Below are 55,088 nucleotides of genomic sequence, written 5' to 3'. Positions count from 1 at the left end.
GCCCGCAAAACTGCCCGGTGAAGGTGCCCTATACGCTACACACAAAGTTGCCTCGAAACCCTTGAGTTTTGCGACACCGCACAAAGGCTAAGGCCGCCGGAACCTATGAGGCCGGGCGCCAGGGCCCCGCACGCAAATCACGGCCGCGAGCACACGAACATGACGGTCCGGATGCGCCGCTCGGCGAGGTTGGCCACCTGGTTTGCTGTCATCTGCGCGAAGCTGTCGCCAAGGAACGTCGCGAAGGTCACCGGTGGTGGCCCTTCCCGCTGGATTTTGGCACGCATGTGCTGGAACCAGGAAAGGCTTTCGTCCGAGGAGTCGACCTCAGAGATGACTTCGAAACCTGCCGCAGGAAGGAGCCGGCGCATGTCCTCCAGGGTCGCGGGAAAGCTCGTTGAGGGGTCGGCGGCCCATGGCACCGGGTAGTGAACCTCGCCGCCTTCACCCTGCAGCACGTCGTAAACCACGAACCTGCCGCCGGGCCGCAGAACCCGGAAGGCCTCGGCATACAGCGCGTGCTTGTCCGGGATGTTCATCGCCACGTGCACGGTCATCGCGGCATCCATTGATTCGTCCGGAAGGCCGGTGGCTGTGGCGTCCCCAACGTGGAAGCGGGTGCGGCCGGACAATCCTGTCCACTCCGAAAGCGCCGTCGCTACCTCGCAGAATTCCGGTGTCAGGTCCACCCCTGTCACCGTGCACCCCGTCACCTCGGCGAGCGTCCGGGCAGGGCCGCCCAATCCGCTGCCGAGATCGAGCACGTGGGAGTCCGCAGTGAGAGCGAGTGCTTCGATGATTTCCAGCGTGGCCCTGCGTCCACGGATGTGGAATTCGTCGACGGCAGCGAGGTCGGCCGGCCGCAGCTTTGTACGGTCTACGCCGGCCGCATCCAGGGCAGAACTGATGGCCGCCAAAAGCGGGCCGGGGCCGGTGTAAAAGGCCGAAACCTCATTCATGGCGCCATCCTCACACCGGCTGGCCTCAAGGGTCAACGCGAAGCCCTTGCCAGGTGGGGCGCGGACCAGGAGTGGAGCACGACGACGACAAGGTTCCGTCACTGCCTCAGCGGACGATGAAGACGGCGATCCTCACAGCAACCGGGTACCGCTCGCCGGTACCGACGGCAACCACGTGGTTGAGCCACGACCATTCCTCGGACGCCGTGGAGAACCGGAGTGAACACCGGAAGTAGATGGCGGCCGGATCCACCGCTTCGCCCCGGTTGAGCCTGGCGATGTCCGCCGCCGAGCCATGCCGCAAGGCACTGTTGTGCACGTGGATCAAGGCCCCGTCACCGGTTTCGAGCATGTAGCGGGCGTCGAGCTCGGTCAGTTCCGGGCTGTGCAGGAGCTGGAAGTCGGCACCGCCGGGCAGCACTGTGCCGTTGAGCGAGGGCCCGGTTACGGTACCCCCGGTGATCGGCACAATCCTGCGGTGGCCGGTGGGGGCCGGCCCTGCGTCGATGGGCGCCTGCACGTTGACGCTGAGCTCGGCGAGGAACTCCAGGCGCGGCGGTACAGGCGTGCTCACAGCAGGCCAACCGTCAGGCGGCTGGGGTGGGAGGAGCCGACGTGGATGTGCTGGTTGGCGGTTACGGCAACTCCCGATTCGTACGCGAGCTTGCCGGTATTAAGGTTCCGGTCCCAGCGCGGGTGGCAGCTGGAGGTGACCTGGACCCGGAGCCGCTCCCCCGGGGCAAAAGTCAGGGCTGTCTCCCAGAGGCTGATGGTGTATTCGTAGATCCGGCCAGGCTCGATGGGAGCCGGCAGGCGCCCCTCCGAGAAGAGCCCGGTTCCGGCATAGGCGTCCCGCCAGGACGCGCGGACGATTCCGTCGGCGATTCCCAGGGAGACCCCGTCTGCCGAAACCTTGCAGAGCCGGACAACCCAGTCAGTGTCCACGGCGCTGGATGATGCGAAAAGTGTGGCGGTCACGGCGCCAAATATAGTGGTTTGTTCCTCGAACGGGCGGGAGGTGAAGACCGCCACGTCAGCGCGCGCCTCAACCGCGTCCTGCCGCGCCGGACCAGCCGGAAATGCGCCGGCCAGCATGGTGGCCCCTCCCGTGGTGGGCACCGGATCCAGGGGGTCGTAGGCGTAGTGGATGGCACCATCCTCCGGGGCCTCGCCAAGCAGCTCCCCGGCGGCGGAAAGGAACCACGACCTCTGCCCGGAGGGAACCGGCAGTTCGTCAAAGCCGCGCCAGCGGTTCTCGCCCAGGAAATACACCAGCACCGGGGGGACCGCAGCGATGCCCGCTGCGTCCTCCTTGAGGACCGCGTCGAACCAGGACGTGTGGAGGGACGAGAGGTCGCCAAGCCCATCGACGATGCCGGAGGACGCGGCCGCGCCGAAGTGGATGTCCGGGTACGCGCCCGTGAGGTTGGTGTGTGTCCAGGGGCCTAGGATGAGGCGGGTTTCCATACCGGGGAAGGTCTTGCTGAGGGCCGCCTGGCGGCGGTACTGGTCCAGCGTGTTGGGCGCGAAGATATCGAACCAGCCGCCGATGTGCAGCGTTGGCAGCGGCACCGCCACATCGGAAGCGGCATCCCACAACCGGCAGAAGTCACTCCCCGGCCCCTCCCCCGCGGACGGCGCCACCTCGTTGCGCACGAAGGTGCCGAGTCTGGGTTCCAGGTCCCGCAGCGGCAGGACGCCGTAGCAGGAGCCGTCGGCAAATCCAGCGTCCAGGGCAAGCCATTCCTGGAACTCCTTCGCGCGCCGCTCGGGATCGTCAGCATGCTCACGCATCAGTTCATTGAGCGAAATCGAGGCGTGGCCCCAGGCGAGGCGGCTGCCGAGCTCGTGGGCGCCACCCCTGTACAGGGCGCCGTTGTTGGCGTTGCCGCCCGCCGAGACCCCCGGGGCCAGCGCCTTTAGCCCGGCCGGGGCGTACCGGGCGGCACGCCACTGGGTTTCCGCAAAGTAGGACCGGCCCCACATGCCCACCCTGCCGTTGGACCACGGAAGGCGCGCGGCCCACTCCACTGTTGCGGCGCCGTCGGACGCTTCATTGACCGAAGGCTCAAACCTGCCGTCCGAGCCGAACCTGCCGCGGCAGTCCTGCATCACCACCACGTACCCGGCCGCCGCAACGGTCACAGGATTGAAGTACGCCGAGTTGACCGCCAGGTCCCGCCCATACGGAGTGCGCGTGAGCAGCACCGGGAAGGTGCTGCCCGGTGCGTCCGGCCGGTAAACGGTGGACCGGAGGATGGTTCCGTCGGTCATGGTTGCTTCAATATCGCCGTCGACGACGACCGGGTAGCGCACGTGCGTGCCTTTCGTTTGCGTCGGGGTGCCTAGGCCGTGGCAGCAGGCTGCCTGCCGAGGTCTTCGGTGCGGGTGCGGTACGTTTCCTTGACCCACACGGCTGTCACCAGGGCGGAGATGAGGCAGCATGCGGCGGTAAAGATGGCCACCGGAAGCCAGCCGACCGGGCCGGGCTGGACGATTCCCGCGGCAATGGCGGGTGCGAAGCCGGTGACGACGAGCCCCAGCTGGGAGGCAGTGGCAGCCCCCGTGTACCGGATCCTGGTTTCAAACATTTCCGCTGTCATGGACGGCCCCAGCGGGTTGACCATGCCGTAGCCCACCGTCATGAAGAGGATGGCGGTGGCAAAGATCAGCGGGACCGATCCGATGCTGATTGACCAGAAGAAAGCGAAGGCCGCCGCAGCACAGATGATGTTGCCCGTGATGAACACCGGTTTCCGTCCGATCCGGTCCGCGAGGATACCGGCGTACGGTTGGACGATGATGCCTAGGGCCGCGGTGACGATGGTGACCGTGAGCATGATGGCCGCGGGAACCCCGAGCTTGCCGGCGTAGGCGAGGCCAAAAGCCGCAAACACCGAGGAGACGACGCTCCACAAGCCGAACAGGATCACCTTGAGGATGGTGGCCCAGTGGTCGCGCAGGACCACCTTGATGGGCAGTTCGTGCTTGCGGTCCTCCTCCTTGGCGGCCTCGAACACTTCCGATTCCGGAAGGCGGAGACGGATGTACAGGCCCACCGCGACAACCAGGATGCTGGCAAGGAACGGCAGGCGCCATCCCCACGCGAGCAGGTCGTCCTGCGGCAGGAGTGACACGGCCAGGAAGGCGAGGGACGCGAGCATGATGCCTGCCACGGCGCCGGTATTGACCCAGCTGGCATAGAAGGCGCGCTTGTTGTTGGGGGCATGCTCCATGGTCATGGTCACTGCGCCAACGGATTCGCCGGCGGCCGACGCCCCCTGCACGGCCCTGAGGAAGACAAGCAGGACTGGCGCGGCGGCTCCGATGGCCGACGCCGGCGGCAGGCAGCCGATCAGGAACGTCGCGATGCCCATCAGGACGAGCGTCAGGACCAGCATCTGCCGCCTGCCAACGCGGTCACCAAAGTGTCCGATCACGCCTGCGGCGACGGGCCGCACAACATATCCGATACCGATCGTGGCCATGGAAAGCACCATGCCCAGTGACGGGTCGATGCCCGGAAAGAAGATCTTGTTGAAAATCAGGGCTGAGGCTGATCCGTAGATGAAGAAGTCGTAGTACTCAAGGGTGCTTCCGATGAAGCTGGCCATGGCGGCGCGGCGGGCGTTGGCGCCGCCTGCCTGCGCCGGTGCGGAAACTGGTGTGGCACTCGGGGACAACGGCGTCACCGGGCCGATGGGACCTGCGGTCATTGCGGATCTCCTGGAAAGTGATGATTCAGCAGGCGCCTGCTGGGGACTGTGCGTGCCGGCGCGGGATGTGGGCCGGATCACTGGACTAGATATTATGCGTATATTCATACGAGCGTCAACAAGACTGCAGAATATTATGAGCCGCTATTGCCGCACCTGAGAAGATGGACCGTGACCTCAGAGCCCTACCCTTCCCCCGGTGGCCTTGCCCATGCCCGGATTGCCGCCGAACAGGTTAATTTCCCGCGCCCGTTGAAGGGCTCGGCGTCCCAGCATCTGGTGGTCACGATGCTGGCGGACTACTGGCGGGGCTCCGCTGCGTGGCTGCCATCCCGCCTGATCGTGTCGCTGGCTGGATCCCTCGGCCTCAGCCCTTCTGCGGCGTCAACCGCGCTGAGCCGCCTGGCCGGGCGCGACGTTCTGGAGCAGTCCAATGCCGGGCGCACATCCCGCTACCGGTTCACGCCGGAAGCGAAGGCGCGCCTGGACATAGGTGTGGGCCAAATCGGCGGCTTCGGCTCCGAGGACCGCCCCTGGGATGGCATGTGGACCGTGGTTGCCTTCACCGTTCCCGAGAGCTCGCGGGAAATGCGCGAACTGCTGCGCAGCCGGTTGAAGTGGCTTGGTTTCGCTCCCTTGTATGGCGCCGTATGGGTATCAGCCTGGGACACGGCAGACGAACTGGACGATTCGTGCCGGCATCTCGGCGTGGAAAACTACGCGATCTTCCGCACGCCCGAGGCAGGGTTGCGCGGCCGTCCGCTGATTGAGGCATGGGATTTGGCGGACGTGCGGCGGCAGTACGCCCCATTTATCGACACCTACAGCCAGAAGGCCAGGGCCCTGGACCGGCAACAGCCCAGCGGCGAAGAGGCCTTCAGGCTGCGGACCGAGGTCATTGACGCGTGGCGGGCGTTCCCCTGGGAGGATCCCGGGCTGCCGCCGGAACTCCTCCCCCGTGACTTTCCGCTGTTCGAGGCGCGGCGGATCTTTGTCGCACTGTACAACTCGCTGGCGGACGCTGCCGCCGCGTATGTGGAGGAGACCGCCGTCCGGCTCGCGCCTGATCTCGCCGGCGAAATCCAGGCGTTCCGGGTCAAGGCTTAGGACGCCAGGCCCGGAGCCCCTGACCCGCCGCGGACCGACCGGCACTACCAGTCGTGGACGGTGCCGTCGACGAGGCGGTTGTAGGGCAGGTAGGCCTGCTGGTAGGGGTAGGCTGCGGCGGCTTCTTCGTTGAATTCGACGCCGATGCCGGGCTTGTCGCCCGGGTGCAGGTAGCCGTCCACGAAGGTCATGGACTGCTCGAAGACCTCGTTGGTCTTGGCCGAGTGCTGCATGTACTCCTGGATCCCGTAGTTATGGATCGCCAGGCCCACGTGCAGCTGCGCCGCGAACCCCACCGGGGAAATGTCCGTGGGCCCGTGGAAGCCGGACTTGATCTGGTACTGCGCCGCGAAATCCATCACCTTCTTCAACGGGGAAATCCCGCCGAAGTGCGTGGACGCGGCCCGGACGTAGTCGATCAGCTGTTCCTTGATCAGCGTCTGGTAATCCCACACCGTATTGAAGATCTCCCCGATCGCCAGCGGCGTGGTGGTGTGCTGCCGCACCAGGCGCAACCCTTCCTGGTTCTCCGCCGGGGTGCAGTCCTCCAGCCAGAACAGGTCATACGGTTCCAGCGCCTTGCCCAGCTTCGCCGCCTGGATCGGCGTCATCCGGTGGTGCCCGTCATGCAGCAGCGGGATCTCCGGGCCGAACTCGTTCCGGACCGCCTCGAAGACCGTGGGCAGGTGCCGCAGGTAGGCGCGGGTGTCCCAGTCCTCTTCCTGCGGGAACGCACCGCGGCCGGCGGGTTCGTAGTCGTACCGCTCCCCCGAGGCCTGCGCCTGGGCAGCCACCCCGTACACGGCCTTGATGCCCGGGATCGCGGTCTGGATCCGGATCGACTTGTACCCCAGTTCCAGGTGCTCCCGCACGGAGTCGAACAACGACTCAATGTCCGAACCCGACGCGTGGCCGTACGCCCGCAGGCCGTTCCGGGATGCACCGCCGAGGAGCTGGTAGACCGGCATCCCGGCCACCTTGCCCTTGATGTCCCACAACGCCATGTCCACCGCGGCGATGGCCGCCATCGTCACCGGGCCGCGCCGCCAGTACGAGGACCGGTACAGGAACTGCCACGTATCCTCAATCCGGTGCGGATCCTTGCCGATCAACAGCTGCGCCACGTGCTCCTTCAGGTACGCGGCAACAGCCAGTTCACGGCCGTTCAGCGTCGCATCACCAATGCCGGTCACCCCGTCCTCGGTCGTGATCCGGAGAGTCACAAAATTCCGGGAAGGGCTGGTAACAAACACATCGGCGGCAATGATTTTCACGGCTGGCTTTCGGGTCGGGATTTTTCAGGGTCTGGAATGTCAAGGGCTGGAGTCAGCGCACGGTGCTGCCCCGGGCGGCATCAAGCAGGGCAAGCTCCCCGCGACGGGGCAGGCCTTCCCAGTCGCCACGCGTGCTGACGGCGAAGGCGCCTGCCAGGACGCCCCGGTGCAGGCGTCCGGCGATATCGGCGCCGTCGAGCAGTGCCGAGAGGTATCCGGCAGTGAACGCATCCCCCGCCCCGACGGTGTCCACACAGGTGACGGCAAGGGCCGGTGCCTCCAGGGTTCCTTCGGCCGTATAGACGGCGGCGCCAGCGGCGCCGCGCTTCACCACCACTTCCCTGACGCCGACGTCCAGCAGCCGCTCGGCGGCGGAAGCTTCGTCCCTGGCCGCCCCGGACCCCCCGTGCGCCGGGGCAATCAGGTCGAGCTCGTCGTCGGACGCGATGACGATGGTGGCGTGCCGCGCCAGGGGGCCGAGCACCGCCGTCGCCTGGTCCCTGGACCAGAGCTTGCTCCGGTAGTTCACGTCGAGGCTGACCACTGCACCATCACCGGCCGCCCGTTCCGCGGCGTATTCCACGGCGTCCCGGGCTTCCGGGCTGAGCGCCGCGGTGATGCCGGTCAGGTGCAGGATTCGGGTGCCGCCATCCAGCGCGGCGGACACCTGCGCACGGGAGATGGTGGCGCCCGCGGACCCTGCGCGGTAGTAGAAGGCCCGGCTGAGGTCTGCGGTGCGCTGCTCCAGGAACATCACGCCCGTGCTCCGCTCCGGGTGGACGCTGTGGTGCAGCTGGACGCCCTCGCCCCGGAGCTGCTGAAGGATGAACTCGCCGTGCGGGTCCGCTCCCACGGCGCCGGCCCAGGCGGCCGTGTGGCCAAGGCGGGCAACACCGATGGCGACGTTCGATTCTGCCCCGGCCACCTGCATGTTCAGGGACCCGCCGGAGGCCAGCGGGCCGGTGGACCGCAGCGAGACCATGGACTCGCCGAAGGTCAGCAGGTCCACGCTCACGACTGGGTCCCGCTACGTGCTGCGAAGTCGGCGGCGAGGCCGAGAAAGCTGCGGGCACGGTCCCGCATTTCGGTCAGGTCGCCGCCCGAAGCGGCCTTGCCGAACAGGGGTCCGCCCAGTCCGACGGCGATGGCGCCCGCTTCCCAGTAACCGGTGGCTTCGCCCAGCCCCACACCGCCCACGGCGATGAAGGGGATGTCCGGGAAGGGATCGCGGACGGCCTTCAGGTAGCCTGGGCCGCCGATGGACGCCGGGAACAGTTTGATGGCGGTGGCGCCGCGTTCCATTGCCTCGTAGGCCTCGCTGGGGGTCAGGGCCCCGGCCAGGACCGGAATTCCGGCGGCAGCTGCCTCACTGATCGAGGGGGCCAGGGAGGGAGTAACGATGAACTGGCCACCGGCTGCGGTGACACGTTCGACGTCGGCCTCGCTGAGGACGGTGCCGGCGCCCACCAGGCAGCCGGCCGGGGCAGCAGCGCGGACTTCCCGGATGGCCTCCAGCGCGTTGGGCGTGGTGAGGGCGATCTCCACGTACTGGAAACCCTCCTCCATCGCCGCCAGCGCGGCCTTGGCGGCAGCACCGCCGTCGTTCCCGCGAACAATGCCGACGAGGCGCGCCTGGCGGATGCCGGCCAGGAGATTGGCGGGGGTAACAGCTTCATTGTGGGGTGTCATGGGGTTCACCATTCTGCGAAGGATCCGTCGGGGTGGCGCCACACCGGGCCTCGCCAGGCGTGGCCGCGCTTGTCCGCTGCCCGCACCACGGCCTCGTCGATTTCGACGCCGAGTCCGGGCCCTGTGAGCCTCTCGATGTGCCCGTTCACGAACTTGAACGGGGTCTTGTCCACCACATAGTCAAGGACTTCGGCGCCCTTGTTGTAGTGGATCCCGATGCTCTGTTCCTGGATGAGGAAGTTGGGCGTGGCGAAGCCCACCTGCAGGCAGGCCGCGAGCGCCAGGGGGCCCAGCGGGCAGTGCGGCGCCAGCTGGACTTCGTACACCTCGGCCAACGCGGCGATCTTGCGGACCTCGGTAATCCCGCCCGCGTGCGACAGGTCCGGCTGCGCCACCGCGATGCCCGCCTGCAGTGCGGGCAGGAATTCCTGCCGGCTGTAGAGCCGCTCCCCCGTGGACACCGGGGTGGTAGTGGAGGAGGTGAATTCGCGCAGCAGGTGGGTGTTTTCCGGGACCACCGGCTCCTCGAGGAAGAAGGGCCGGAACGGCTCCAGCAGCGGCGCCACCCGTTTGGCGTTGGCCAGGCTGAAGCGGCCGTGGAAGTCGACGGCGACGTCCCGGTGGTCGCCCAGCACCTGGCGGGCGGCGGCGACGCGGCGGATGACGCCGTCGACTTCGGCCACCGAGGCCACCGGGCTCATCCTGCCGCTGGCGTTCATCTTGACGGCGGTGAGGCCCACCTCCAGCTGGGCGCTGATCTGGTCGGCCACCTCGTTGGGCTCGTCGCCGCCCACCCAGCCGTACATGCGGATCCGGTCGCGGACGTGGCCGCCCAGGAGCTGGTGCACGGGGGTGTTGAAGTGCTTGCCCGCAATATCCCACAGCGCCTGGTCCAGGCCGGAGACGGCGCTGGCCAGGATGGGGCCGCCGCGGTAGAAGGAGCCCTTGGTCATGACCTGCCAGTGGTCCTCGATCCGGAGCGGATCGCTGCCGATGAGCAGCTCCGAGAGTTGCCCGACGGCGGCACGTACCGTTTCGCTGCGGCCCTCGCAGGTGGCCTCGCCCCACCCCACGATGCCACTGTCCGTCTCGATCCGGACAAAGAGCCAGCGGGGTGGAACGAGGAATGTTTCGATCCGGCTGATGACGGTCACGCGGTGGTTCCTAACCCTTGGTGGCGCCGGCGGTCAGGCCGGAGACGATGTACTTCTGCGTGAAGAGCGCAATGATCATGATGGGAATGGTGACAACTGTCGCCGCGGCCATCAGCCCGCCCCAGTCGATGCTGGCGTAGGAGACGAAGTCGAAGATCGCCACCGGCAGGGTCTTCGTCTTGGCGCCGGAGAGCACCAGCGCGAACATGAAGTTGTTCCACGAGAAGATGAACGACAGGATGCCGGCGGTGGCGATGCCGGACACCGCCAGCGGAAGCGTGATCAGCCGGAACGCGCCAATGGGAGTAAGCCCGTCCACCTCGGCTGATTCCTCCAGCTCCAGGGGCAGCGAATCGAAGTAGCTCATCATGATGTAGACGATCAGCGGCAGCGCAACGAACATGTGGCTGAGGATCAGCACCTCGAACTTGCCCACCATGCGCAGGTTGGAGAAGACGTAGTACCAGGGCACCAGGAGGGAAACGCCCGGGATGACGCGGGCCATCAGGACCACCAGCGCGGAACGGTGCATGCTGAACCGGCTCATGGCGTAGGCAGCGGGGACGCCCAGGACGATCGAGAGCGCGGTGGAGACAAAGGCCACCCAGAAGCTGTTGACGATGAACACGAAGTAGTTGTTGCGCTGCAGCACGTTGGCGTAGTTCTCGAAGGTCGGCGAGAAGATGAAGGCCTTGGCGGTGTCGTAGATGTCCACGTTGGTCTTCAGCGAGGCGAGGAGCATCCAGAACAGCGGCGCGAGGAGGAACAGCACCACAACGATCAGGGCCACCACCCGGAAGACCTTGTAGGCGCGGGTGCCCAGCGGCTTGCGGCGGCGCCGGGGTGTGCCGGTGTCCGTGGCTGGCGAGTCTGTCATGACGGTCATTTGCTTGCCGCTTTCTTGCGCATGGTGAGCAGCCACATGGAACCGATGATGATCATGAAGAACAGGATCAGCACCGCCGAGGAGAGCCCGTACTGGTTGTAGTCGAAGCTCAGTCCGTAGGCGTAGACGTTCAGCGTCTCCACTTCGTGGAACGAGCCGCCGCCCTTGCCCTTGGTGGCGTAGAGGATGTCGAAGGTCTTCAGGGCGTCGATGCCGCGCAGCAGGATGGCCACGATCACGGTGGGCATCATGAGCGGCAGGGTGATGTAGAAGAAGCGCTGGAAGGCGTTGGCGCCGTCCACGCGGGCGGCCTCGTCCGGTTCGTCGGACAGCGAGGTCAGGCCGGCCAGCAGGATCAGGACCACCATGGGGGTCCACTGCCAGACGTCCATGAAGATGGTGGTTCCAAGGGCGGTGTCCTGGCCGGACAGCCATGGCTGGGGCGGGATGCCCACCATGCCCAGGAGCTGGTTGACGAAGCCGATGTTGGGATCGAAGATCAACCGCCACATCATGCCGACGGCCACGGGGGTGGCCACCAGCGGCAGCAGGATGGCCACACGGACCCACTTCTCCCCGCGGAAGGGCCGCCACAGGAGCAGGGCCACGCACATTCCGAGCACCACCTCGAAGGCCAGGGCGACCCCGGTGAAGGCGAGGGTGCGTCCCACGGCAGGCCAGAAACGCTCGGTGTCACTGAGGACCGTGAGGTAGTTCTTCAGCCCGATGAATTCCGTGGCGGCCCGGACGGAGCCCTGGGAGTCGGTGAGGCTGAGGTAGAGGGTCCAGGCCAGGGGGAAGATGATCAGGACGCCGACGAAGATCATGGCGGGCGCCGCGAACAGCCACTTGCGGTGCCGGTTGGCCCAGGCGGAAAAGCTCCCCCCGGCACGGGCGGGGCCGCCGGCCCGGCGGGTGCGGGCGCTGCGGGGTGGGTTCATTACAGACATGGTTCACCTAAGGAGTTTTGGGGGGGTGAAGTGGGGCCGCGCCGGGACGGCATTGGGCCGACCCGGCGGGCTGGTGTGGCGCCTGGCGTCCTACTTCTTTTCGCTGTCCAGGAAGGTCTGGAATGCGGTCTGGGCGTCGTTCGCCGCGGCGGCGGAGTCCGCGCCGGTGATGGTGGCAACGATCGGGGCTCCCACGATTTCGCGGGCCTTGCCTACCGTGACGACCTCGGGCCGGTCATGGCCCACGCCGTTCTTGGCGCTCGCGGAGATCGCGTCAGCCAGGTCCTTGGGGTAGGTGGAGGTTCCGTCGGGGTTGGACCAGACCGATGCGCGGGGGCCGGGGACGCCGGCTTTCTGGGCTTCGAGCGTCCGTTCCTTGCTGGTGGCCCACTGGATGAACTTCCAGGCGTTCTCCTGGTTGCTGGAGTTCTGGTTCACGCCGAGGGCCCAGGACGGGATGTTGTAGGGCTTGGAGCCGGCGGGGCCTGCGGGCAGCGCGGCGAAGCCCACCTTGTCCGCAACCTTGGACTTCGCGGGATCGGTGGCGTTCTTATAGAGCGAATCGGCCTCGGTGTAGAACGCGGCGCCGCCCTGGGTGAAGATGGCCATCGCCTCAGGCCAGCTCATGTCCGTGCTGACGTTGGCGGGGCCGTAGTTCTTGATCAGGCCGCCGTAGAAGGCGTAGGCCTTCTTGGCGGCATCGGTGTTGACGGAGGCCTTGCCGCTGGAGTCGACGAAGTCACCGCCGAAGCTGTACAGGAAGCTGGAGAACTGGGTGACTGCAGCGGACTTGCCGGTGCGCGCCACGAAGCCGGCGGTGCCCGGGGAGGAAGCCTTGATGGCTTTGGCGGCCGCTTCCAGCTCATCCATGGTCTTGGGGACCTGGAGCCCCGCGGCCTGCAGCAGGTCCTTGCGGTAGTACAGCACCTCGCGTTCGGTGATGATCGGAACGCCAACCACCTTGCCGTCAACGGTGGTGGCCTTGACCGGGCCTTCCTGGTAGTCCTTCCAGTCCCAGTTGGAGTCGGAAGAGACATTCTTGGTCAGGTCCGCCAGGTAGCCGTTCTTGGCGAAGGCCTTTCCCTCCTGCAGCGGGCGGTACATCATCACGTCGATCTCATCGCTGCCTGCATTGAGCTTGACGTTGTACTGGTCCGAGAGCTGGTCTTCGCCCAACTGGGTCAACTCGACCTTCAGGCCGGTGGACTTCTCAAACTCCGGGATGGCGGCCTTGATGCCATCGGTCCACACATGGTTGGCCAACGTGACCCGCACCGTTCCGGACTGCTTGGCCTGGTCGCTGCCGCCTCCGCCGCCGCCGCAGGCTGTCAGCCCCAGCGACATCGCCGCGGCCACGGCCGCGTACTTCACAATTGAACGCCGCTTCATTACGACTCCCTTTGCCTTTTAGGGCCCGCAGCTCCGCGGGCCGGTTACAAACGCTTCGTTACGTCTGCTCTGTTCAGCGAGCATAGACAAATAAGACAGACATATACAAGAGCAGGCGGTAGCACCATATGATTTATTCATGACCATCCCAAAGGCGGCGTTGTCCCCGGACCTGCATTCGTCGCTGGTCGACAACCTGGGGCTTGCCATTGCCGAGGGCACACTGGCACCGAATTCCATCCTGCGGCTGGACGAACTGGAAACGCAGCACAAGGTGTCCCGTTCCGTGATCCGGGAGGCCACCCGCGTCCTCTCTTCCATGGGAATGCTGGAGTCCCGCCGCCGCCTGGGCACGGTGGTCCAGCCGGAGGCGAGCTGGAACCTCTACGACCCGCAGGTGATCCGGTGGCGGCTGGCGTCGGCCAAGCGGCTGGAGCAGCTGCGGGCGCTGAACGAATTGCGCGGCGCCATTGAACCTCAGGCCGCCCGGCTGGCCGCTGAACGTGCGTCACTGGATGAAGCCAGCGACCTTGTCTCCATGGCCGCCCGCCTGTGGGCGGCGGGGCAGCGCGGGGACCAGGACGAATTCCTGCGCCTGGACATTGAGTTCCACGCCGCAGTCCTTAATGCCTCCGGCAACCTGATGTTTTCGCAGCTGCACAACCTGGTGGCGGAAGTGCTGGCCGGGCGGACGCAGCACGGCCTGATGCCGCATCTGCCGGACCACGAGGCACTGCAGCTGCATGTGGATGTGGCAAGTGCCATCCAGCACCGGGACCCGGGTGGCGCGCTCGCGGCCATGAGCAGGATCGTGGAGCAGTCCACCGAGGAAATGGGCGATATCTGGTCCAGCAGCCACCAGGACGAAAGTTCCGGGCAGCCCTGACCCGCTCCCGCGGCCGGGCCCTCCGAACCTAGGCCCGCCGCACCGCCGCCAGTTGGGCCGCCAGGAAGTCCAGGGCGGCCTCCCCTTCCGGCAGCCCGGCCGTGTGGTTGAGGTGGCCGTGCACCGCACCCTCGGCCAGGAAGTAGGACACCGGAACCCCAGCCCGCTCCAATGCCGAGGCAAACTGCTCGGTTGAGCCGCGGGCGTCGTCGTACTCACAGGCAAGCAAAGCGGTGGGCGGAAGCCCGGCAGGATCCGCGTAGCCGGGCATCGCGTAGGACGATGCCATGCTGACCGGGCCGCCCACATAGTTCTCCGCCGTCCGGATGCAGTCCTCCAACGTGAACCGCAGGTGCCGCGGCAGCCCGGCCATGACCTCATCGTCGAGTCCCCCGGCAGGTGCTGGAAGTTCGGCGTCCAGGAACGGATAGGCCAGCAGGAGTTTCGCGGGCAGCGGCTTGCCGGCGTCCACCAGGTACAGCGCGGCCCCGACTGCGAGGTTGCCGCCCGCACCGGCCCCGCCCAGGCAGAGCAGGTCCGGATCCAGGCCCAGGGATCCGGCGTTCTTCCGCGCCCAGAACCACCCGGCCAGGGCGTCATCATGCGGAACGGGAAAGGCCACGCCATTGCGGGCCAGGCGGTAGTCCACGGACAACACCGGCGTCCCCTGGCCGGCGAAAACCCGTGCCAGGTAATCCGACTCGGGGATGTCCACGCTGCCGCTGACAAACCCGCCGCCGTGCAGCCACACCAGGCCCGGGCTGCCCGCAGCGGCAGGTTCGCCATAGATCCGGATGCCCACCGGCCCGTGCCGGCCGTCCGCCGCCACCGTGCGGATGGGCACCTCGGGTCCAGGCGAGCGCACGGCGTCCGGGTTGAGGAACTGCGGGCCTTCCGGCCTGGCCAGGTATTCCGCAAACCCGGCGTCAGGCGCCTGGCCGCTGTGCTCCGTGCCGGCGGCCGGGGCGGAGCCTGCACGTTTGGTGCGGGTCATGGTGTGCCCAGCTTTCGTGAGAAGTAGTCGACGGCGGTGGCCAGGATGCTGGCCATCTGGTCCTCCGCGCCAAAGAAGCAATGGTCGCCGCCCCGGATGGTGACCACGTCATGCTCGACGCCGGCATCCGCGAACGCTGCGGCCAGGAGTTCGGTCTGCGCATGCGGAACCAGCCCGTCGCTGTCGCCGTGGACCAGCAGGAACGGCGCGGCGCCGGGAGTCGCGTAACTGACGGGGCTCGCGGCCGCCAGCAGGTCACGATCATCCGAACCGCCCACCAGCATGTATTCCGGCTGCAGGGACATGCCCGGCGGCACGGCCGCGGTCAACGCGTCCGGAAACAGGCCGTCCGGCCGCTGCATGGGCGGGATGTCCGCCAGGGAGGAGACACCGTAAAAGTCGACGACGGCGCTGACGCTGCTGGAGTGCCCCTGCGCACCGAGGCCACCCTCAAGGTCCAGGCGGTTACCGGTCAGTCCCAGGAGTGCCACCAGGTGGCCGCCGGCGGATTCGCCCCAGGCCCCGAACCGTTCCGGATCGATATTGAGGGCTGCTGCGAACTCGCGGAGGTAACGGACAGCGGCCTTGAGGTCGTGCAGCTGCGCCGGGAAGGGGGCTTCCAGTGAGTGCCGGTAGTCGGCCGTGGCGCAGGCGATGCCGGCCTGGTTGAGCAGCCGGAACACGGAGTCCGGCGCAAACGTGGGCGGCAGTTCCCGCCGGTCGCCCAGCTGGAACGCGCCGCCGTGCACCCACAGCACCAGGGGCGTGGGTCCGGCGGTGTTGCGGGGCAGCCAGATGTCCAGCTTCAGCGGCCGGAAGCCGAGGGCGCGGGCGTACGTCACTTCGCGGTACACCAGGGAATCCTCGCCGGCCTGCTCCGGTGCGCGGGGCGCATCGTAGACCGGGAAGGGCGGAACGGTCCGGCCACCCGGGCGGGAAACATCGCGGGAAGGGTCGAGTACGTCGTTGGCGCGGTCCACTGTCATAGTGTGCTCCTCATCAGCTCGGGTTGCGTGCTGTCCCCGCCGGGTGCGGCCAGGAAAGTATGGTGTCCGGGCCCAACGACGGCGGCCGGCTGGCCGGGCAGCAGCACCTCGGCGGTGGTGCCGGCGGGGATCCTGGCGGTGAGCGTCAGCCCGCCGTCGTCCGCGTTTCCCTCCGTCACCGCCCACTGCACGTCGATCAGGCCGTGCGGCCCATGGTGGGAGGTGGACGCGGACGTGAGCCCGGCGCCGGGGCGGGGTTCGATGACCACGCGGTCCCAGCCGGCGCTCCCGGGCGCCTGGCGGAGCCCGGCCGTGTACCGGTGCAGGAAGGACACCACGGCGCCCTTGCTGTAGTGGTTGAGCGACTGGTGCGGGATGCCGTCCGCGTCGACGCCGTTCCAGAGTTCCCAGACCGTGGTGGCCCCGCGGTCCACCATGGCCAGCCAGGACGGCTCCGAGTCCTGCATGAGCAGCTCGTAGGCGAGGCCAAGCTGTCCGTTGTCAGCCAGGACCGGCAGCAGGTACGGGGTGGCCAGGAAACCGGTGCCGACGTGGGTACCGGCGTCACGGATCAGTTCCGCCAGCTGCGAGGTGACGGTGGCGCGGTGCTCCGGGCCGACCAGGTGGAAGGCGAGGGCGCGGACGCAGTTGGCCTGGCTGGCGTGGGTGACATGCCCGGCGGCATCGAGATATTCCGTTTCCCAGGCCTCCCGGATGGCCGCCGAGAGTTCCGCGAGTGCGGCGGCCTCCCCGGCGAGCCCCAGGACCGAGGCGATGCGTGCCATCAGGTCCGTGGTGTGCCGGTAATAGGCGGTGGCCACGATGCCGTGGTCCGCGGTGCGGGCGGCAAACAGGTCCGGTTCCGGGCCGTCCGGCTCCATCCATTCGCCGAAGTGGAAGCCCGTGTCCCACAGGTACTTTTCGTGGGCGGCCGGGACCGGCGCCTGCGCTGCGCGGGCTGCATGCCGCCGGGTTTCCGCCGTGGTGCGGACAAAGCCCAGCCACCGCTGCATCGCCTCCCAGTTTTCGGCGAGGATGGCGGCATCGCCGGTGGCCAGATAGGCCTCCCAGGGCGCCATCACGATCGCGTCGCCCCAGCCGGCCGAACCGTTGGTGAACGCCATGAATTCGGCCGAGGTGGCCTCCGGCCCGGGAGACGGCGAGATGTTGGCGATGACCCCGTTCTCCCATTGGTCGGCGCGGACGTCGCGGAGCCATTTGCGGGTAAAGCCGGTGACGTCGTACAGGTATGCGGCGGTGGGGACGAACAGTTGCCAGTCACCGGTCCAGCCGGCTTTCTCGCGCTGCGGGCAGTCGGTGGGGACCTCGCAGGAGTTCCCCAGGAAGCTCCACTCGACGATGTCATGGAGCTTGTTCAGCCGCTCGTCGCTGCAGTTGAAGGTGCCGATGCGTTCCAGGTCCGTACTGACCAGGCAGGCGTGGATGTCCGCGGCCTGGAGATCCCCGGCGAGGCCCTGGACGGACACGAACTGGAAGCCGTGGGTGGTGTGCCGGGGCTCAAAGACTTCATCCGCAGCGCCGGAGGCAGTGACCGCGTCCACCTGGCCGGCATCAAGGAAGGCCCCCGGCGCGCGGAAATCATGCGGCCGCAGGTGGTCCCGGGTGACGTCGCCGTCCGGGCCAAGGGCCTCGCCGTACTCCAGCGTGACGGTTTCCCCCGGGGCCCCGAGCCTGGTCAGGCGGACCCAGCCGTGGATGTTCTGTCCGAAGTCCACCACCTGGTGGCCGTTGGGCAGGCGGGTGATGGATACCGGTACCAGTTCCCGGGTCACGCGGGTGGGAGGGGCCAGCGGGCCGGCCAGCTGCGTGAAGCTGCCGGGACGGACGACGGCGGGAAGCGCCCGGGGCGCGCTGCCTCCAGGAGGTGGGCTCCCGGCGTCGTGCGCCCGGAAGTCGATCCGCTGGCCCGCCATCAGGTCGGCACTGGTGATCTCTGTGGCGGACACCAGCCACGAGGCGTCGGTGCCGATTCTCTGCCTGTCGGTCCCGGACTCCACCTCGAGCTGGGCAAGGAAAGCTGTCCGGGTGCCGTACATGCCGGCGTCGCGCGTGTACCCGAAGGTGCCGCGGTACCAGCCGTCGGTGAGGACGGCACGGACGGTGTTGCTGCCCCCGCGGAGAAGGTCGGTGACGTCGTGGGTCTGGACGTGGAGCGTGGTGTTGTAGCTGGTGGAGCCGGGGGTGAGCTGCTGGTCGCCCACGCGGCGGCCGTTGATGAAGAGTTCGTAGATGCCGTGGGCGGTGGCGTAGGCGCGGGCCTTGTGCGGGGCGGCGTCCAGGGTGAAGGTTTTGGTGAAGGCGTACCCGGGGCGCTCCCCCGCCGCCGGGACCTCCGGCTCGGCGGCACCGATCCACTGCGCCGTCCAGTCCGTGGCGTGCAGAAGCCCCAGTTCAACCGCCATGGGCTGGGACCAGCCGGTTGCTGTTTCGTTGCCGGTTTCATCGGTGTTCCAGGTGCGGACGCGCCATTCGAAGCGGCTGCGGGAGTCCAGTACGGGGCCGGTGTACGGGGCGGCGCACGCGGCTGATTCCTGCCGGCCGGTGTCCCAGCCGTTGCTGGCGGTGATCCGGTACGCCGTCTGGGCGGTGCTTCCGGCGGGCGGCGTCCAGCTGAGCCGGGGTTCGGTGACGGTCAAGCCCATGGCGTCAGGCAGGTGTTCGGCCCGAAGCCGGGTGGGGGCGGTCATGCGGCGGGACTCCTGGGTGCGGTTGCTGGGAGTTCCAGCTTCCTGCCCGGCACCTGATCCTCCACACAGCTCTTTCAATGGTTGGAATAGTATTGTGGTTCAGCTCACTGCCTTTCCCGTGGGCCACAGGAACTGCCAACGGCGCTAGGAACCACTGCCATGACTGCCACTCCGGAAACGGACATCCCGCCTGCCCGCGGAAAGCGGCCCAAACAGGGCGAACCCGTCATCGACCGGGCGCTGAGCCTGCTCGCCGTCTTTTCGGACCGGCGCCGCGCGCTGACCCTGTCCGAGCTGGCCCGCCATGCGGACATGCCGGCGCCCACTGCGCTCCGGCTGATAGCCCGGCTGGTGGCGTGGGGCGCCCTGGAAAGGCTCGACGACGGCCGGTACGTGGTGGGGGTCCGGCTGTGGGAAGTGGCCTCCCTGTCTCCGCGCGGGCACGGCGTGCGGGAAATAGCGCTTCCCTACCTTGAGGACCTGTTCGAGGTCACCCGGCACCACGTGCTGCTGGCGGTCCGGGACAACGAGGAAGCGGTGCTGATCGAGCGGCTGTCCGGGAAGGACGCCACCGAGGTCGCCTACCGGGTGGGCGGCCGGGCACCGCTGCGGTCAACGGCCATCGGCTTGGTGCTGCTCGCCGGAGCAGACCAGCAGTTCCAGGAGACCATCCTGAAGCGGCCGCCGGAGAACGAGCCCGGCGTGCCCGAGATGCCGGAGGGGCAGCTGCGCCGGACCTTGTCCGATGTGCGGCGGACCGGCATCGCCATGATCCGCCGGACCGTCCCGTCCCGTACGGTGTCCGTGGCCTCGCCCATCTTCGATGCGCAGGGCGCCGTGGTGGCCTCGTTGTCGATTGTGGTTCCGGACGGCGCGACGCCGCCGAACGTCCTTGCGCCTGCGGTCCGTGCCGCCGCCCGCGCGGTGTCCCGCAACATGGGCTTCCAGGCCCAGGCAAGCTCAGGGGTGTGGACCCACTCCCGCGCGTAGGCCGGGCTAGGTGGCCGGCGCCGGGGCGTTCCGGGCGAAGGTGCGGGCAGCCCGGGAACCGGCCGCGGCACTTGCCCCGATGGTGATGAGGGCGCCCAGGATCAACGCCGAGGCTTCCCCCGGTTCCAGCAGGTCCAGCTGGGAGCCGATGGTGGCAGCGGCGACGGGCACGCCCAGCTGGGATGCGGACAGCACCGCGAGCGGCAGCGGCTGGCCCAGCAGGCGCAGGCTGCCGTGGACCAGCAGGGTGCCCGCTCCGAGGCAGATCCCCAGGAGCACCATCCCCGGCGTGCCGGCGAGCGCGCGCAGGTCCAGCGATGCGCCCAGCCACACGAAGAACACCGGCCCCAGGAAGCCGTCGCTGACCGCGAAGAGCTGGTGCGCCAGGCGCCGGGGTTCACCCACCGCGGCCACCACCAGCCCAAAGGAGAAGCCGGCAAGCATGACGGATACGTGGCCTGCGACGGCAAGCCCGGATAGTGCGAAGAGCAGGGCAAGCTGGATCCGCAGTTCCAGGGCGAACTTCCGTTCCTCGGACACGTCGTGCACCCGCCCGCGGGTGCCGCTGCGCTCCAGCCAGCGCAGCACGAAGAAGAGCACCACGGAGCAGGCTGCGACGACGGCGGCCCCCGTTGCTGCCCTCGGCGCGTTGGGCGGGTCCACGGCGAGCGGGAGCGCGACGATGCAGGCGATATCCGCCACCGCCACCTGCGCTGTCGTGGTGAGGACCTTTGGCCCCGTCAGCTGCAGGGAGTCGACGATGGGCAGGACAAGGGCCGCCGAGGAAGAGGCGAGCAGCACGATATAGAGCGGGGCGTGTGCGGTGCCGAAGGCGAAGGCAATGAGGATACCGGCGCCGGCCGCGAGGACCGCTGCGACGGCGGCCCGCAGGGCGCCGCCGCCCAGGGCGGGACGGAGGGCCTTGTCCCGCACCGGCACGTGCGTCCCGGCGACGAACATGATGAGGGCGAATCCGACGTCGGCAACGAACGTGAACGTGGGGTCCGAGGAATCCACCAGGCCCAGTCCGGTGCGGCCGATGGCGATGCCTGCGAGCAATTGCCCCAGCACCATGGGAAGGTGCCAGGTCCGGGGAAACGCCAGCAGGGGCCCGAGGAGCGCGACAGCGGCAATCAGCGAAAGCTGGAAGAACGACACCTGCCTCCTTTTGCCGGTGCGCCCGGACCACCGGCCGCCGCAGCCGTCGGCAGCCTGCCGGCGCCTCGGACGGATTGTGCGCCCACAGTACCCATGCCCCTGCGGGCGGTCAACGGCACAGCAGGCTGGGTATCAGCGCCGGTCAGGACGCCGACCGCGTGTCGAACGCCGCCGCCGATTCGCGCAGGAGACGTGCCACGGTGTCCACGGGGGTGCTGGAACGCCGGCGCCCGTCGAACCGCCGCAGGACGATCCGCCGTGTCCCCAGCCCGGGAACGTCCAGGATGTCCACCCCTTCATGCGCCACCCCGGCCAGGGCCAGGGTGGGCAGGATGGCAACCCCTTCGCCGGCAGCGACCAGGGCGAGCGCCGTCAGGGTCTCCTGGTACTGGTGGGCCGTCTCCATCCTGGCGCCCGTCGAATGGCGCAGCCGCCCCAGCACCGCGGAGTTGGCGGCTGCCGAATCGACTCCGAGCCAGGGAAGCGGCAGCCGGCCGAGGTCCACGCTCTCAGTGCTCAGCAGTGCTCCGGTGGGCACCGCCAACCTCCACGGTTCATCCAGCAGTGGTTCCTCCGTCATTCCTGCCCCGAGCGAGTGCTGGCCGGCGGTGGTTGAGTCGTGTTCCACCACCACGGCGTCGAGCTGGCGTTGCCGGAGCAGCCGCATCAGCGCGGGAAAATCATCCTCCACGATGCGGATCTGGAGCTGCGGATACTGGGTCCGCCACTCAGGCAGCCGGGGAATCACCACGGTGCGGATAAAGCTGGTGAAGCCGCCCAGCCGCACCACCCCTGAAATGTTGGCCCCGCTCTCCATCCGGGTCCGGGCGACGCTGAGGGCGCGTTCAATCTCTTCGCCGGCTTCTGCCATGGCGAGGCCTGCGGGAGTCAGCACGGACCCCTTCGGCGTGCGGACCATCAGCGCATGCCCGGTTTCCCGCTCCAGCTTGGTGATCTGCTGCGACACCGCGGAGGGCGTCAGGCGCAGTTCATCGGCGGCCGCGAGCACGCCGCCCGTCCGGGCAACAGCAAGAAGAACGAGCAGCCGGCGCGGATCCATTTCCATGTTAAGTAGTTCTAAACCAGGGCTGCAGAAGAATGCAATTGAACTACATGTCTGAAGGCCCCCAGAATTGCCATTAGGTAACGATTTACGAAAGGACACCAATGGAACTCGTTTTGGAAATTTCCGGTTGGGCCGGCGCCGCCATGATTCTGACTGCGTTCCTGTCGGTATCCATGGGGTGGGTGAAGGCCGGCCGGGCGTTCCAGGGGGCAAATCTCCTCGGCGCCGCTGCCTTCATCCTCAACGGCGCCTTCCACGAGGCCTGGCCCTCAGTGGCCACGAACGCCGCCTGGCTCCTCATTTCCGCCGTTTCGCTCCTCCGTATGCGCGGCGCCCGGGGAACCGAGGCCAGTGCCGAGGCCGCCGCCATCCACCTTCCAGGCGTCCCGGACACTACCGGCCAGCTCGCCGTCGTGGATCCGGCGCGGGCAGCATGCACGACGCCGGCCGGCCACGCCGCGCAGCCCGGCGCCGTGGCCGCGTAGCGGGTCAGTCCCTGCCGCGGTAGGACAGCCGGCGGACCAGGACCTCGCCGTCCACGGCGAAGACGCCGAAGGCCCGGCCGGTGAAGGCCTTGGCGGTCTCGAAAGCCCAGTGCCTGCCATCGAGTTCGGTGAGCAGTTCAGCGTCCGGGTTGCAGCCGGGCCCCACGGACCGGACCAGGAGGCGGATCCTGTCGCCGCCCACGGCACCGGCGCTGAAATCCGACGGCGGTGGGCTGGAAACGATGGCGAGTTCAACGTCTCCGGACGGAACGGTTGTTTCCCAGGTGCGGTCAAGGCCCGCGACGACGGCGCGCGCCGTGATCCTGGCACATCCTTCGTCCTGGCGGGCTTCGATGCCGAACCAGTTGTCCTCGGCGTTCCGCACGGCGACGCCACCCGCGCCGGCGGCGACATCCACTACGGCCCTGAATTCCATTCCGGTGTGGCGCTGGCGTTGGGCCAGGAAACAGGGCCGGGGCGCGCCCATGGTGCTGCCTTCGCCCCGGAGCAGGAGCCCCTTGGAGGTGGGGGCGGAGAACTCAGCGGGTATTCGCCGGACACCGATCCATTGCGGGTCCTCCAGCCCGGCTCCGTTGCTGAAGTCGTACTCACGTTCCTCCGGCCGGGCACCTGCCACCCGGGGAAGCCTCGCGTGCGGCCAGCCGTCCTCCCAGACGACCTCGGTCAGGAACGTCTCCCGGCCCAAGGGTGAGAAGGACTTCGCCAGCCCCAGCGGGCGGACACCCAGCAGGACCATGGCCGTTCCGCCGTCGGGCAGGTCTACGAGGTCTGCGTGCCCGGTGTTCTGCACGTCCGAACCGGTTCCGGCAGCGGTAAGGATGGGGTTGTGCGGCGCGGATTCGAACGGGCCGTCCGGGCGCCGCGAGCGCGCCACCGTCACGGCATGGCCGCGGTCTGTTCCGCCCTCCGCCGCCAGCAGGTACCACCAGTCACCGCGCCGGTAGAGGTGCGGCCCCTCAGGTGAATACAATCCGCTGCCGGACCACAGTGCCCGCGGCTGTTCGAGGGCTTCCCCGGTTCCGAGGTCCACCCGCACCTGCTGGATCGCGTCAGGGTGGCGGGCAAAGGTCACGTACGCGGTCCCGTCCGCATCCCAGGCGAGGTCGGGGTCGATGCCGTCCACCGCACCGATTACGGTGCCGTCACTCCATGGCCCGGCGGGGTTGGTGGCCGTGAACACCACGCAGCCCCGGCCGCCAAGGAACACCGAGACGATCAGGTAGAACACGCCGTTCCGGTAGCGGAGGGTCGGCGCCCACACGCCTCCCGGCGTGGGGACGTTGGCAATCCCTACCTGTTGCTCCCGCGTGGCCACGTGGCCCACCAGCTCCCAGCGCTCCAGGTCCGGGCTGTGGTAGACCGGCAGGCCCGGCAGGTATTCGAAGGACGATGTGGCCAGGTAGTAGCCGTCCGGGGTTCTGGCGATGCTCGGGTCGGGGTTGAAGCCCGAAAGGATGGGGTTGGAGTTCATCCCGCCATCGTGCCGCCCAGCGGCGCCCTGGGCAGGACCCGGTTTCAATCGTTGGAAGGCGTTCTTCGGCGCTGGCGCCCTAGTACTGGCCCTTGATCACGAAGTAGGAGCCGCGGATGGTGCCCGCAAGCTTGGACTTCTGACGGGCGAACTTGAAGCTGGAGGCCAGTTCCTCAGGGACCTCCATGCCGTCGGACAGCTTGAACCCAACGGCACGTTTGCCCCCTTCTTCGAGGGCGTACATGACGTTGATGGACAGCCCGGACTCGTAGAAGACGTACGCCATCCGCAGCCCGTCCACCTCGAAGGAGGACACCTCCAGGGGCTTGGACGCGATCACCAGGTGCCGTTCCGTGGCCAGGATGTTGGTGATGTACTGCAGCGTCTCCGGGTCGTCTTCGGCCGGCGTGACGGTGAAGTCGTGGTCGTATTCGTTCTTGTAGTAGCGCGCCTCGTTGGCGCGCAGCCCGGCCAGCGCCTCCGCTACCGGCGACGATTCCAGACCGGTTGTGGAGACGTTCTTGAAATCCACGGTGTACGGCATGAGTCCTCCTGGGTTGGGTCCTGTCCTGTCTGTCCTGTGGCACATCGTTGCAGATCAGCGCCCCTGTTGCATCAGATCGTTACGCCGGCGGCTTCCGCGCGATGACCGTATAGGTGCACGGGACGAGGTCACGTTCGGTTTCAGGCCACGCGAAGCCATCCGGCACTTCCACCATGCGGGACGAAAACCTCCACGGGAGCGTGGTGCCCTCGTCGAGGCGGAGGATCTGCAGCCCGGCCCCGATGAGGGAATTGATGATGTCAGACAGCGGGTGCGCCCATTGGTACGTCCGGGTATGGGCTACCTTCCCGTCCCCGATGTAGGTGGACTCCTCGTCCCACACCTGGGCCTGGCCCCTGTTGAAGTACGGGTAGCGGAGCTGCAGCCCTTCGGCGTCCTCGTCCACCGCGTAAAGCGCAGGATGGCCGTCGCGGATGAAGAACGTCCCGCCTGGCCTGAGGAGCGCCGCCACCTGTGAGGCCCACTGTGCCAGGTCCGGAAGCCAGGTAATGGTTCCGATGCTGGTGTACACCACGTCGAATTCGCCGGAGACGGCCGCCCTTGCCTGCAGGACATCAGCCTCCACCCACTCCACGGCAAGGCCCAGGCGCCGCGCCAGGCCTGCAGCGGAGGCAAGGGCGGAAGGCGAAAAGTCGAGTCCCGTGACCCTGGCCCCGGCCCGGGCCAGGGAAACCGTGTCGGTGCCGATGTGGCACTGCAGGTGGCAGACCTCCAGGCCTGACACGGTGCTGCCCGGGAGGAACGGCGCCAGTGCGGCGAGGTCAGTCCGCACCACGGGCGTCAGGTACCTGGGCTCGTCCAACGCCTCGACCCCATAGGCCCGCTCGTGCAGCGGGACCCGATCTTCCCAGTTGTCCCTGTTGGCGGTGCACGCCGTCTCCCACTCAATCCCGCCGAGGCTCCCCATCCCGAGAGCCTACCTCGCGGCAGGGAGAAACGGGCCGCAGCGGTTCCCGGCCCGGTCACTTCCGGCTACCGCACCAGCGCGCCAACCTGGGCTTCGAAGCCGTACTCCCCGCCACCCACCGTGTGCTGCGCGCCGTCCGGAAGCACGACGTCGGCCGCCACCCCGCCAGGGACGGCCGCCTCAAGCCGGAACTCACCGCCGTCGAGCGTCCACGCGACGCGGACCTCGCCGTGCGGGGTCTTTAGGGACGTCCTGGCCCAGCTGATGCCAGCCCCCGGCTGCGGCTGGATGAGCACGCGGGCGTAGCCGGGTTCCAGCGGGCGGATGCCGCCGATGGCCTTGTGCATCCAGTCCGCCACCGCGCCCAGGGCGTAGTGGTTGAAGCTGGTCATCTCGCCGGGGTTGATGGTGCCGTCCGGGAGCATGGAATCCCAGCGTTCCCAGACGGTGGTGGCGCCCATGGTCACGGGGTAGAGCCAGGACGGGCAGCCCTCCTCCAGCAGCAGCCGGTAGGCCTCGTCCACGTGGCCGGTGTCCGTCAGGGCGTGCGTGATGAACGGTGTCCCGGCGAATCCGGTGGACACCCGGTAGCCGTTGTCCCGGACCAGTTCCGCCAGCCGGCTGCCCGCAAACTCCCGCAGCTCCGCGGTCTGGAGCACGTCGAAGGCGATGGCCAGGGCGTAGACGGTGGTGCAGTCGCTGCGGATGGTGCCGCCGGGCGCAACGTAGTGCTCGGCGAAGGCGTTCCGCACCCGGTCAGCGAGCGCGTTGAAGTGGGCTTCGTCGTCGGCCTTTCCCAGGAGCCCGGCGGCCTGCGCGGTGAGGCGGGCGGTCCGGTACATGCAGGCGGTGGCCACGACGGCGGTGTCCGCCTTTGCCGCCCATGGCTGGTCCGGCGCGGCGTCGGGGTCCAGCCAGTCGCCGAACTGGAAGCCAGAGTCCCACAGCCCGGCAGGTGAGAGCAGGCCCTCCACACGGCGGGTGTGCGCCGTCATCGAGTCATACTGTGCCTCCAACACGCCGAGGTCCCCGTACGCCTCCCAGAGCGCCCACGGCACCCACACGGACGCCTCGCTCCACAGGGCGGAGGACTCCGGGGAAGGGAATTCGGCCGGCTGGGGGCAGTATTTCAGGACGTCAGGCACTGTGATGGGGACCAGCCCGTCCTGCGCTTTCTGCTCGGCGGCGAGGTCCAGCAGCCAGTCCTGCAGGAAGTCTTTGACGTTGTAGAGGTAGGCCGCGGTGGGGGCGAACACGGCGATGTCGCCGGTCCAGCCGAGCCGTTCGTCGCGCTGCGGACAGTCGGTGGGCAGGTCCAGGAAGTTGCCGCGCAGGCCCCAGCCGATGTTGCGGTGCAGCTGGTTGACGAGCTCGTTGGAGCACTCGAAGGTGCCGGTGCGCTCCAGGTCGGAATGGACCACCACGGCCTCAACGTCATCCGCCGTGAGGGTTCCCGGCCAGCCGGTGACCTCGGCGTAGCGGAAGCCGTGGAAGGTCTTGGTGGGTTCAAAGGAGTCGGTGCCGCCCGAGAGGATAAACGTGTCAGCGGCCTTCGCTGTGCGCAGCGGCCGGACGCCGAGTTCGCCGTCCTCGAGCACTTCGGCATGCCTGATGGTAATGGCGTGGCCCGCTTCGCCCTGCACGCTGAACCGCAGCCAGCCCACAAGGTTCTGGCCGAAGTCCACCAGGGTCCTGCCGCTTGGCGAGGAGAACACGCTGAGGGGACGGACGACGGCGGCCCGCACCACGGGCGGCCCCACAGGCTCGGCCAGCCGGTCGGCGTCGAACGCCAGCTCCCGTACGCCGGTCCAGCCCGTGCCGGGAGCAAAGCCGGGCCCCGCCCAGCCTGCCTGGAGGCGGCGGGCGTCGATGGTCTGGCCGTCGTAAAGGTCGTTGGACGTGGTGGCGGACGGTCCGGCCTGCCAGGAGGTATCGGAGCCGATGGTCTGCACGTGGCCGTCCTCGAATTCGATATCCAGCTGCCCGAAGAACCCCAGCTCGCTGCCGTAGAGGTTGGACATTCCGTGCCAGGCGAGGCGGCCGCGGTACCAGCCGTTGCCCAGTTCCACTCCGATCACGCTCGTGGGCATGACCAGGGACGTGACATCGTAGCTGCGGTAGCGGAGCCGCCACTCGTAGGCGCTCCAGCCGGGGCTCAGCACGTCCGGTCCCACCGGACTGCCGTTGATGAAGGCTTCATAGACCCCAAAGGCCGTCGCGCGGAGTACCGCCTTCACCACCCCGCCGTGGCCCCCGTCCAGGGTGAACTCCTTGCGGAGCAGCGGGGCGCCGTCGAAGTCGTTGTCGGCCGTGATCATGGCGGCGCGCCAGGGCGTGGAAGTCATGGAAGGAGTGTTCCGTTCTGTAAAAGAGGTGGTCAAGGGTGATTCGGCGTGCGGAAACCGAAGCCGGTCAGGCGTAGTGGCAGGCCACATCCGCCGTGCCCACCCGCCGCAGGGCGGGCCGTTCGGAAGCGCACAGGTCGGTGGCGAGGGGGCAGCGGAGCCGGAAGGGGCAGCCGCCGGGACCGGGAACCGCGGCGGCACCCGTGCGGACCCCCAGGGATTCGCGGGCCTGCCGCCGCTCGGCCTGTTCGGCCGGGCGGGGCACCGGAGAGGCGGCCACGAGGGCCTGGGTGAACGGGTGCTGCGGGTTCTCGGTGACGGCCGCAGCCGGTCCGCTCTCCATGACCTGGCCGCGGTACAGCACCACCACCCGTTGGGCCAGGAACTGCACCACGGCGATGTCATGGGCAATGAAGAGGTAGCTCAGGCCCCGCTCATCGCGGAGGTCCGCCAGGAGGTTCAGCACCTGCGCCTGGGTGGAGAGGTCCAGGGCGCTGACGGCTTCATCGCAGACCACCAGCCGGGGGTCGCAGATCAGGGCACGGGCCACGGAAATGCGCTGGCGCTGGCCGCCGGAGAACTGGCTGGGGTACCGGTCCACGGCCTCCCGCGGGAGCCCGACGCGTTCCAGCATGTCCTCCGCCTTGGCGCGGGCTTCCGCCGCGGAAGCTCCCCGGAGGCGGAGCGGCTCGGCCAGGGAGGCGCCGATGGTGTTGCGCGGATTCAGCGAGGAGTTGGGGTCCTGGAAAACGGCGCGGAGTTCCCCGCCCAGGGCCCGGCGTTGGGCCGCGCCGGCGGAGGTGATGTCCCGGCCCTGGTAGGAGATGGACCCGCCGGAGACCTTCTGCAGTCCCAGGATTGCCTTGCCGATGGTGGACTTTCCGGAACCGGATTCACCCACCAGGCCTACCGTCTCGCCAGAGGCGATGCTGAAGCTGACGCGGTCGACGGCGGCCGGTACGGCGGCTGCCTTGCGGCCGCGGCCGTAGCGGACCACCAGGTCCCTCACTTCCAGCATGGGGGTCCCGGCCGCGGGCGGCGTGGAATCGCGGCGTTCCGTGACTGCGGTGCTCATGCCAGGTCCTTTTCAACGATGGTCTCTTCTTCTGCGGACGCAGCCCGTGGGCTGACCGGCAGGAACCGGTGCGCCGGCACGTCGGTGGCCAGCCAGTCCATGCCCTCGACGGCCAGCTGGTCTGCCTTGACGCAGCGCACCAGGCCCTCGCCCGTACCGGAAGCCAACAGCGGAACGGGGTCCGTGCAGGCGGAGCCGGCGAACTGGCACCTGGCGGCGAAGCGGCAGCCGGTGGGCCAGTCCTTGGGCTGGGGTACCTGGCCCTGGATCGTGGCCAGGCGCTCGGGCATGGAGTCCGCGTCGTTGGCGTGCGGGTCCGCGGCCAGGAGTGCCAGGGTGTAGGGGTGGCGCGGGTGGTCCAGGATGGCGGCGGTCCGGCCGTTTTCCACCACTTGCCCGGCGTACATCACGGCCACCTGGTCGCAGATGTCCGCCACGACGCCGAGGTCGTGCGTCACCATCACCACTGACATCCCGGTGTCCTTCACCAGGGCACGGAGCAGGGACAGAATCTCCGCCTGGACGGTGACGTCCAGAGCTGTGGTGGGCTCGTCCGCGACCAGCAGCCTCGGCTGGCCGGAGAGTGCAAGGGCGATGGCCACGCGCTGGGCCATGCCGCCGCTGATCTGGTGCGGATACGTCTTCAGGATGCGCTGGGCGTCCACAATGCCCACCTTCTCCAACAGGTTCCGGGCCTCGTTTCGAGCCTCGGCTTTGCCCATGCCGCGGAGCCGGCGGATGGCTGCTGTGAGCTGGTAGCCCACGGTGAACATCGGGTCCAGGGCCCGCATGGGCTCCTGGCTGATCAGGGCAATTTCCCTGCCCCGGACGCCTTCCATCTCCTTGTCCGTGGCGGCCGCAAGGTTCCTGCCGTTCCAAAGGATTCGGCCGCCGGTTACGGAGACACCGGACGGCAACAGGTCCAGCAGGGAGAGCGCCGTCATGGTCTTGCCGCAGCCGGACTCGCCCACCAGGCCCAGGACAGTGCCCTGTTCGACGTCGAAGGAGACGTCGGTGACCAGCCGGACGCCGTTGCCGGCACCCGCATTGCCGACGCCGACGGACAGGTTGCGCACGGAAAGCGTGCCCTTCGGCGCGTCGGGAGCACCGTCCCCGGGAGCCGGGATGGCGGCGATGACGGCCACGGCCTTGGCGCGCTGCCGCCGGGCTGCCGCGGAGGGCAGGTGCGGGGCTGCGGCGTTGGGCGCCTTGCCCAGGGCGTTGCCGATGGCGTTGGCCGCGAGGACGGTCAGCGCCAGCACGGCGCCGGTGGGCACCATCATCCAGGGGGCGTCGTAGACGTGCTGGGATGCGCCCTGGATCATGCCGCCCCAGCTGGGCTGCGGGATGGGCGGGCCGAAGCCGATGAAGGCCAGGCCGGCCTGGATGAGCATGCCGACGGCGAAGATGAGCGCCGCCTGCACCACGATGGTGTTGGCCAGTCCGGGCAGGACATGCCGGACGCTGATGCCCAGCGGCCCCACGCCGTCCACTTTTGCCGCATCCACGTACAGCTGGGACTGCAGCGATTTGGCCTGGCCCAGGATCACCCGGTAAATGCCGGCGGACATGAGGATGCCCAGGATGGCCATGACCATGGGGATATTGGTGCCCACGGCGCCGATGACGGCCAGGATGATCACGGTGCCGGGAAGGGACATCATGATCTCGGTGATGCGGCTGATCACGGCTTCAGTCCGCTGGCCCGCACCGGCGGCAGCCATGGCCAGGATGGTGCCGAGCCCGACGCCGACAATCACCGTGATCATTGACGTTCCCAGGGTGCCGGCCGCGGCGGCAAAGATGCGGCTGAGGATGTCCCGGCCCAGTTCATCGGTCCCCAGCCAGTGGGCGGCGGTGGGGCCGGAGAGGACGGCAGTGAAGTCCTGGTCCTCGGTCTTGAACGGCAGCCAGAGCGGAGCCGTCAGCGACGCGATGACCAGCGCCGCGAGCCACACGAGGCCGGCTACGGCTCCCGCGGACGCGAAGAGACGGTGCCGGGAATACCTGGCGAGTGCCGCCTTGCCGGACCGTGGCACGGAGGCTCCTGCCGCCGTCGTACTTCCTGCCTGGTCCGCGTCCGCGGGAGCCGGGGCAAATGTGGGGATCATGAGGCACGCAACTTCGGGTCGAGGAACTTGGTGGCGAGCTCCAGCACCAGGTTGACGGCGACCACCACCACGGTGGCGATCACCACCACGCCCTGCACGGCAGGGGCGTCGTGGGTGCTGACGGAGGACTGGACGGCCTGGCCCAGGCCAGGCATGGCGAACAGCTGTTCCGCGATCACGGAGCCGCCGAACAGGCCGATGAACTGCAGGGCGATGCCGGCCACGATGGGCAGGCTGGCGTAGCGCAGGGCGTGCACGTAGAGGATTTTCCAGGTGGTGGTGGCCGTGGCCCGCAGCGTCCGGATGTGCTCCTGCTGCAGGGCTTCGAGCATGGACGCCCTCGTCTGCCTTGCGATGAAAGCGGCGCCGCCCACGGCCAGGGTGATCACCGGCAGCGCCAGCGACATGGCCCAGTCCTGCGGGGACACGTCGAACGGCACGTAGCCAGTGGCGGGAAAGAGGGAGGACTGGACGGCGAACAGGTAGACGAAGAGGACGCCCACCCAGAACGCGGGCAGGGCCACCAGTAGGCCGACGAAGCCGCCGATGGCCTGGTCCAGCAGGCCACCGCGGACTGCTGCGGTCACGCCCAGGGCAATGCCCAGGATGGCGCTGAGGATGGTGGCGCCGGCAGCGAGGGAGGCGGTCACGGGCAGCCGGTTGGCCAGGTCCGCGCTGACGGAGCGGCCGTCGATCAGCGAATTCCCCAGGTTCCCCTGCAGCGCGTCCCACAGCCAGCGGAAGAACTGGGTAAACAGCGGATCATTCCACCCCAGCTGCTGGTTGAGCTGGTTGATGGCGTCCTGGGAGGCGCCGGCACCGAGGGAAACGGCTCCCGGGCTGCCGGGCATGGCGTGCACCAGCAGGAATGCCAGCACCGCCACCACCAGCACCGTGGCGAGCGCCATCAGCAGGCGCTTGGCGACGAACAATGCCATGGTGACCTCCATTGGTCAGGCCCGGCGCCCCTTCTTTGGGGAGGGGCACCGGGCAGGTTGGATCAGTTGGTGGGCTTGTAGGAGGAGAGCAGCGGGTAGGCGTTGGTGCCTGCAAACTTCACTTCCTGGACCTTCTTGGTGTTGTAGCCCCAGTTGGACAGCGACTCGAACAGCGGGATCAGCCAGCCGGACTCCACCAGTCGCGTGTTCAGCTTGGTCAGGGCGGCCTTCTTCGCGGCGTCGTCCTTGGCCGCAGCCACTTCGCCGGTCGCGGCGCTCAGCTGGTCATCGGTGGCTTTCTGGACGTTTGTGAAGCCGTTGAGGATGGCCCCGAACATCAGGCCCGTGGGGTTGTCCCAGCTCAGGGGTGCGTAGCCCAGCGGCGTGGTGGCCACGGCGGCGAAGGCTTCATCGGTGGACGCGGCCATCTTGACGTTCATGGTGATGCCGACGGCGGCGAGGTCCTTCTGGATGGCCTGCAGGTCGGTCTGGGTCTGGGCTCCGGCGATGATGGTGAACTCGAAGCCGTTGGGGTAGCCCGCCTCGGCCAGCAGGCTCTTGGCCTTCTCCGGGTTGTAGGCGAACTCGGTGTTCAACGCGTCCGTGAACCCGGCGGAGTCCTTGGGCAGGGCGTTCCAGGCGGGGACGTCACCCTTGTGCAGGGCATCCACCAGGGCCTGGCGGTTGATGGCGTACTGGATGGCCTGGCGGACCTTCTCGCTGCCGAACGCCGGTGCCGTCTTGCCGGTCTTGTCGAAGGAGACCATGGTCTGGACGGTGCCGCCGATCTGGGCCACGCCCACGCCCTTGGACTTGGCGAAGTCGACGGTGGGCGAGGTCAGCTGGGCGACGTCGGCCTGGCCGGACACCAGGGCGTTGGCACGGGCCTGGGGGTCCATGATCACGCTGAAGGTGATCTTCTTGTAGGCGTAGTTGGCAGCATCGGGGCTCTTGTCGTTCTTGACCATCACGTACTTGTTGCCCTTCACCGTGGACGGGTCCAGGGTGTAGGGGCCGGAGCCGTCCGGGGTGGTGGCCAGGCTCGCGGAATCGGCGACGCCGGCCTTGCCCACGATCATGCCCATGGTGGACGTGAGGTTCTTTTCAAAGCCCGGCTGCGGCTTGGCGAAGGTGATGGCCACTTTGGTGGGGCTGACGACGTCGACGCTGGCGATCTCCTGCGCCCCGCCCTTGGCGATGGCCGAGTAGGCGCTCAGTGCCGTGTCAGTGCGGCGGTCGAAGTTGGCCTTGACGAGGTCAGCATCAAGCTTGGAGCCATCGGTGAAGGTGATGCCGTCCTTGAGGGTCAGCGTCAGGACGGTGTTGTCAGCGTTGTACTCGAAGGCACTCGCCAGGCCGGGGCCGGCGGAGCCGTCCGCCTGGAGCTCCAGGAGGTTGTCGTACAGGCCCTCCATGAACTGGCGCTGGGCATCGGACACCCGGATGGGGTCGTATCCAAACGATGCGGAATCGCTCTCGACCCCGATGGTCAGGCTGGACTTGTCCACGGTGGACGACGCCTGGGAGTTTCCGCCGCCGCAGGCGGCCAGGGAACCCATCAGCAGGGCACCGGTCAGGACGGCAGCGCTGCCGCGTGCGGTGGAGGTCATAAGTTTCATCTGGTGCGCCTTCGCATTCTATGACGGTGACAAACGGAGGAAATTCGTGGGGCCGGGGCTGTCCGGCTCCCTTCAAGAATCCGTTGGAGCCCGCAGGGCCAAACATGAGAATGTCATTGATTGAAAAAGTATTGTGGCGACGGTCACGCGGGTGGACAGGATGGATGCAGGCAGTGAGGCCTGGGACGCCGGCGTGCGTCCATGATGAGAGGAACCCCTATGACCAACCCGTTTTCGCAGGACTTCCTTTGGGGCGTGGCCACCGCAGGCCACCAGGTGGAAGGCAACAACGTCAACAGCGATGTCTGGTTCCTGGAGCACCTTCCGGGCACCATCTTCGCCGAGCCCTCAGGGGACGCTGTGGACCACTACCACCGCTACCGGGAGGACATTGCGCTGATCGCCGGGCTTGGTTTCACCAGCTACCGCTTTTCACTGGAGTGGGCCCGGATTGAGCCGGAGGAGGGTCACTTCTCGGTGGCCGAGCTGGACCACTACAAGCGGGTAATGGAGGCCTGCCGGGAGCACGGGCTGACGCCGGTGGTCACGTTCCACCATTTCGCCTCGCCACTCTGGCTGCTGCGTTCGGGCGGCTGGGAGGGCGAACGCACGCCGGAGCTGTTCGCACGCTACTGCGACCGCGTCATGGCGCACCTGGGCGACCTGGTCGGCGTCGCCTGCACCCTGAACGAACCCAACCTCCCGTGGCTGCTGGAATCTTTTGGCATCGGCGGGGAAGCACCGGAGAACCGCGGAAAGGTCCCCATGTGGGCCGCCGCCGCGGAACGGCTTGGGGTGGACGCCAGCACGGTTGCCCCGTTCCAGTTCTGCTCTACGGAGGCCGGCTTCAACGTCAAACTTGCGGCGCACAAGGCGGCCACCGCGGCTATCAAGGCACACCGGCCGGAGCTGCAGGTGGGCTGGACCCTGGCCAACTCGGACATCCAGTCCGTCCCCGGCGGCGAAGAAATTGCGGACCGGGTGCGCCGGGACGTCAACGAGCGGTTCCTGGAAGCCTCCCGCGGCGACGACTTCGTGGGCATCCAGACCTACGGCCGCACAGTGTACGGCCCGGATGGCCACGCCCCCGCGCCGGAGGGAGTGGCCGTCAACCAGATGGGCGAGGAGATCTACCCGCAGGGGCTCGAGGCAACCGTCCGGGAGGCGTGGCGGGTTGCCGGCGTCCCGGTGATGGTCACCGAGAACGGGTTGGCCACGGAGGATGACACCCAGCGCGTGGCCTACCTGGAGGCGGCGGTGGACGGCGTGGCCTCCTGCCTTGCCGACGGCATCGACGTCCGGGGGTACATCGCCTGGACGGCGTTCGACAACTTCGAGTGGATCTTCGGCTACCGGCCCACCTTCGGCCTGATCGCCGTCGACCGTTCCACCCAGGAACGCACGCCAAAGGACAGTGCACGCTGGCTGGGCAACTTCGCCCGGCAGCAGGCTGCATCCCGCGCGACGCAGCCCGCGTAATGACAGGCAATGGTTCGGGCCGCCCTTGGCGGTCCGGGTCATTGCCTTAGCCTGCTACTGCTGCAGCCGCAGCTTGGCGAGGAAGTCCGCCATGATCAGCCGCGTGTCCACCGAGGTGTAGGTCCGGCGCGAGGGCTGGGTGCATGTTTCCGTGTAGGTGGAGGTGGCATCGTCCAGCCCGGTGACCACCAGGGGCGCGCTGTCACCCAGGCACCACAGTGGCCCGAACTTCACGAAATCCGGCACCTCCAGGCTGTTGAAGAGCTCCCACAGCCAGGCTCCAGCCGCGCCGGATTCCCTGAAGGCGTGGTCAAGTTCAGCCACCGGGGCAACAACCTGCCGGTACGTCTCTGCGGGGAACTGCCACACGGCCAGCTCCTCGTTTCCAAGCACGAAGCCTGCGGCGGCCGGGTCCGTGAAGTAGTTGTATTCCTCACCGTTCGCCGCCGCCCCGCCCACCCACGCCAGGGTGAGGGAAGAGGCGACGGCGGGATCCAGCAGGAGCGCATCGGCCACGTTGGTGAGCGGGCCGGCACAGACAAGGATCAGGGGCAGCTCTCCTCCGGCCGCCGCTGCGTCCGCGATCGCCCGGGCAGCTGGGTTGTCCCGGGGCTGTCCCGTGAACGGGGTGTCCGGCCCGGCGTGCATGGCTGGCACTTCCGGCCGCTTCAGTGCCCGGAGTAAACCGGCCGCCAGGTCCGCACCCTTCTGCGCCATGCCCCGGGGCGACCCAAACATCGGGTTGGTCAGCGAACTGGTGATGCCGACGATCCTGTTGGCGGGCGACAACGCGTGGTGGGCCAGGGCCACCAGCCCGTCCGGGTCGCCGGCCCAGTCATTGTCGATCAGCACGCGGCAGCGGGGCTCCACCCGAATCATGTCCATACTGAAAGCCTTGCCGCAGCGCGGGACCTGCAGAACGGCCTATTTCATTCACTGGAAGGCAAAGGCGTGCCGGCGGCTATCCCGCGTCAGGCTCCCGGATTACCAGCACCGGGCAGTGCGCATGGTGGATGGTCTGGTGGGACACGGAGCCCAGCAGCATCCCGGTGAAGCCGCCGTGGCCGCGTGAACCTACCGCCACCAGGTCAGCATCCCGGGAGGCCTCGATGAGCGCCGACGCCGGATTCCCTTCCACGATGCGCCCCGTGACCGTCACGCCCTGGTCCTTGACGCGTTCAAGTTCCTCTTCGAGGATGGCCTGGGCGTCCTTTTGGAAAATGTCATAGTCCCACGCCGTGCCCATGGCATCGCTGACGTAGGGGAAGCTCCAGGCGGTCACGGCCTGCACCTCACCGGCGCGGAGCCTGGACTCCTCGATCGCCCAGTCCATTGCTGCCTTGGACTGGTCCGACCCGTCCACGCCCACCACAATCCTGAAACTTCCGCTGTCCGCCACGGTCTCCCTTTTCCTGTCACCTCTTCAGGCGACGCTAGCCCTGGCCTCCCGGCGTGCCTTCCGCCGGCACGGCCACTGTCGAATGCTCAGCCTGCGCGGCCCGGTGCGGGTTGCCCGCTTCTTTCGCGCAATGGAGGCAGCAGTAGATACCTGCCTGGCTTTCCACGGGATGGCCCAGGATCCGGCAACCGCAGTGCTCGCATGCCGGAGCCATCATGTGGATGGCGCATTCGAAGCTGTCGAACGTGCCGGTCTGGTTTCCCATACTGAGGGTGAACATGCGGCCTTCGCTGCTGCCGCAGACATCACATGCGCCCATGGTCCCTGCCTCCTGTCGTGCCCGCGTTCTCCAGACACTCAAGTTGACTTCCCGGGAGGGTCCGCCGCCTAGGGGCGAAGGTCCCCCGGCTCTGGATGTGGCGGAGGTTGCGTTCGGGCGAGTCCATGAACCGCCGCCAGCCGTCGAATGGGGTAAGTGTGCAGGTGCACGGCCCCATTCCCGCAGCAAAAAATCTACGGATTGCCCCATCCACCCGCGCCCCCGTTCCGAACCAAAGTCGTAGGAGTACAACCAGGGTTAGGACGGACGATGGATGCCGTTGACCAGCAGGCCCTTACCGGTGCTGTCATCAAGGAGCACCGGCTGGACCTGGCACAGCTGTGGCTGGAGTTCGTCGGCTTGGGCGGCGACGCTTCGGAACAGCTCATCCGCGACTACTGCGCCGGCCGGGGCTCCCTTTCGCCGAAGGAGCGGGACGCCCTGGCGCTGGCCGTCAATGAACACTGCGCCGCCGAAGGCCTGCCCCTCCGCGCCCCGCTCAGCAGCTATGCCCTGTTCCGCCTCCAGCCGGGACCCCACGATCCGGAACGGAAGGGTCCCTACTCGTCGAAGTAGGTAAAGGTCTCCCCCGAACCTGCCACCGACGCCACCACGGCTGCGGCAACATCACGGAGTTTCATGTTCCGGGTGCTGGATGCATCCCTGAGCAGTTTGAAGGCAGCCTCTTGGCTGCAGCGGTTTTGGGCCATGATCGCCCCGGTGGCCAGGTCAATCACTGTGCGGGTCCGCATGGCGGCCGTCATGCCGTCCCTGGTTTCCTCGAGTTTGAGCATGCGGAGGGCAAGCTTCAGGCCCTTGGAGGCCTGCCGGACGAAGGTCTCCGCAACGTCCAGCCTGCTGGCGCCGGGGTCGACAGGCTGCAAACAGTAGAACGTCAGCACGCCCTGCGCGTCCCCCTCCAGCTCCGTGGGGATGCTCAACACGGAATGGAACCCCTGCTGCAGAACAGCCTGGACATATTCCGGCCACCGCCGCTCCAGCCGCAGGTCGGGCACCAAAACCGTGGCGGCGGTCCGTATGGCCGTCAGGCCCGGACCGTCCCCGTGCTTGAACTCCAGCTTGTTCATCACATTGACGGCGGGGTTGCTGCAGGCCGTGGTCACGGGCTTCTTGGGCCGCAGCACCGTGATTTCACAGCAACACCCGGGATCCGGGCTGCCGAGGCGGGCCACAGCATAGGCCGCGAGATCCTGCAGGATCGCCCCGACCTCGGGGGTATGGAGAAACGAGTCCTGAAGGTGCAGGGCAACATCAGCAAAATTTTCGGCACCAGAGACGTCGGCGTTGGGCACGCGTCTTTCCTCCCGGACAGTTATGAAGAGCCACAGCATCGTGGCCGCCCACTGCCGGACGGTGATGCCAGCCTACCTGTGCGGACGCCGTAACCTGACAACCATGACGCGTCTCTCCACCCCTGCCGGTTCCATCCTCGGCAGCTCCCTCGAAGCTGAAGGGACCACCATCCACCGGTTCCTTGGCATCCCCTACGCTGCGCCGCCGTCGGGCGCCAACCGCTTCCGCGCTCCGGTACCGTCAGCCCGGTGGGGAGGCGTCCTGGACTGCACTGCCGCCGGCCCTGCGGCACCCCAGAACCTGGAGAACCCCGCCCCGCCGGGCGCCACGCCGCGCACCTGGAGCGAGGACGGCTGCCTCAACCTGAACATCTGGGCCCCGCCGGCAGACGGATCGGCCAGGCCGGTGATGGTGTGGATCCACGGCGGCGCATACCTTCTGGGGGCCAACAGTGATGCCATGTACGACGGCGCCCGGCTCGCCGCCGTGGCAGGCGTGGTGCTCGTGTCCATCAACTACCGCTTGGGCGCCCTGGGCTTCCTGCAAGTGGCAGACCTGCTCGGTCCAGGGTACGAGGACTCATCCAACGTCGCCCTGCTGGACCAGCTGGAAGCCTTGCGCTGGGTCCGCCGGAACATAGGTGCATTCGGCGGCGACCCGGAAAACGTCACTGTCTTCGGCGAATCGGCAGGCGCCGCAGCCATCGGCACCCTGCTGGGCATGCCGGCGTCGGAAGGGCTCTTCCGCCGCGCCATCATGCAGAGCGGCACCGCGGAACGGTACCGCGGGCCGGAAGAATCGGCCCGCATCAGCGCGGAATTCCTGGAGCTGTGCGGCCTGGACCGCGCCTCCGCCAGAGAGCTGCTCACACTTCCCGTGGGGCGGCTGCTGCAGGCCCAGGCCGCCCTGGAAAAGCGGCTCGCGGCGAAGACTTACGCCGTCCCGCTGCCATTCCAGCCGACCGCGGGGACACCCTCGCTGCCGCTGCCGCCGCTGGACAGTATCCGCCACGGACTCAACAGCGGGGTGGACCTGCTGGCAGGGACGAACCTCAACGAGGGCTCCTTCGCCGTCGAAATGCGCCCCCCTGCCCCGGAGGACCCTGGGTATCCCGACCGCGCCGCCGCCGTCCTAGCAGCCGCGCGGGTGGCGTCCACCCAGGCGCCGGGCTACACCGAAGCGCTGGCCCGGGTACTGTCCCGGGAGCCGGCCGGCAAGGAACTCCTTGAAGCCGCCATCGCCGATTCCGTCTACCGTCAGCCCAGCAACCGTCTTCTGGCGGCACGAGGCGGCGCGGCCGGGAGGAACTTCTCCTACCTGTTCACCTGGCGCAGCCCGGCCATGGGCGGAAAGCTGGGCGCCTGCCACGCCCTGGAGATCCCGTTCGTCTTCCGGCACCTGGACGCACCGGAGGCTGCTTTCCTCACCCGGGGCAAGGCACCGCAGTCCCTCAGCGACACCATGAGCGGGGCCTGGGCAGCCTTCGCGCACACGGGAAGCCCGGCCACCGCCGGGCTGGGGTGGCCGGAATACGGGGACGCGCGCAGGACCATGGTGTTCGACGACGGCGTCCGGGTTGAGGACGATCCGCGCGGTGGGATCCGGGAGTTCTTTGCAGGCGTCAGGCCGCTGCCAGCGAATTAAGCGTGTCCCGGATCCCGTCCAACGCGGGATCACGCAGCGAATTGAAGGCAGGCTTCAGCAGCGGCTGGATGATCTTGGCCGGCCCGTGGATGCTGAACTCGGCCGTGTACGTCACCACGGAGCCGCTCCCGCTGGGCCTGACGTCGATGGAATCGAACGAGGTGACAGTCTTGTTCTCGCCGCGCAGCTTGATGTGGTTGTCCGTGAGCTCAACGACCTCGTAGACCAGCGTCTGGCGCTTTCCGCGGAACTCGGACTCGGCGTGGTATTTGTGGCCCATGGCAACAGGCCCCGGGGTGATCTTGTCCATCACGGGGGTGTTGGGATCCCACTTGGTGGTGTTTTCGAACTCACTCATGAAGGCAAAAGCCTTCTCCGCGGACAGGTTGGTTTCCACACTTCCGGTGACTGTGATCATCACCCCAGTGTAGGAGCACCGCGCAGCGGGGCGGCAGCTGTGTTGCCGAACAGCCGCTGCCCCGCGCCGGGACGCGCCGGGACGCGCCTTAGCAGCCTTCGAAGTCTGTGAGGACCTTGACCTTGCCCGCGGAGGCCGACGACGGATCGAAGGTGTATCCGATCCATTCCTTTGCCAGGCGGCGGGCGAGTTCGATCCCCACCACGCGCTGGCCCATGGTGAGGACCTGGCAGTCGTTGGACAGGATGGAGCGCTCAACGGAGAAGGAGTCGTGCGCTGCGGTGGCGCGGATGCCTTCCACCTTGTTCGCGGCGATGGCCACGCCGATGCCCGTGCCGCAGAAGAGAATGGCCCGGTCGGCCCGGCCGTCGCGGATCATCTCGCCGGCCGCGATGCCCACGTAAGGGTAGGGCCTGGTGAAGTCGTCGGCGGCGTCGGTCCGGTTGACGCCGATGTCGACCACCTCGCTGACGCGGGGGTCCTCGCGGAGATCCGCCAGGACCTTGTCCTTGTAGTCAACGCCGGCTTCGTCCGCGCCGACAATGAGCCGCAGCCCCATGGTGTGTCCTTCCATCGTCATTACTTGGCTCCTGCCGGCGCAGCGCCGGCGGTGCTGGTCGTGAAATGCGGTCCCATTACGGCAAACACCATGGCAAGGGACGTGGCGCCGGGATCGGCGGTGCCCAGGCTCTTCTCGGCCAGCGGGCGGGCGCGGCCCTTCAGGGGCAGCAGGTCTGCCGTGGCCTCCGCCGCGGAAGCAGCTTCGCGGGCAGCGTCCTGCCATGCGCGGTCCGGCCCGGTCCCGGCAGCCACCGCGCGGCTGAACGAGGAAGCGAACGGCAGCAGGGCATCAACCATGGTCTTGTCACCGATTTCGGCCTTGCCCAGCTGGACGATGCGGTCCGCGAACGCCGTCACCCCCGCCGCGAGGATCCCGGCCGCGGGTGCGGCGGAATTGCCTACCGCCTCGCCGAAGGCGCGCAGGCCCGCGCCCCAGAGGACGCCGGAGGTTCCGCCGGCCTTGTCTGCCCAGGCGTCACCGGCAGCAGCGAGGACATCACCCGCACCGGCGCCCTGGCCGTGCGCATCGGCGGCTGCCTCGGCTGCTGCGTCCACCCCGCGGACCATGCCGCGGCCATGGTCGCCATCACCGGCAATGGCGTCCATCCGGCCCAGCCGTTCCTCGGCGTCGTGCAGTGAAGCCTGGGCGGCCGCAATGGCCGCAACGCACGCGGCAGCGTACTTCCGGGAGGCGTCGGTGGCGACGAACGCCGCAGCCTCCGTGCCGCCGTCGGACGCTTCTTCCCCGGCCGAAGTCCCCGTCTGGGCGGACACGGCACCGCGGCGGTAGGCCGGCGTCTCGGCGGGGGCCGTCCAGAGCTGCTCCAGCTCCTCGTCGAGCCAGGTGATGGTCAGCGAGACGCCGGCCATGTCCAGGCTGGTGACCAGTTCGCCCACCTCGGGCATCACCAGGGTGTAGCCTGCGGCGCGCAGCAGCGGGGCCACCGTTCCCCAGAGCACGAAGAGCTCCTCGTGCTTGGTGGCGCCGAGCCCGTTGAGGATGACCGCGATCCGCTTGCCGGTGCCGGCGGGGGTCTCGGAGAGCACCCGGCCCACGAGTTCCTGGCCCAGTTCCCTGGCTGAGGGCAGGTCCGTGTCGTGCAGGCCCGGCTCACCGTGGATGCCAAGGCCCAGTCCCATCTGCCCTTCGGGGAGGGTGAACAGCGGGGCGTCGGCGCCCGGGAAGGTGCAGCCGGCGAACGCGCTGCCGATGGTTCGGGTCAGGTCGTTGGCCTTGCGGCCCAGGCGGACCACCTCGGCGAGGTTGTCGCCGCGCTCCGCGGCAGCACCCATCACCTTGAACACGGTGAAGTCACCGGCGATGCCGCGGCGCTTGGCGGATTCCGACGGCGGGGCGCTGGCAATGTCGTCAGTCACCAGGACGTTCTCAACGGCGATGCCCTCGGCGGCAAGGCGTTCGCTGGCCATTCCGAAGTTCATCACGTCGCCGGCGTAGTTGCCGTAGGTGAACACGACGCCGGCGCCGGATTCGGCGGCCTTGGCCACCGAGTAGGCCTGCTGGGCGGACGGTGAGGTGAAGATGTTGCCCACCACCGCGCCGTCGGCGAAGCCGGTGCCGATCAGCCCGGCGAAGGCGGGGTAGTGGCCGGAGCCGCCGCCGGTCAGGACGGCGACTTTGGGCCGGGCCGGCCGGTAGCGGCGGACGGCGCCGCCGGGGACCTGGCGGACCAGGTCCGAGTGGACGTCGCAGAAGCCTGCCAGGGCCTCCTCGGCGAACTCTGAGGGGTCGTTGAAGATTTTGGTCATGGTGGGTTCTCCGGCGTCCGGGTGCTGTCAGTGGGTGCTAGTGGATGTGGCTGCCGCCGTTGATGTCGACGGTGGTGCCGGTGAGGTAGGCCGAGTCCTCGGAGGACAGGAAGGCGATCACGGCGGCCACTTCCTCGGTGGTGGCGTTGCGGCCCAGCGGGATACCGGCGTTGATGGCCGCTTCCTGCTCTTCGGTGCTGCCCACGCGGATGTTGGTGTCCACGGCGCCGGGGGTGATGGCGTTGACGGTGACGCCGGTGGTGCCGAGCTCGCGGGCCAGGGCCTTGGTGAAGCCCAGGATGGCTGCCTTGGCGGCGGAGTAGGGGACCTTACCGAAGACGCCGCCGCCGCGCTGGGCGGACACGGAGGACATGTTGACGATCCTGCCCCAGCCGTTCTCGATCATGTCCGGCAGGAATGCCTTGGTCACCAGGTAGGTGCCGGTGGCGTTGACGTCCATCACCTTGTGCCACAGCTCAAGGGTGGTTTCCAGGAACGGGATCGGCGAGGTGATGCCGGCGATGTTGGCCAGGGCACCGACGGGCGGCAGGTTGCCGGCGGCCACTTCGGCGGCAACGGCTGCCTGGGCGGCAGTCACGGAGGCCTCGTTGGCGACGTCGATCTCGTGGCCGAAGGCGGGGACGTTGAATTCGTTGCCGATTTCGGCGGCGACCTTGGCCGACTTCTCGCCGTCGAGGTCCAGGATGACGATGCCCCAGCCGTCACGGGCGTAGCGGCGGGCGGTGGTGAGGCCGATGCCGCGGTCCGAGGTGGCTCCGGTGAGGACGGCGGTGCGCTGGATGGTGGTCATGGTGGTGCTCCTTGAATTGTTTTATTGGATCGATTGCTCCGTAAGTGTCGTTTTGGACGTTCAAAACGGCATCTGCTCAGCAGTCGATGGAGGGGGTGGGGTCAGATGAGGTCGGTGATGAAGCTTGCTGCCTTGGCGGCGGCGGCCGGGCGTTCGTCGTGGGTGATGTCCCGGGTTTCCAGCTCGAGCGAGAAGTGGCCCGGGTACCCGGCGGCGGCGAGCCTTTTCAGGCCGCCGGCGAAGTCCGCCTGGCCGTTGCCGATGCTGAGGTTGATGTTCCCCGGCACGGCGTCGCGCAGGTGGACATGGCTGATGCGGCCCTGGTGGACGTCCAGGTATTCCTGGATGTCCTCGCCGGACGCCACAATGTGACTGAAGTCCATGACGATTCCGACGCCGGAACCGGCGAGGCGCTCGGCCAGCAGGCCCGCGCGCTCCAGGTTCCAGCAGAACCGCAGGAAGTGCAGGGACTCGGTCCAAAGTTCGACGCCGAACTCGGCCGCCCGCTGTCCGGCACCGATGAGCTGGGCTGCGATGAGGTCCAGGTCCTCGCGTTCGCTGCGCACCGGTTCGTGTTTGAGGGCGCCGCAGGGCAAGACCAGCGCTTTCGCGCCGGTATTGGCGGTGAGGGTGAGCAGGGCGTCAAGGTGGCGCTGCCTCGCAGCCCGGCCCTCGGCGTCGAGCACCTTGTTAAGGTCCCCCACGTCGCCGTTCACGGAGCGGACCCGCAGGCCGGACGCGTTGACCTCGGCGGAGACAGTGTCCACCGCGGCAGCGTTCAGCTCGTAGGGCACGTGGTCGCAAACGCCTGGGAGGGCGCCCAGGTCGATCTCTTCGAAGCCCAGTTCCTTCATGGTGCGCAGGGCCGTACCGAGGTCCTGGTGCCGGAAGCTGATGGATGAGCACCCAAGTCTGGAGTGGAACATCATTGATCCTTTGGTTCGTGCCGGGCTGTAGTGATGGGGACCACAATACGTTCGTTAACTGTCAACAGTCAACTCTAAAAGTCGACTGTTGACAGTAATGATGATGTGGGTCACACTAGTGTCCATCAATTGTTAACAGTCGACAGCGGCGGAACTCCTCCGGCCGCTTTTCGAAAGGGAACCACCATGAGCAAAGATGCTCTGACCATGCGCGGGCCGGTCCACGGCACCAAGGACGCCCGGCGAGTTGCCATCGGATCCGGCGTGGGGGCCGTCATCGAGACATATGACTTCATCGGCTTCGGCACCGCTGCCGCACTGTACTTCGGCACTGCATTCTTCCCGGGCAGCGATCCCGTAACGGGCACCCTCGCTTCCTTCGCCACCTTGGGCGTCGGCTTCGCAGCCCGCCCCCTCGGCGGCATTATCGGCGGCCACCTCGGTGACAAGGTGGGCCGCAAGCCGGTCCTGGTCGCCTCCCTCATCCTGATGGGCCTGGCCACCTTCGCCATTGGCCTGCTCCCCACCTACGCCGCGGTGGGGCTGCTGGCCCCGGCACTGCTGGTCTTCGTCCGCATCGTCCAGGGCCTCGCCTTTGGCGCGGAGTGGGGCGGCGCCATCCTGATGAGCTACGAGCACGCCCCCTGGAAGGCCAAAGGCAAGTACACCGGCATCGTCCAGGCAGGGTTCCCGGTTGGCCTGCTGCTGGCCAACCTGACCTTCCTGTTCAGCGTGCAGCTCGGCGGCGAGCTCGCCTGGCGCATCCCGTTCCTGGCAAGCATCCTGTTGGTCATCGTGGGCCTGGTCATCCGCTCCAAGGTCCCGGAATCCCCGGTCTTCGACGAGGTCAAGGACAGCGGCGCCATTGTGAAGGCCCCCATCGTGGAGGTCATCAAGACGGACTGGCGCAACATCATCAAGGGCATCGGCCTCCGCATCGCCGAGACCGCCGGCTACGCCGTATCCATCACCTACATGATTTCCTACATCAACAGCCAGCACCTGGCGGATAAGAGCCAGACGCTGATCGCACTCTGCATCGCCTCGGCCATCGGCATCTTCGCCACCCAGGCCTGGGCCGCGCTGACGGACCGCATTGGCCGCCGCCCGCTTTACGTCTGGTCCACTGCTTTCGCGGCCCTGTTCGCGATCCCCATGTTCCTGCTGGTCAACACCGGCCTGTTCATCGCCATTATCCTCACCATCGTGATCTCCTACGCGGTCTGCCAGAACTCCCTGGCCGGCGCACAGGGTGCCTGGTTCCCGGAACTCTTCCAGGCCAAGACCCGCGCTTCCGGCGCCAGCCTGGCTTACCAGATCTCAGCCATGGTGTCCGGCTTCACCCCCTTCATCACCACCTTGCTGTTCGTCAGCTTCGGCTGGATGGGCCCGGCACTGCTCTTCGGCGCCTACGCGCTGATCGGCCTCTGGGCCGCCGTCGCCACCCGGGAAACCTGGGGCAAGCGGGAGCGCGAACTGGCTGACGAGGCCACCAAAAGCACCCCGAACACCGTCAACGCCTGAATGACTGCCACGTACGCAACGAACACGGAGCCAGTAATGCCTACAGATACCGTCCAGGACAAGGCACTGCAGACCGCAGTGACGCCCGAACGGCTGGAGAAGATCAGTGCCGCCGCGTACCGGATCCGGCACCACGCCCTGAACATGGGCGAGGTGCAGGGCCAGGGCTACGTGGGCCAGGCTTTGGGTGCCGCGGACATGCTCGCCACGGTCTACGGTGACCAGCTCCGGTACCGTGCCGAGGACCCGCACTGGGAAGCCCGGGACCGGTTCCTGCTCTCCACCGGCCACTACGCGATCGGCCATTACGCGGCCCTGGCCGAGGCCGGGATCGTCCCGGTGGAGGAACTGGAAACCTATGGCTCGGATGATTCGCGGCTGCCGATGTCCGGGATGTCCACCTACACCCCCGGGATGGAAATCTCCGGCGGCTCGTTGGGACACGGCCTGACCATCGCCGTGGGCATGGCCCTGGGCCTGCGCTACCAGGGCTCGTCCGCCCGCGTGTTCAACTTCCTCTCCGACGGCGAACTGGACGAGGGCTCCACCTGGGAGGCCGCCATGGGCGCACACCACCACCAGCTGGGCAACCTGACCGCCATGGTGGACATCAACGCCCTGCAGGCCGACGGCAAGACCGACACCGTGCTGCGCACCGAACCGGTGACCGAGAAGTGGGAATCGTTTGGCTGGTACACCCAGCGCGTGGACGGGAACGACGTGGCCGCGCTGCTGGCAGCGTTCGACAACGCAGCCGCCCAGGCCGCCACCGTAGGACGCCCCTCCGTGATCCTGTGCGACACCAAGGTGGGCCGCGGCGTACCGCTGCTGGAAAACCGCGAAAAGGCGCACTTTATGCGCATCGAAGAGAACGAATGGCAGATCTGCCGCGAGCAGCTCACCGCCGGCTACGAAGGAAAGGCTTCAGCATGAGCACCACCACCGAGGCCCCCGACACCGCGGCAGCCGCTGCAGCTCCCGCCAAGCCGAAACTGAAAACGTCGGCGATGATCGCATCGTTCGCCGACCCGGGCCAGAAAACCTCCAACGCACCGTTCGGGCACGCGCTGGTCAAAGCCGCACAGGAAAACGACAAGATCGTGGGCCTGACCGCGGACCTGGGCAAGTACACGGACATGCACATCTTCGCCCAGGCCTTCCCGGAGCGCTTCTTCCAGATGGGCATGGCCGAGCAGCTGCTCTTCGGCGCCGCCGCCGGCCTGGCCGAGTCCGGGCTGGTGCCGTTCGCGTCCACCTACTCGGTGTTCGCCGCGCGCCGCGCCTACGACTTCCTCTGCCTGGACGCGGCCGAACCGAACCTGAACGTCAACATCGTGGGCGGCCTGCCCGGCCTGACCACCGGGTACGGCCCCAGCCACCAGGCCACCGAGGACATGGCGATCTTCCGCGGGATGCCCAACCTGACCATCGTTGACCCCTGCGACTCGATCGACATCGAACAGGCCGTCCCGCAGCTCGCCGCCTCGGCGGGACCCACCTACCTGCGGCTGCTGCGCGGCAACGTGCCCACCGTCCTGGACGAGTACGACTACACGTTCGAGCTCGGCAAGGCCAAGGTCCTGCGCGGCGGCAACGATGTCGTCTTCATCTCCTCCGGCCTGATGACCATGCGCGCCCTGCAGGCAGCCAAGGCCCTGGCGGCACACAACGTGGACGTCGCCGTCGTGCACACCCCCACCATCAAGCCGTTCGACGCCGAGACGGTCCTGAAGGAAATCAACACGGACCGCCTCGCCGTCACCCTGGAGAACCACTCCGTGGTGGGCGGCCTGTTCGAAACGGTCGCCTCCGCGACCGTCACCGCCGGCGTTGGCAAGCGCGTGGTGCCCATCGGACTGCCGGACCAGTTCCTCGACGCCGGCGCCCTGCCCACCCTGCACGACCGGTACGGGCTCTCGGTGGACCGCATCGTGGCCAAGGTCCTCGCCGAACTCGGCTAGGAGCAGGCGACATGCAGGAAGCACGGCCCCGGCCCCCAGCCGGTGCCGTGCTTTCTGCCGTAATATCGAACCCACTACCGACTGTAAACAGTCGACTTATGACAATGAGGACAGAAGCCATGGCCGGACTGACCGCCCCGCTGCTGGGACTGGAAAAGAAAAGCCTGCGCGAGCAGGCACTCTCGGCGCTGCGCACCGCCATCACCAGCGGTGAACTGGAACCTGGCCGGCATCTGGTGGAAACCGAGTTGTCCGAAATGCTTCAGATCAGCCGCGGCACGCTCCGCGAAGCCCTCCGCCAGCTGGAACAGGAGGGGCTGCTGTCCGCCGGCCCCCGCGGACGCCTGTCCGTCCGCCACCTGGACGGCAAGGAAATCCGGGACATCTACGCCGTCCGCGCCGCGCTCGAATCGCTGGCAGCCCGGACCCTGTGTGAACTGCCGGACCGGCAGCACGTCACCGAATCGCTGCACAAAGCCATCGACGTCATGGCTGAAGGGGCGTCCGGATCCCTGGAGGACCGGATCGAATCCGATCTCGAGTTCCACCGGACCCTGTGCCGGCTCACCGGCAACGAAACACTGCTGCATTCCTGGGAATCGCTGGAAGGCTCCATCCGGATGTCCATCATGTTCGCCGGCCTGGAGAAGGGCGTCAGCAACATGAGCGTGGACCGGCACCGCGACATCGTCTCCGCCATCGACACCGGCGATGCCGCCCTGGCCCGGAAAACCATCCTGGAGCACATGGACACCGCCGCCGCCAACCTGGTGGCGTAGCCCCCCCCTCGCAGCCCTGCCCCGGGAATCCCTGCGCCCTCCCGGCCGTTAACCTACTGCGCGGTAAATAGCCGCGGTGGTAACGAGGGATGGTATGACCGCGAAGTTTGTGTCAGTAGAGGACGACGCCGGAAAGGTCACCCGGTACAGCCGCCACGACAACGGGGGCGGCCTCATCGCGCCGGGAGCTAGCGTTGCGGACAGCGCCCGGATTGGCCCCATGACCTATGTGGAACACGGCGCGCACGTGGGTTCGGGCTGCCGGATTGGCCACGGCAGCTGGATTGACCGCGGCGCCACGATCGGTGACCGGACGGTCATCGGCGACGGCGTGCGAATCGGCCGCGGCACAGTGATCGGGAATCGCGTCCACATTGGCAGCCACTCGCGCATCGGTTCCAGCGTCCTGATTGAGCACGGCGTGCACCTGGATTCGGACAGCACCGTGCCGGACGGCAGCGAGGTCCTCACGGGCGCCCACTCGCGCCTGGCACCGGCAAGGCACCGGACACACCGCAAGGCGAAGGGCGGGCTGGCCGCCTAGGGCTAGTTGCGGCGGTGCTTCGCAGCCAGTGCTGCGGCACCCCACACGGCCAGCAGCAGCGCCACGAGCAGCAGGCCGGCCTCGCCCAGGTCGATCGCACCGAGCCATTCCGTGACCGGGTCGTCCAGGGCGAAGGCGGCATGAATAAAGCCACCCAACGTGATGACCGCGATGAACAGGGCCGAGACGGCCGAAATGCCCGTCACCAGGGCGTTGAACCCCAACGTCCGCCGCGGATCCTCCAGCGCCGAGCGGTACATCCGCGTCATTGCCACGCCGTTTAGTGAATCGCAGAGCGTCATCGCTGCGGTAAACGCCAGCGGCAGCGCGAGCAGGGCGAACGGCGGCACCCCGGCCAGGGACGCCGCCGTCGTCATCATAAGGAGCCCGATGGTGGTGGCGGTATCGAAGCCGAGTCCGAACAGGAACCCGATCACGTAGATGTTCCGCGGGCGCCGCACCTTGGACAGCGGCCGGTTGAGGAGCCGTGCCACCAGGCCCTGCGGTTCGAGCTCGCGGGGATCGACGGCGGAGCCGTTCCGGGCGCGGCGGTAGGCCCGGGCCGAGCGGGCGAACGCCGAGCCGTTGAAAAGTCCCATGGCCAGCAGGAACAGGCCCGAAACACCGCTGCCGATGAGCCCGAGCACCACGTTCCCGGTTGTGCCGTCCTGCATGACATCGCCCACCAGCGCGGCGCCCGCAATCACCAGCACGCCGGCCAGCGTGACCACTGAGCTGTGGCCCAGGCTGAAGGCGAAGCCCACGCTCACCGGGTCCTGGCGCTGGGCCACGAATTTGCGGGTGGAGTTGTCGATCGCGGCCAGGTGGTCCCAGTCGTAGCTGTGTTTCACGCCGGCCAGGTAGGCGGTGGCCACGAGGCCCCAGGACAGCACCTGCGCACCTGTCCCTCCCGTGTGCCCGGCGAGGACAAGCACGACGGCGGCAGCATGCAGGGCGGCAACGGCACCGAAGATGAAGAGCAGCCGGGTCCGGAGCGGCAGAGATTCCCGGTCCCGGTAGAGGGCGGTGATGGCGGTCAATGCCGTCATCAGTGTTTCCTTAGGTTCAGCGGCCCCTGCCCGTGCCAGCGTTCCCGCAGGAGGCCGGCGCAGGCTGTGAGCAGTCGGTTCAGTTCCCCGGTGCTGCTGGCCAGGGACCGCAGGACCAGCCCGGTGGTTCCCTGCACCGTGCGCGTCAGCGTGACCCCGGTCCGGGCCTGGTGCGTCTGTGCCAGCGAGCGCAGGTCGTGGGCGAGCGCCTGGTCCACGCGGGAGTCCACCGCAACGAGGGAGCCCAGGTGGCTGAAGCCCTCCATGAAGCCAAGTCCCGTCACGTCGTTGTGGGGTGGCCGGATGAGCAGGTTGTCCAGCGCCAGCAGTTCGGTGCCGGCTTCAGTTTCCACGCGGATCTCGTTCCGCAGCCGGATTTCCTCGTACCGGAACGCGGAGCCGTCCGGCGACCACCCGGGCGTCACCACTTCGGTCATGACCAGGGTCGACGACGGCCGCAGCGTCACGGACGTCCGTTGCCGGTAGCTGGCTTCCCGGTAGGCGATGAGCTGGTCCGGCATCAGCTCCAGCCGCGCCCCCTCCCCCAGCCGCACAGTCATCCGCTGCTCAGCAAAAGAGCGCGGAGTCCGATAGACCTTCGTGGCGGACTGGGTGGTCAGGAGCAGGTCAGCCCCATCCTCCACCTCCAGGTCAATGACAAAAAGATCCGCCCCAAGATAAGCCCCACCAGGATTCACCACGACATAACAAACCTGCCCGGAGTCATCCAGGTAATGCGGGCGGAGAACCCTCAAGGCACCACGATGGTACTGATGCGACGCAACCGAGCGCTGCCCACGCAAGGCGACCCGAAGCTCAAGTTCCCCCATTGGGGGCCGATCAGCGGACGCGGGTGGAAGGGGCCGCGGCGTGGCGGGCACCGCGGAGCGGGCACGGCCCCTTCCACCCGCGGGCGCAGGCCCCGGCGAGATGCCTGCTTGAGGTGACCCAACCGCCGTCGTGCTCACGAGGCCAGGTCGAGCATCAGGACGTCGTGCCTGATCCATTCGATGACCTTCTCCAGGCCTTCGTCGGTCTTGAGGTTGGTGAAGCAGAAGGGTTTGTTGCCGCGGAACTCTTTGGAATCCCGCTCCATGACGGACAGGTCAGCGCCGACGTGCGGGGCGAGGTCGGTTTTGTTGATGATGAAGAGGTCGGACTTGATCATGCCCTGGCCTGCCTTGCGGGGGATCTTTTCGCCCTGGGCAACGTCGATGATGTAGATGGAGAAGTCGACCAGTTCGGGGCTGAAGGTGGCGGAGAGGTTGTCGCCGCCGGATTCGACGAAGATGACCTGCAGGTCGGGGTGCCGGGCTTTGAGTTCCTCGATGGCGGCGGTGTTCATGGAGGTGTCTTCGCGGATGGCGGTGTGCGGGCAGCCGCCGGTTTCGACGCCGATGATCCGGTCCACGGGCAGGATGCCGTTGGCGGCGAGGATTTTGGCGTCCTCGATGGTGTAGATGTCGTTGGTGATGGCGGCCATGGAGATGTCGCCGCTCATGTGCCGGGTGAGCCGTTCCACGAGCTGGGTTTTGCCGGCGCCGACGGGCCCGCCGATGCCGATTTTGATGGGTTCAGTCATGGTGTTCCTCCTGTGAAGCGGTATGCACGGTTAGCTCATGAACATCCGGGCACGTTGGCGTTCGTGCCGCATTTGCGAGATTTCCAGTCCGGGGCTGACGGCACCGAGGTCGTCCGGCGTGAGGTGCGTGATGGCGTCGATGGCGGCAGCGACGTCGTCGTGCGCTTTCCGCAGCACCCGCTGCCCGGCGTTCTGGCCGAGCGGGATGGCGCGGACGGCGTTCTGCGTGAGGGACGTGACGGTGGCGAAGAGGTAGGCGGCCAGCGCCTCCTGCTGCGGCACACCCAGGGAGCGGGCGACGACGGCGAACGCCAGCGGCTGGTGCCCCGCGGCCCGGCCGGTGCTCACCATGTCCCGGTACAGTTCCAGCGCAGGCGAAGGAAACACCTCAGCCCCAATCTCAAGAAGACGACCACCCATCTTGAGGCTGGCCTCCCGAACCTGCCGAGGCAGAAGCGAAGCAGAGAGCAACGAATCCAGCTCCCCCAGATCAACCCCCTCATACAGCAGCCGAACAGCCAACCCATCCGAATAAGCAAGCGACTGGCCAATAAAAGCAGAGAGCCACACCCCAAAAGACCCCTCATCACGAACCACACCGGCGTCGACATAGGTCTCAAACCCGAGTGAGTGAGCAAAAGCCCCAGTAGGAAGCGCAGAGTCGACCAACTGCTGAAGAGCAAGCTGGTAACTCATGACCCGGCTCCCACGGCGACGTGTAAGGCGAACTCAGCGGAGGCGGGTGATAGGGGCCGCGGCGTGGCGGGCACCGCGAAGCGGGCACGGCCCCTATCACCCGCCGAAGCCCCCGCGCCATCCCCAGCCGAACGAGCCGCAGGCGAGGGACTAGTGCGAATGTTCAGCATGGCGGAAAGGCACAGGCATGACGCGTTCCTGGCGGGTAAAGGGCACGCCAGCGTGGTTGAGGTAGTCCTCGACGGTGTGGTCGTAGGCGCACACCATGACGGCCGCCCCGTACTCGCTGTCGGCGTCGAAGAATTGGGCCTGGAGGTGCCGGTTGCCGAGGGAGTGTGCGGTGACGCCCATTTCATGGATGGTGCGGGGTGCGATGACCAGGACGTCGGTGGGCAGGACGGAGACCACGATCATGTTGGTGTCGGCGACGTGGAGGATGTCGCCGTCGCGGAGGTCTCCGGAGCCTGAGGGCAGCCGGATGCCGATCTCGTTGCCGTGGTCCGTCGTCGCCCGCTGGATGCGTTTGACCAATTGGGCGCTGGGCAGGACGACTTTCTCGCGGTGCAGCCCGGTATAGACCGCGAGGTCGGTGCCCGGCAGGTCGTGAAGGTTGCCGAGGACTCGTTCGATGATCACGTGGTTGCTTTCTGGGTGTGGCTAGAACAGGAAGTAGCGCTGCGCCATGGGCAGCGCATCGGATGGCTCGCAGGTGACGTCCTCGCCGTCCACCGTCACCTGGTAGGTTTCCGGGTCCACCTGGATGTCGGGCGTCGCGTCGTTGTATTTGAGGTCGCTCTTGGTGAGGTTCCGGATCCCGGAGACGGGCCGGATGACTTTCTCCAGCCCGAGTTCTTCAGGAACCCCGGCCTCGATCGCTGCCTTGGACAGGAAGGTGATGGAGGACTGGTGCACGGCCTTGCCGAAGGTGGCGAACATGGGACGCATGGTGCGCGGTTGCGGTGTGGGGATGGACCCGTTGGAGTCGCCCATGAGTGCGTAGGCGATCTGTCCGCCCTTGAGCACCAGTTCCGGTTTGACGCCGAAAAACGCCGGATCCCAGAGCACCAGGTCCGCGAACTTTCCCACTTCCACGGACCCAACGGAGTCGGCTATGCCCTGGGCGATGGCCGGGTTGACGGTGTACTTGGCCACGTAGCGCTTGAGGCGGAAGTTGTCGCTCCCGGTGCTGCCGTGCGCGGAGGCCGAGCCGTCGGCACCAAGGTCCGTGCCGCCGTCGGCCGCTAAAATTCCGCGCTGCTTCTTCATCTTGTCCGCCACCTGCCAGGTGCGGGTGATCACCTCACCCACCCGGCCCATGGCTTGGGAGTCGGAGGAGGTGATGGAGAAGATGCCCATGTCCTGCAAGACGTCTTCGGCGGCGATGGTTTCGGCGCGGATGCGGGAGTCGGCGAAGGCCACGTCCTCGGGGATGTCCGGGTTGAGGTGGTGGCAGACCATCAGCATGTCCAGGTGCTCTTCGATGGTGTTGCGCGTGTACGGCAGGGTGGGGTTGGTGGACGCGGGCAGGACGTTCGGCATCCCGGCGATCTTGATGATGTCCGGCGCGTGGCCGCCGCCGGCGCCTTCGGTGTGGAAGGTGTGGATCACGCGGCCGTCGATGGCGCGGATGGTGTCCTCCACGAACCCGCACTCGTTGAGGGTGTCGGTGTGGATGGCCACCTGGATGTCATACTCGTCAGCCACCTGCAGCGAAGTATCGATCGAGGAGGTGGTGGCGCCCCAGTCCTCGTGCACTTTGAGGCCGATGGCACCGGCGCGGATCTGCTCGGCGAGGGGTTCGACGGCGGACGCGTGGCCTTTGCCGAACAGGCCGATGTTCATGGGGAACGCCTCGGCCGCCTGCAGCATCCGCTGGATGTGCCACTTTCCGGGGGTGACGGTGGTGGCCTTGGTTCCTTCCGCCGGGCCGGTGCCGCCGCCGATCATGGTGGTTACCCCGCTGGCCAATGCCGTGGGGATCTGGTCCGGCGAGATGAAGTGGATGTGGGTGTCGATGCCGCCGGCGGTGAGGATTTTCCGTTCCCCGGCGATGATCTCGGTGCTGGCACCGATCACGATGTCCACGCCGTCGGTGATCTGCGGGTTCCCGGCCTTGCCGATCCGGAAAATGTGGCCGTCCTTCAGCGCCACGTCCGCCTTATAGATGCCGGTGGAGTCCAGGACCACGGCGTTGGTGATGACGGTATCGGGAATGTCCCCGTCCCGGGTGGTCTGGCCATTCTGGCCCATGCCGTCGCGGATCACCTTGCCGCCGCCGAACACCACTTCCTCGCCGTAGACGGTGAGGTCCTTTTCGATCTCGAGGAACAGGTCGGTGTCAGCCAGGCGGATCTTGTCACCCGTCGTCGGGCCATACAGGTCGGCGTACTGCCGCCGCGGGATCTCGAAGCTCACTTTGCATCCCCTTCCGTGAGTGGCCCGTTTTGGCGCGTGCCGCCGTCGAGCCTTCCGTTGACCGCGTTGCTGAGCCCGTAGACCTCCCGGGTCCCGGCCAGTTCAATGAGCCGCACGCTCCGCGAATCCCCCGGCTCGAACCTGGCCGCCGTTCCCGCGGGAATGTCCAGGCGCCGGCCGTAGGCCGCCTGCCGGTCGAAGGCAAGGGCAGCATTGGCCTCGGCGAAATGGAAATGTGAGCCCACCTGGACGGGCCTGTCGCCGGTGTTGGTCACCGCGACCTCTATGGCCTCCCGGCCCGCGTTCGCGGTCACGGGTTCCGGCCGGAGGACGTACTCGCCTGGAATCATTGCCGCGCTCCTTAGCGGATGGGGTTGTGGACGGTGACCAGCTTGGTGCCGTCCGGGAAGGTGGCCTCGATCTGGACGTCGTGGATCATCTCCGGCACGCC

53 protein-coding genes (1 of these 53 cut by a window edge) are annotated in these 55,088 nt (G+C 67.6%); 12 read left to right on the top strand and 41 right to left on the bottom strand.

Features of this window, described 5'->3' with window-relative positions:
* Nucleotides 1–137 precede the first annotated feature (137 nt).
* The 4 genes from ACFVTD_RS14455 to ACFVTD_RS14440 form a co-directional block, all read right to left on the bottom strand.
* The gene (locus ACFVTD_RS14455) at nucleotides 138–959 is read right to left on the bottom strand and encodes a class I SAM-dependent methyltransferase (RefSeq protein ID WP_387564195.1); all 822 of its coding nucleotides are present in this window, start codon (nucleotides 957–959) and stop codon (nucleotides 138–140) included.
* 106 nt (nucleotides 960–1,065) lie between these two features.
* Nucleotides 1,066–1,533, bottom strand: a complete 468-nt coding sequence (locus ACFVTD_RS14450) for a DUF3237 domain-containing protein (RefSeq protein ID WP_387564193.1) — start codon at nucleotides 1,531–1,533, stop codon at nucleotides 1,066–1,068.
* The gene (locus ACFVTD_RS14445; RefSeq protein ID WP_387564191.1) at nucleotides 1,530–3,275 is read right to left on the bottom strand and encodes a CocE/NonD family hydrolase; all 1,746 of its coding nucleotides are present in this window, start codon (nucleotides 3,273–3,275) and stop codon (nucleotides 1,530–1,532) included. The genes ACFVTD_RS14450 and ACFVTD_RS14445 overlap by 4 nt, the downstream gene beginning before the upstream one ends.
* Nucleotides 3,276–3,304: 29 nt before the next feature.
* Nucleotides 3,305–4,675, bottom strand: coding sequence for an MFS transporter (locus ACFVTD_RS14440; protein ID WP_387564189.1), 1,371 nt, complete (start codon nucleotides 4,673–4,675; stop codon nucleotides 3,305–3,307).
* Nucleotides 4,676–4,846: 171 nt separating this feature from the next.
* Between ACFVTD_RS14440 and ACFVTD_RS14435 the strand changes: the two genes are divergently transcribed.
* Nucleotides 4,847–5,782: a PaaX family transcriptional regulator C-terminal domain-containing protein gene (locus ACFVTD_RS14435; protein ID WP_387564187.1), complete on the top strand. Its 936-nt coding sequence runs from the start codon at nucleotides 4,847–4,849 to the stop codon at nucleotides 5,780–5,782.
* Between the two features lie 44 nt (nucleotides 5,783–5,826).
* Here ACFVTD_RS14435 and manD read toward each other — a convergent pair whose 3' ends face one another.
* From manD to ACFVTD_RS14400, 7 genes are all read right to left on the bottom strand, one after another.
* A complete protein-coding gene (gene manD, locus ACFVTD_RS14430) occupies nucleotides 5,827–7,056 on the bottom strand; it encodes a D-mannonate dehydratase ManD (protein ID WP_387564185.1) in 1,230 nt (409 codons plus the stop codon).
* A gap of 52 nt (nucleotides 7,057–7,108) precedes the next feature.
* The gene (locus ACFVTD_RS14425) at nucleotides 7,109–8,071 is read right to left on the bottom strand and encodes a sugar kinase (protein WP_387564183.1); all 963 of its coding nucleotides are present in this window, start codon (nucleotides 8,069–8,071) and stop codon (nucleotides 7,109–7,111) included.
* Nucleotides 8,068–8,745 (bottom strand): bifunctional 4-hydroxy-2-oxoglutarate aldolase/2-dehydro-3-deoxy-phosphogluconate aldolase, encoded by a 678-nt coding sequence (locus tag ACFVTD_RS14420; protein ID WP_387564181.1) that lies wholly within the window; start codon nucleotides 8,743–8,745, stop codon nucleotides 8,068–8,070. The genes ACFVTD_RS14425 and ACFVTD_RS14420 overlap by 4 nt, the downstream gene beginning before the upstream one ends.
* 5 nt (nucleotides 8,746–8,750) lie before the next feature.
* The gene (gene dgoD / locus ACFVTD_RS14415; RefSeq protein ID WP_387564179.1) at nucleotides 8,751–9,899 is read right to left on the bottom strand and encodes a galactonate dehydratase; all 1,149 of its coding nucleotides are present in this window, start codon (nucleotides 9,897–9,899) and stop codon (nucleotides 8,751–8,753) included.
* 10 nt (nucleotides 9,900–9,909) lie between these two features.
* Complete coding sequence (locus ACFVTD_RS14410) at nucleotides 9,910–10,785, bottom strand: carbohydrate ABC transporter permease (protein WP_387564178.1); 876 nt, start codon at nucleotides 10,783–10,785, stop codon at nucleotides 9,910–9,912.
* Nucleotides 10,782–11,726 (bottom strand): carbohydrate ABC transporter permease, encoded by a 945-nt coding sequence (locus ACFVTD_RS14405; protein ID WP_387564176.1) that lies wholly within the window; start codon nucleotides 11,724–11,726, stop codon nucleotides 10,782–10,784. The genes ACFVTD_RS14410 and ACFVTD_RS14405 overlap by 4 nt, the downstream gene beginning before the upstream one ends.
* Nucleotides 11,727–11,825: 99 nt before the next feature.
* Nucleotides 11,826–13,124, bottom strand: coding sequence for an ABC transporter substrate-binding protein (locus tag ACFVTD_RS14400; protein ID WP_387564174.1), 1,299 nt, complete (start codon nucleotides 13,122–13,124; stop codon nucleotides 11,826–11,828).
* A gap of 139 nt (nucleotides 13,125–13,263) precedes the next feature.
* On the opposite strand from ACFVTD_RS14400, the gene ACFVTD_RS14395 reads away from it, so the two are divergent.
* Nucleotides 13,264–14,010: a FadR/GntR family transcriptional regulator gene (locus ACFVTD_RS14395; RefSeq protein ID WP_387564172.1), complete on the top strand. Its 747-nt coding sequence runs from the start codon at nucleotides 13,264–13,266 to the stop codon at nucleotides 14,008–14,010.
* A 28-nt stretch (nucleotides 14,011–14,038) separates the two neighbouring features.
* On the opposite strand, the gene ACFVTD_RS14390 is transcribed toward ACFVTD_RS14395, so the two are convergent.
* Genes ACFVTD_RS14390 through ACFVTD_RS14380 form a run of 3 tightly spaced genes read right to left on the bottom strand, consistent with a single transcriptional unit; the run spans nucleotide 14,039 to nucleotide 18,698 of the window.
* On the bottom strand, nucleotides 14,039–15,004 hold the full coding sequence (locus ACFVTD_RS14390) for an alpha/beta hydrolase (protein WP_387564171.1): 966 nt from the start codon (nucleotides 15,002–15,004) through the stop codon (nucleotides 14,039–14,041).
* Nucleotides 15,001–15,990 (bottom strand): alpha/beta hydrolase fold domain-containing protein, encoded by a 990-nt coding sequence (locus tag ACFVTD_RS14385; RefSeq protein WP_387564169.1) that lies wholly within the window; start codon nucleotides 15,988–15,990, stop codon nucleotides 15,001–15,003. Before ACFVTD_RS14385 ends, ACFVTD_RS14390 begins: the two co-directional genes overlap by 4 nt.
* Nucleotides 15,987–18,698, bottom strand: coding sequence for a family 78 glycoside hydrolase catalytic domain (locus ACFVTD_RS14380; protein WP_387564168.1), 2,712 nt, complete (start codon nucleotides 18,696–18,698; stop codon nucleotides 15,987–15,989). Before ACFVTD_RS14380 ends, ACFVTD_RS14385 begins: the two co-directional genes overlap by 4 nt.
* Nucleotides 18,699–18,857: 159 nt before the next feature.
* On the opposite strand from ACFVTD_RS14380, the gene ACFVTD_RS14375 reads away from it, so the two are divergent.
* Complete coding sequence (locus tag ACFVTD_RS14375; RefSeq protein WP_387564166.1) at nucleotides 18,858–19,688, top strand: IclR family transcriptional regulator; 831 nt, start codon at nucleotides 18,858–18,860, stop codon at nucleotides 19,686–19,688.
* A gap of 6 nt (nucleotides 19,689–19,694) precedes the next feature.
* Here the strand turns inward: ACFVTD_RS14375 and ACFVTD_RS14370 are convergent, their stop codons facing one another.
* Nucleotides 19,695–20,846 carry a cation:proton antiporter gene (locus ACFVTD_RS14370; RefSeq protein ID WP_387564164.1) on the bottom strand — a complete coding sequence of 384 codons (1,152 nt, stop codon included), beginning with the start codon at nucleotides 20,844–20,846 and terminating at the stop codon, nucleotides 19,695–19,697.
* Nucleotides 20,847–20,988: 142 nt separating this feature from the next.
* A complete protein-coding gene (locus ACFVTD_RS14365) occupies nucleotides 20,989–21,912 on the bottom strand; it encodes a LysR family transcriptional regulator (RefSeq protein ID WP_387564163.1) in 924 nt (307 codons plus the stop codon).
* 101 nt (nucleotides 21,913–22,013) lie between these two features.
* Between ACFVTD_RS14365 and ACFVTD_RS14360 the strand changes: the two genes are divergently transcribed.
* Nucleotides 22,014–22,397 carry a hypothetical protein gene (locus ACFVTD_RS14360; protein WP_387564161.1) on the top strand — a complete coding sequence of 128 codons (384 nt, stop codon included), beginning with the start codon at nucleotides 22,014–22,016 and terminating at the stop codon, nucleotides 22,395–22,397.
* Nucleotides 22,398–22,401: 4 nt separating this feature from the next.
* Here ACFVTD_RS14360 and ACFVTD_RS14355 read toward each other — a convergent pair whose 3' ends face one another.
* The 8 genes from ACFVTD_RS14355 to ACFVTD_RS14320 form a co-directional block, all read right to left on the bottom strand.
* A complete protein-coding gene (locus ACFVTD_RS14355) occupies nucleotides 22,402–23,889 on the bottom strand; it encodes a glycoside hydrolase family 43 protein (RefSeq protein WP_387564158.1) in 1,488 nt (495 codons plus the stop codon).
* A 79-nt stretch (nucleotides 23,890–23,968) separates the two neighbouring features.
* On the bottom strand, nucleotides 23,969–24,433 hold the full coding sequence (locus tag ACFVTD_RS14350; RefSeq protein ID WP_387564155.1) for a phage tail protein: 465 nt from the start codon (nucleotides 24,431–24,433) through the stop codon (nucleotides 23,969–23,971).
* Nucleotides 24,434–24,512: 79 nt separating this feature from the next.
* On the bottom strand, nucleotides 24,513–25,361 hold the full coding sequence (locus ACFVTD_RS14345) for a class I SAM-dependent methyltransferase (protein WP_387564153.1): 849 nt from the start codon (nucleotides 25,359–25,361) through the stop codon (nucleotides 24,513–24,515).
* 65 nt (nucleotides 25,362–25,426) lie between these two features.
* Nucleotides 25,427–27,706 carry a family 78 glycoside hydrolase catalytic domain gene (locus ACFVTD_RS14340; RefSeq protein WP_387564150.1) on the bottom strand — a complete coding sequence of 760 codons (2,280 nt, stop codon included), beginning with the start codon at nucleotides 27,704–27,706 and terminating at the stop codon, nucleotides 25,427–25,429.
* A gap of 67 nt (nucleotides 27,707–27,773) precedes the next feature.
* Complete coding sequence (locus ACFVTD_RS14335; RefSeq protein ID WP_387564147.1) at nucleotides 27,774–28,781, bottom strand: oligopeptide/dipeptide ABC transporter ATP-binding protein; 1,008 nt, start codon at nucleotides 28,779–28,781, stop codon at nucleotides 27,774–27,776.
* On the bottom strand, nucleotides 28,778–30,892 hold the full coding sequence (locus ACFVTD_RS14330) for a dipeptide/oligopeptide/nickel ABC transporter permease/ATP-binding protein (protein ID WP_387564144.1): 2,115 nt from the start codon (nucleotides 30,890–30,892) through the stop codon (nucleotides 28,778–28,780). The genes ACFVTD_RS14335 and ACFVTD_RS14330 overlap by 4 nt, the downstream gene beginning before the upstream one ends.
* Nucleotides 30,889–31,842, bottom strand: coding sequence for an ABC transporter permease (locus ACFVTD_RS14325; RefSeq protein WP_387564141.1), 954 nt, complete (start codon nucleotides 31,840–31,842; stop codon nucleotides 30,889–30,891). Before ACFVTD_RS14325 ends, ACFVTD_RS14330 begins: the two co-directional genes overlap by 4 nt.
* Before the next feature lie 50 nt (nucleotides 31,843–31,892).
* On the bottom strand, nucleotides 31,893–33,449 hold the full coding sequence (locus ACFVTD_RS14320; RefSeq protein WP_387564138.1) for an ABC transporter substrate-binding protein: 1,557 nt from the start codon (nucleotides 33,447–33,449) through the stop codon (nucleotides 31,893–31,895).
* Nucleotides 33,450–33,668: 219 nt separating this feature from the next.
* Here ACFVTD_RS14320 and ACFVTD_RS14315 point away from each other — a divergent pair, with 219 nt between their 5' ends.
* The gene (locus ACFVTD_RS14315) at nucleotides 33,669–34,928 is read left to right on the top strand and encodes a glycoside hydrolase family 1 protein (RefSeq protein WP_387564135.1); all 1,260 of its coding nucleotides are present in this window, start codon (nucleotides 33,669–33,671) and stop codon (nucleotides 34,926–34,928) included.
* A 54-nt stretch (nucleotides 34,929–34,982) separates the two neighbouring features.
* Here the strand turns inward: ACFVTD_RS14315 and ACFVTD_RS14310 are convergent, their stop codons facing one another.
* The 3 genes from ACFVTD_RS14310 to ACFVTD_RS14300 all read right to left on the bottom strand — a co-directional run bounded on the left by ACFVTD_RS14310 (nucleotide 34,983) and on the right by ACFVTD_RS14300 (nucleotide 36,646).
* Nucleotides 34,983–35,813, bottom strand: coding sequence for a nucleoside hydrolase (locus ACFVTD_RS14310; RefSeq protein ID WP_387564132.1), 831 nt, complete (start codon nucleotides 35,811–35,813; stop codon nucleotides 34,983–34,985).
* A 76-nt stretch (nucleotides 35,814–35,889) separates the two neighbouring features.
* Complete coding sequence (locus tag ACFVTD_RS14305; RefSeq protein WP_387564129.1) at nucleotides 35,890–36,327, bottom strand: universal stress protein; 438 nt, start codon at nucleotides 36,325–36,327, stop codon at nucleotides 35,890–35,892.
* A gap of 34 nt (nucleotides 36,328–36,361) precedes the next feature.
* Entirely contained in the window at nucleotides 36,362–36,646 is a 285-nt protein-coding gene (locus tag ACFVTD_RS14300; protein WP_387564127.1) for a hypothetical protein, read from the bottom strand.
* 270 nt (nucleotides 36,647–36,916) lie between these two features.
* On the opposite strand from ACFVTD_RS14300, the gene ACFVTD_RS14295 reads away from it, so the two are divergent.
* Entirely contained in the window at nucleotides 36,917–37,222 is a 306-nt protein-coding gene (locus ACFVTD_RS14295; RefSeq protein WP_387564124.1) for a hypothetical protein, read from the top strand.
* Here the strand turns inward: ACFVTD_RS14295 and ACFVTD_RS14290 are convergent.
* Nucleotides 37,207–37,959: an ANTAR domain-containing protein gene (locus ACFVTD_RS14290; protein ID WP_387564121.1), complete on the bottom strand. Its 753-nt coding sequence runs from the start codon at nucleotides 37,957–37,959 to the stop codon at nucleotides 37,207–37,209. The genes ACFVTD_RS14295 and ACFVTD_RS14290 overlap by 16 nt on opposite strands.
* Before the next feature lie 103 nt (nucleotides 37,960–38,062).
* Between ACFVTD_RS14290 and ACFVTD_RS14285 the strand changes: the two genes are divergently transcribed.
* Nucleotides 38,063–39,604, top strand: a complete 1,542-nt coding sequence (locus tag ACFVTD_RS14285) for a carboxylesterase/lipase family protein (RefSeq protein ID WP_387564118.1) — start codon at nucleotides 38,063–38,065, stop codon at nucleotides 39,602–39,604.
* On the opposite strand, the gene ACFVTD_RS14280 is transcribed toward ACFVTD_RS14285, so the two are convergent.
* From ACFVTD_RS14280 to ACFVTD_RS14260, 5 genes are all read right to left on the bottom strand, one after another.
* Nucleotides 39,582–40,022: an SRPBCC family protein gene (locus tag ACFVTD_RS14280; RefSeq protein ID WP_387564115.1), complete on the bottom strand. Its 441-nt coding sequence runs from the start codon at nucleotides 40,020–40,022 to the stop codon at nucleotides 39,582–39,584. The genes ACFVTD_RS14285 and ACFVTD_RS14280 overlap by 23 nt on opposite strands.
* 88 nt (nucleotides 40,023–40,110) lie before the next feature.
* On the bottom strand, nucleotides 40,111–40,602 hold the full coding sequence (locus tag ACFVTD_RS14275; RefSeq protein ID WP_387564112.1) for an RpiB/LacA/LacB family sugar-phosphate isomerase: 492 nt from the start codon (nucleotides 40,600–40,602) through the stop codon (nucleotides 40,111–40,113).
* A complete protein-coding gene (locus ACFVTD_RS14270; RefSeq protein WP_387564109.1) occupies nucleotides 40,602–42,350 on the bottom strand; it encodes a dihydroxyacetone kinase family protein in 1,749 nt (582 codons plus the stop codon). The genes ACFVTD_RS14275 and ACFVTD_RS14270 overlap by 1 nt, the downstream gene beginning before the upstream one ends.
* Before the next feature lie 37 nt (nucleotides 42,351–42,387).
* A complete protein-coding gene (locus ACFVTD_RS14265; protein ID WP_387564105.1) occupies nucleotides 42,388–43,161 on the bottom strand; it encodes an SDR family NAD(P)-dependent oxidoreductase in 774 nt (257 codons plus the stop codon).
* A gap of 101 nt (nucleotides 43,162–43,262) precedes the next feature.
* Nucleotides 43,263–44,087: a sugar phosphate isomerase/epimerase family protein gene (locus ACFVTD_RS14260; protein WP_387564102.1), complete on the bottom strand. Its 825-nt coding sequence runs from the start codon at nucleotides 44,085–44,087 to the stop codon at nucleotides 43,263–43,265.
* A 186-nt stretch (nucleotides 44,088–44,273) separates the two neighbouring features.
* Here ACFVTD_RS14260 and ACFVTD_RS14255 point away from each other — a divergent pair, with 186 nt between their 5' ends.
* The 5 genes from ACFVTD_RS14255 (at nucleotide 44,274) to ACFVTD_RS14235 (ending at nucleotide 48,895) form a co-directional block, all read left to right on the top strand.
* On the top strand, nucleotides 44,274–45,611 hold the full coding sequence (locus ACFVTD_RS14255; RefSeq protein WP_387564099.1) for an MFS transporter: 1,338 nt from the start codon (nucleotides 44,274–44,276) through the stop codon (nucleotides 45,609–45,611).
* Between the two features lie 36 nt (nucleotides 45,612–45,647).
* Nucleotides 45,648–46,544, top strand: coding sequence for a transketolase (locus ACFVTD_RS14250; RefSeq protein ID WP_387564096.1), 897 nt, complete (start codon nucleotides 45,648–45,650; stop codon nucleotides 46,542–46,544).
* Nucleotides 46,541–47,572 carry a transketolase family protein gene (locus ACFVTD_RS14245; RefSeq protein WP_387564093.1) on the top strand — a complete coding sequence of 344 codons (1,032 nt, stop codon included), beginning with the start codon at nucleotides 46,541–46,543 and terminating at the stop codon, nucleotides 47,570–47,572. Before ACFVTD_RS14250 ends, ACFVTD_RS14245 begins: the two co-directional genes overlap by 4 nt.
* Before the next feature lie 119 nt (nucleotides 47,573–47,691).
* Complete coding sequence (locus ACFVTD_RS14240) at nucleotides 47,692–48,351, top strand: GntR family transcriptional regulator (protein WP_387564393.1); 660 nt, start codon at nucleotides 47,692–47,694, stop codon at nucleotides 48,349–48,351.
* Nucleotides 48,352–48,445: 94 nt separating this feature from the next.
* Entirely contained in the window at nucleotides 48,446–48,895 is a 450-nt protein-coding gene (locus tag ACFVTD_RS14235; RefSeq protein ID WP_387564090.1) for a DapH/DapD/GlmU-related protein, read from the top strand.
* Nucleotides 48,896–48,897: 2 nt separating this feature from the next.
* Here ACFVTD_RS14235 and ACFVTD_RS14230 read toward each other — a convergent pair whose 3' ends face one another.
* From ACFVTD_RS14230 to ACFVTD_RS14195, 8 genes are all read right to left on the bottom strand, one after another.
* Entirely contained in the window at nucleotides 48,898–49,944 is a 1,047-nt protein-coding gene (locus ACFVTD_RS14230) for a HoxN/HupN/NixA family nickel/cobalt transporter (protein ID WP_387564087.1), read from the bottom strand.
* Nucleotides 49,944–50,774 (bottom strand): urease accessory protein UreD, encoded by an 831-nt coding sequence (locus tag ACFVTD_RS14225; protein ID WP_387564084.1) that lies wholly within the window; start codon nucleotides 50,772–50,774, stop codon nucleotides 49,944–49,946. Before ACFVTD_RS14225 ends, ACFVTD_RS14230 begins: the two co-directional genes overlap by 1 nt.
* 134 nt (nucleotides 50,775–50,908) lie before the next feature.
* On the bottom strand, nucleotides 50,909–51,526 hold the full coding sequence (gene ureG / locus ACFVTD_RS14220) for an urease accessory protein UreG (protein ID WP_387564081.1): 618 nt from the start codon (nucleotides 51,524–51,526) through the stop codon (nucleotides 50,909–50,911).
* Between the two features lie 30 nt (nucleotides 51,527–51,556).
* Nucleotides 51,557–52,222, bottom strand: coding sequence for an urease accessory protein UreF (locus ACFVTD_RS14215; protein ID WP_387564078.1), 666 nt, complete (start codon nucleotides 52,220–52,222; stop codon nucleotides 51,557–51,559).
* A 150-nt stretch (nucleotides 52,223–52,372) separates the two neighbouring features.
* Entirely contained in the window at nucleotides 52,373–52,858 is a 486-nt protein-coding gene (gene ureE / locus ACFVTD_RS14210; RefSeq protein ID WP_387564075.1) for an urease accessory protein UreE, read from the bottom strand.
* Nucleotides 52,859–52,879: 21 nt separating this feature from the next.
* Complete coding sequence (gene ureC / locus ACFVTD_RS14205; RefSeq protein ID WP_387564072.1) at nucleotides 52,880–54,637, bottom strand: urease subunit alpha; 1,758 nt, start codon at nucleotides 54,635–54,637, stop codon at nucleotides 52,880–52,882.
* Nucleotides 54,634–54,987, bottom strand: a complete 354-nt coding sequence (locus tag ACFVTD_RS14200; protein ID WP_387564069.1) for an urease subunit beta — start codon at nucleotides 54,985–54,987, stop codon at nucleotides 54,634–54,636. The genes ureC and ACFVTD_RS14200 overlap by 4 nt, the downstream gene beginning before the upstream one ends.
* Nucleotides 54,988–54,998: 11 nt before the next feature.
* Nucleotides 54,999–55,088, bottom strand: partial view of an urease subunit gamma gene (locus tag ACFVTD_RS14195; RefSeq protein WP_387564066.1) — the 3' end only. Its footprint extends 213 nt past the window's final position; only the last 90 of its 303 coding nucleotides appear in the window; the start codon falls outside the window, past its right edge — the gene reads right to left on this strand; the stop codon is at nucleotides 54,999–55,001.

This window comes from Pseudarthrobacter sp. NPDC058119, assembly GCF_042884655.1.
Taxonomy (GTDB): Bacteria; Actinomycetota; Actinomycetes; order Actinomycetales; family Micrococcaceae; genus Arthrobacter.
This window is presented reverse-complemented; position numbering and strand designations above follow the sequence as displayed.

Excerpts from the sequence above, each read along its gene's own strand:
- ACFVTD_RS14455 (WP_387564195.1), bottom strand. The coding sequence starts at position 959 with ATGAATGAGGTTTCGGCCTTTTACACCGGCCCCGGCCCGCTTTTGGCG.
- ACFVTD_RS14440 (WP_387564189.1), bottom strand. The coding sequence starts at position 4,675 with ATGACCGCAGGTCCCATCGGCCCGGTGACGCCGTTGTCCCCGAGTGCC.
- ACFVTD_RS14420 (WP_387564181.1), bottom strand. The coding sequence starts at position 8,745 with ATGACACCCCACAATGAAGCTGTTACCCCCGCCAATCTCCTGGCCGGC.
- ACFVTD_RS14410 (WP_387564178.1), bottom strand. The coding sequence starts at position 10,785 with ATGACCGTCATGACAGACTCGCCAGCCACGGACACCGGCACACCCCGG.
- ACFVTD_RS14405 (WP_387564176.1), bottom strand. The coding sequence starts at position 11,726 with ATGAACCCACCCCGCAGCGCCCGCACCCGCCGGGCCGGCGGCCCCGCC.
- ACFVTD_RS14400 (WP_387564174.1), bottom strand. The coding sequence starts at position 13,124 with ATGAAGCGGCGTTCAATTGTGAAGTACGCGGCCGTGGCCGCGGCGATG.
- ACFVTD_RS14395 (WP_387564172.1), top strand. The coding sequence starts at position 13,264 with ATGACCATCCCAAAGGCGGCGTTGTCCCCGGACCTGCATTCGTCGCTG.
- ACFVTD_RS14390 (WP_387564171.1), bottom strand. The coding sequence starts at position 15,004 with ATGACCCGCACCAAACGTGCAGGCTCCGCCCCGGCCGCCGGCACGGAG.
- ACFVTD_RS14385 (WP_387564169.1), bottom strand. The coding sequence starts at position 15,990 with ATGACAGTGGACCGCGCCAACGACGTACTCGACCCTTCCCGCGATGTT.
- ACFVTD_RS14380 (WP_387564168.1), bottom strand. The coding sequence starts at position 18,698 with ATGACCGCCCCCACCCGGCTTCGGGCCGAACACCTGCCTGACGCCATG.
- ACFVTD_RS14375 (WP_387564166.1), top strand. The coding sequence starts at position 18,858 with ATGACTGCCACTCCGGAAACGGACATCCCGCCTGCCCGCGGAAAGCGG.
- ACFVTD_RS14365 (WP_387564163.1), bottom strand. The coding sequence starts at position 21,912 with ATGGAAATGGATCCGCGCCGGCTGCTCGTTCTTCTTGCTGTTGCCCGG.
- ACFVTD_RS14360 (WP_387564161.1), top strand. The coding sequence starts at position 22,014 with ATGGAACTCGTTTTGGAAATTTCCGGTTGGGCCGGCGCCGCCATGATT.
- ACFVTD_RS14355 (WP_387564158.1), bottom strand. The coding sequence starts at position 23,889 with ATGAACTCCAACCCCATCCTTTCGGGCTTCAACCCCGACCCGAGCATC.
- ACFVTD_RS14350 (WP_387564155.1), bottom strand. The coding sequence starts at position 24,433 with ATGCCGTACACCGTGGATTTCAAGAACGTCTCCACAACCGGTCTGGAA.
- ACFVTD_RS14345 (WP_387564153.1), bottom strand. The coding sequence starts at position 25,361 with ATGGGGAGCCTCGGCGGGATTGAGTGGGAGACGGCGTGCACCGCCAAC.
- ACFVTD_RS14340 (WP_387564150.1), bottom strand. The coding sequence starts at position 27,706 with ATGACTTCCACGCCCTGGCGCGCCGCCATGATCACGGCCGACAACGAC.
- ACFVTD_RS14335 (WP_387564147.1), bottom strand. The coding sequence starts at position 28,781 with ATGAGCACCGCAGTCACGGAACGCCGCGATTCCACGCCGCCCGCGGCC.
- ACFVTD_RS14330 (WP_387564144.1), bottom strand. The coding sequence starts at position 30,892 with ATGATCCCCACATTTGCCCCGGCTCCCGCGGACGCGGACCAGGCAGGA.
- ACFVTD_RS14325 (WP_387564141.1), bottom strand. The coding sequence starts at position 31,842 with ATGGAGGTCACCATGGCATTGTTCGTCGCCAAGCGCCTGCTGATGGCG.
- ACFVTD_RS14320 (WP_387564138.1), bottom strand. The coding sequence starts at position 33,449 with ATGAAACTTATGACCTCCACCGCACGCGGCAGCGCTGCCGTCCTGACC.
- ACFVTD_RS14315 (WP_387564135.1), top strand. The coding sequence starts at position 33,669 with ATGACCAACCCGTTTTCGCAGGACTTCCTTTGGGGCGTGGCCACCGCA.
- ACFVTD_RS14310 (WP_387564132.1), bottom strand. The coding sequence starts at position 35,813 with ATGGACATGATTCGGGTGGAGCCCCGCTGCCGCGTGCTGATCGACAAT.
- ACFVTD_RS14300 (WP_387564127.1), bottom strand. The coding sequence starts at position 36,646 with ATGGGCGCATGTGATGTCTGCGGCAGCAGCGAAGGCCGCATGTTCACC.
- ACFVTD_RS14295 (WP_387564124.1), top strand. The coding sequence starts at position 36,917 with ATGGATGCCGTTGACCAGCAGGCCCTTACCGGTGCTGTCATCAAGGAG.
- ACFVTD_RS14285 (WP_387564118.1), top strand. The coding sequence starts at position 38,063 with ATGACGCGTCTCTCCACCCCTGCCGGTTCCATCCTCGGCAGCTCCCTC.
- ACFVTD_RS14280 (WP_387564115.1), bottom strand. The coding sequence starts at position 40,022 with ATGATCACAGTCACCGGAAGTGTGGAAACCAACCTGTCCGCGGAGAAG.
- ACFVTD_RS14275 (WP_387564112.1), bottom strand. The coding sequence starts at position 40,602 with ATGACGATGGAAGGACACACCATGGGGCTGCGGCTCATTGTCGGCGCG.
- ACFVTD_RS14270 (WP_387564109.1), bottom strand. The coding sequence starts at position 42,350 with ATGACCAAAATCTTCAACGACCCCTCAGAGTTCGCCGAGGAGGCCCTG.
- ACFVTD_RS14265 (WP_387564105.1), bottom strand. The coding sequence starts at position 43,161 with ATGACCACCATCCAGCGCACCGCCGTCCTCACCGGAGCCACCTCGGAC.
- ACFVTD_RS14260 (WP_387564102.1), bottom strand. The coding sequence starts at position 44,087 with ATGTTCCACTCCAGACTTGGGTGCTCATCCATCAGCTTCCGGCACCAG.
- ACFVTD_RS14255 (WP_387564099.1), top strand. The coding sequence starts at position 44,274 with ATGAGCAAAGATGCTCTGACCATGCGCGGGCCGGTCCACGGCACCAAG.
- ACFVTD_RS14250 (WP_387564096.1), top strand. The coding sequence starts at position 45,648 with ATGCCTACAGATACCGTCCAGGACAAGGCACTGCAGACCGCAGTGACG.
- ACFVTD_RS14245 (WP_387564093.1), top strand. The coding sequence starts at position 46,541 with ATGAGCACCACCACCGAGGCCCCCGACACCGCGGCAGCCGCTGCAGCT.
- ACFVTD_RS14240 (WP_387564393.1), top strand. The coding sequence starts at position 47,692 with ATGGCCGGACTGACCGCCCCGCTGCTGGGACTGGAAAAGAAAAGCCTG.
- ACFVTD_RS14235 (WP_387564090.1), top strand. The coding sequence starts at position 48,446 with ATGACCGCGAAGTTTGTGTCAGTAGAGGACGACGCCGGAAAGGTCACC.
- ACFVTD_RS14230 (WP_387564087.1), bottom strand. The coding sequence starts at position 49,944 with ATGACGGCATTGACCGCCATCACCGCCCTCTACCGGGACCGGGAATCT.
- ACFVTD_RS14225 (WP_387564084.1), bottom strand. The coding sequence starts at position 50,774 with ATGGGGGAACTTGAGCTTCGGGTCGCCTTGCGTGGGCAGCGCTCGGTT.
- ureG (WP_387564081.1), bottom strand. The coding sequence starts at position 51,526 with ATGACTGAACCCATCAAAATCGGCATCGGCGGGCCCGTCGGCGCCGGC.
- ACFVTD_RS14215 (WP_387564078.1), bottom strand. The coding sequence starts at position 52,222 with ATGAGTTACCAGCTTGCTCTTCAGCAGTTGGTCGACTCTGCGCTTCCT.
- ACFVTD_RS14200 (WP_387564069.1), bottom strand. The coding sequence starts at position 54,987 with ATGATTCCAGGCGAGTACGTCCTCCGGCCGGAACCCGTGACCGCGAAC.